This is a genomic window from Nevskia sp. (genome assembly GCF_021732705.1).
In the GTDB taxonomy this organism is placed as follows: Bacteria; Pseudomonadota; Gammaproteobacteria; order Nevskiales; family Nevskiaceae; genus Nevskia.
On sequence record NZ_JAKFUM010000004.1, the window covers coordinates 1 to 57,671 of the forward strand.

At 67.8% G+C, this 57,671-nt stretch carries 51 protein-coding genes and 1 pseudogene (1 of these 52 running past the window's edge); 13 read left to right on the plus strand and 39 right to left on the minus strand.

The features are described 5' to 3' along the window. The 25 genes and pseudogenes from QZ951_RS04655 to prpB all read right to left on the minus strand — a co-directional run. A pseudogene (locus QZ951_RS04655) lies at window positions 1–126 on the minus strand (EtfB protein); the annotation flags it as partial. Window positions 127–172: 46 nt separating this feature from the next. Further along, complete coding sequence (locus QZ951_RS04660; protein WP_292999067.1) at window positions 173–820, minus strand: carbonic anhydrase; 648 nt, start codon at window positions 818–820, stop codon at window positions 173–175. A gap of 35 nt (window positions 821–855) precedes the next feature. Next, window positions 856–2,505 (minus strand): electron transfer flavoprotein-ubiquinone oxidoreductase, encoded by a 1,650-nt coding sequence (locus QZ951_RS04665; RefSeq protein WP_292999069.1) that lies wholly within the window; start codon window positions 2,503–2,505, stop codon window positions 856–858. A gap of 120 nt (window positions 2,506–2,625) precedes the next feature. Beyond that, window positions 2,626–4,431 (minus strand): acyclic terpene utilization AtuA family protein, encoded by a 1,806-nt coding sequence (locus QZ951_RS04670; RefSeq protein WP_292999071.1) that lies wholly within the window; start codon window positions 4,429–4,431, stop codon window positions 2,626–2,628. A 94-nt stretch (window positions 4,432–4,525) separates the two neighbouring features. Continuing rightward, the gene (locus tag QZ951_RS04675; protein WP_292999073.1) at window positions 4,526–4,990 is read right to left on the minus strand and encodes a phosphatidylglycerophosphatase A; all 465 of its coding nucleotides are present in this window, start codon (window positions 4,988–4,990) and stop codon (window positions 4,526–4,528) included. A gap of 166 nt (window positions 4,991–5,156) precedes the next feature. Continuing rightward, the gene (locus QZ951_RS04680; RefSeq protein WP_292999075.1) at window positions 5,157–6,197 is read right to left on the minus strand and encodes a hypothetical protein; all 1,041 of its coding nucleotides are present in this window, start codon (window positions 6,195–6,197) and stop codon (window positions 5,157–5,159) included. Window positions 6,198–6,334: 137 nt separating this feature from the next. Beyond that, complete coding sequence (gene murI, locus QZ951_RS04685; RefSeq protein WP_292999077.1) at window positions 6,335–7,135, minus strand: glutamate racemase; 801 nt, start codon at window positions 7,133–7,135, stop codon at window positions 6,335–6,337. Then, window positions 7,128–8,126 (minus strand): thiamine-phosphate kinase, encoded by a 999-nt coding sequence (thiL, locus tag QZ951_RS04690; protein ID WP_292999079.1) that lies wholly within the window; start codon window positions 8,124–8,126, stop codon window positions 7,128–7,130. The genes murI and thiL overlap by 8 nt, the downstream gene beginning before the upstream one ends. Window positions 8,127–8,129: 3 nt before the next feature. Then, entirely contained in the window at window positions 8,130–8,627 is a 498-nt protein-coding gene (gene nusB, locus QZ951_RS04695; RefSeq protein ID WP_292999081.1) for a transcription antitermination factor NusB, read from the minus strand. Further along, window positions 8,620–9,126 (minus strand): 6,7-dimethyl-8-ribityllumazine synthase, encoded by a 507-nt coding sequence (gene ribH, locus QZ951_RS04700; protein ID WP_366943803.1) that lies wholly within the window; start codon window positions 9,124–9,126, stop codon window positions 8,620–8,622. The genes nusB and ribH overlap by 8 nt, the downstream gene beginning before the upstream one ends. 49 nt (window positions 9,127–9,175) lie before the next feature. Further along, the gene (gene ribBA, locus QZ951_RS04705; protein ID WP_292999085.1) at window positions 9,176–10,336 is read right to left on the minus strand and encodes a bifunctional 3,4-dihydroxy-2-butanone-4-phosphate synthase/GTP cyclohydrolase II; all 1,161 of its coding nucleotides are present in this window, start codon (window positions 10,334–10,336) and stop codon (window positions 9,176–9,178) included. Beyond that, a complete protein-coding gene (locus QZ951_RS04710; protein ID WP_292999087.1) occupies window positions 10,333–10,941 on the minus strand; it encodes a riboflavin synthase in 609 nt (202 codons plus the stop codon). Before QZ951_RS04710 ends, ribBA begins: the two co-directional genes overlap by 4 nt. An 11-nt stretch (window positions 10,942–10,952) precedes the next feature. Further along, complete coding sequence (gene ribD / locus QZ951_RS04715) at window positions 10,953–12,026, minus strand: bifunctional diaminohydroxyphosphoribosylaminopyrimidine deaminase/5-amino-6-(5-phosphoribosylamino)uracil reductase RibD (RefSeq protein WP_366943804.1); 1,074 nt, start codon at window positions 12,024–12,026, stop codon at window positions 10,953–10,955. A gap of 17 nt (window positions 12,027–12,043) precedes the next feature. Continuing rightward, the gene (nrdR, locus tag QZ951_RS04720; RefSeq protein WP_366943801.1) at window positions 12,044–12,634 is read right to left on the minus strand and encodes a transcriptional regulator NrdR; all 591 of its coding nucleotides are present in this window, start codon (window positions 12,632–12,634) and stop codon (window positions 12,044–12,046) included. A 164-nt stretch (window positions 12,635–12,798) separates the two neighbouring features. Next, window positions 12,799–14,070, minus strand: coding sequence for a serine hydroxymethyltransferase (gene glyA, locus QZ951_RS04725; protein ID WP_292999091.1), 1,272 nt, complete (start codon window positions 14,068–14,070; stop codon window positions 12,799–12,801). A gap of 54 nt (window positions 14,071–14,124) precedes the next feature. Beyond that, entirely contained in the window at window positions 14,125–15,222 is a 1,098-nt protein-coding gene (nadA, locus tag QZ951_RS04730) for a quinolinate synthase NadA (protein ID WP_292999093.1), read from the minus strand. Window positions 15,223–15,410: 188 nt separating this feature from the next. Then, window positions 15,411–16,754, minus strand: a complete 1,344-nt coding sequence (locus QZ951_RS04735) for a hypothetical protein (protein ID WP_292999095.1) — start codon at window positions 16,752–16,754, stop codon at window positions 15,411–15,413. Between the two features lie 5 nt (window positions 16,755–16,759). Further along, window positions 16,760–18,571, minus strand: coding sequence for an aspartate--tRNA ligase (gene aspS / locus QZ951_RS04740; protein ID WP_292999097.1), 1,812 nt, complete (start codon window positions 18,569–18,571; stop codon window positions 16,760–16,762). A gap of 67 nt (window positions 18,572–18,638) precedes the next feature. After that, on the minus strand, window positions 18,639–19,304 hold the full coding sequence (locus QZ951_RS04745) for a DUF502 domain-containing protein (RefSeq protein WP_292999099.1): 666 nt from the start codon (window positions 19,302–19,304) through the stop codon (window positions 18,639–18,641). A 4-nt stretch (window positions 19,305–19,308) separates the two neighbouring features. Next, the gene (locus QZ951_RS04750; protein WP_292999101.1) at window positions 19,309–19,617 is read right to left on the minus strand and encodes a zinc ribbon domain-containing protein; all 309 of its coding nucleotides are present in this window, start codon (window positions 19,615–19,617) and stop codon (window positions 19,309–19,311) included. 111 nt (window positions 19,618–19,728) lie between these two features. Beyond that, a complete protein-coding gene (gene prpF, locus QZ951_RS04755) occupies window positions 19,729–20,916 on the minus strand; it encodes a 2-methylaconitate cis-trans isomerase PrpF (protein WP_292999103.1) in 1,188 nt (395 codons plus the stop codon). Between the two features lie 59 nt (window positions 20,917–20,975). Continuing rightward, window positions 20,976–21,425 (minus strand): SRPBCC family protein, encoded by a 450-nt coding sequence (locus QZ951_RS04760; RefSeq protein ID WP_292999105.1) that lies wholly within the window; start codon window positions 21,423–21,425, stop codon window positions 20,976–20,978. A gap of 97 nt (window positions 21,426–21,522) precedes the next feature. After that, window positions 21,523–24,120 (minus strand): Fe/S-dependent 2-methylisocitrate dehydratase AcnD, encoded by a 2,598-nt coding sequence (gene acnD, locus QZ951_RS04765; protein ID WP_292999107.1) that lies wholly within the window; start codon window positions 24,118–24,120, stop codon window positions 21,523–21,525. Between the two features lie 111 nt (window positions 24,121–24,231). Further along, window positions 24,232–25,389, minus strand: coding sequence for a 2-methylcitrate synthase (gene prpC / locus QZ951_RS04770; protein WP_292999109.1), 1,158 nt, complete (start codon window positions 25,387–25,389; stop codon window positions 24,232–24,234). Between the two features lie 55 nt (window positions 25,390–25,444). After that, window positions 25,445–26,329 (minus strand): methylisocitrate lyase, encoded by an 885-nt coding sequence (gene prpB, locus QZ951_RS04775; protein ID WP_292999111.1) that lies wholly within the window; start codon window positions 26,327–26,329, stop codon window positions 25,445–25,447. A gap of 280 nt (window positions 26,330–26,609) precedes the next feature. On the opposite strand from prpB, the gene prpR reads away from it, so the two are divergent. From prpR to QZ951_RS04790, 3 genes are all read left to right on the plus strand, one after another. Then, on the plus strand, window positions 26,610–28,202 hold the full coding sequence (gene prpR, locus QZ951_RS04780) for a propionate catabolism operon regulatory protein PrpR (protein WP_292999113.1): 1,593 nt from the start codon (window positions 26,610–26,612) through the stop codon (window positions 28,200–28,202). An 89-nt stretch (window positions 28,203–28,291) separates the two neighbouring features. Next, complete coding sequence (locus tag QZ951_RS04785; RefSeq protein ID WP_292999115.1) at window positions 28,292–28,864, plus strand: thymidine kinase; 573 nt, start codon at window positions 28,292–28,294, stop codon at window positions 28,862–28,864. Window positions 28,865–29,066: 202 nt separating this feature from the next. Beyond that, window positions 29,067–29,921 carry an SDR family NAD(P)-dependent oxidoreductase gene (locus tag QZ951_RS04790; protein ID WP_292999117.1) on the plus strand — a complete coding sequence of 285 codons (855 nt, stop codon included), beginning with the start codon at window positions 29,067–29,069 and terminating at the stop codon, window positions 29,919–29,921. A 51-nt stretch (window positions 29,922–29,972) separates the two neighbouring features. Here QZ951_RS04790 and QZ951_RS04795 read toward each other — a convergent pair whose 3' ends face one another. Next, complete coding sequence (locus QZ951_RS04795; RefSeq protein ID WP_292999119.1) at window positions 29,973–30,593, minus strand: TetR/AcrR family transcriptional regulator; 621 nt, start codon at window positions 30,591–30,593, stop codon at window positions 29,973–29,975. Between the two features lie 170 nt (window positions 30,594–30,763). Between QZ951_RS04795 and QZ951_RS04800 the strand changes: the two genes are divergently transcribed. From QZ951_RS04800 to QZ951_RS04810, 3 genes are all read left to right on the plus strand, one after another. After that, complete coding sequence (locus QZ951_RS04800; RefSeq protein ID WP_292999121.1) at window positions 30,764–31,495, plus strand: SDR family oxidoreductase; 732 nt, start codon at window positions 30,764–30,766, stop codon at window positions 31,493–31,495. A gap of 202 nt (window positions 31,496–31,697) precedes the next feature. Further along, window positions 31,698–32,786 (plus strand): alkene reductase, encoded by a 1,089-nt coding sequence (locus tag QZ951_RS04805; RefSeq protein ID WP_292999123.1) that lies wholly within the window; start codon window positions 31,698–31,700, stop codon window positions 32,784–32,786. Between the two features lie 129 nt (window positions 32,787–32,915). Then, window positions 32,916–33,911, plus strand: coding sequence for an MBL fold metallo-hydrolase (locus tag QZ951_RS04810; RefSeq protein ID WP_292999125.1), 996 nt, complete (start codon window positions 32,916–32,918; stop codon window positions 33,909–33,911). Window positions 33,912–33,977: 66 nt separating this feature from the next. Here QZ951_RS04810 and QZ951_RS04815 read toward each other — a convergent pair whose 3' ends face one another. Continuing rightward, a complete protein-coding gene (locus QZ951_RS04815) occupies window positions 33,978–34,397 on the minus strand; it encodes a PaaI family thioesterase (protein WP_292999127.1) in 420 nt (139 codons plus the stop codon). Window positions 34,398–34,573: 176 nt separating this feature from the next. Here QZ951_RS04815 and QZ951_RS04820 point away from each other — a divergent pair, with 176 nt between their 5' ends. Further along, complete coding sequence (locus QZ951_RS04820) at window positions 34,574–35,164, plus strand: TetR/AcrR family transcriptional regulator (protein WP_292999129.1); 591 nt, start codon at window positions 34,574–34,576, stop codon at window positions 35,162–35,164. Window positions 35,165–35,294: 130 nt separating this feature from the next. Here the strand turns inward: QZ951_RS04820 and QZ951_RS04825 are convergent, their stop codons facing one another. Beyond that, a complete protein-coding gene (locus QZ951_RS04825; RefSeq protein WP_292999131.1) occupies window positions 35,295–39,602 on the minus strand; it encodes an Ig-like domain-containing protein in 4,308 nt (1,435 codons plus the stop codon). Between the two features lie 277 nt (window positions 39,603–39,879). Between QZ951_RS04825 and QZ951_RS04830 the strand changes: the two genes are divergently transcribed. Both QZ951_RS04830 and QZ951_RS04835 read left to right on the plus strand, forming a co-directional pair. Further along, window positions 39,880–41,124, plus strand: coding sequence for a hydrolase (locus tag QZ951_RS04830; RefSeq protein ID WP_292999133.1), 1,245 nt, complete (start codon window positions 39,880–39,882; stop codon window positions 41,122–41,124). A 4-nt stretch (window positions 41,125–41,128) separates the two neighbouring features. Beyond that, window positions 41,129–41,482, plus strand: coding sequence for a tRNA-binding protein (locus QZ951_RS04835; protein ID WP_292999135.1), 354 nt, complete (start codon window positions 41,129–41,131; stop codon window positions 41,480–41,482). A 112-nt stretch (window positions 41,483–41,594) separates the two neighbouring features. Here the strand turns inward: QZ951_RS04835 and QZ951_RS04840 are convergent, their stop codons facing one another. Together QZ951_RS04840 and QZ951_RS04845 are read right to left on the minus strand one after the other, a co-directional pair. Beyond that, window positions 41,595–42,884, minus strand: a complete 1,290-nt coding sequence (locus tag QZ951_RS04840; protein WP_292999137.1) for a hypothetical protein — start codon at window positions 42,882–42,884, stop codon at window positions 41,595–41,597. 290 nt (window positions 42,885–43,174) lie between these two features. Then, complete coding sequence (locus QZ951_RS04845; RefSeq protein WP_292999139.1) at window positions 43,175–44,593, minus strand: hypothetical protein; 1,419 nt, start codon at window positions 44,591–44,593, stop codon at window positions 43,175–43,177. 246 nt (window positions 44,594–44,839) lie between these two features. Between QZ951_RS04845 and astA the strand changes: the two genes are divergently transcribed. Further along, complete coding sequence (gene astA, locus QZ951_RS04850) at window positions 44,840–45,871, plus strand: arginine N-succinyltransferase (protein WP_292999141.1); 1,032 nt, start codon at window positions 44,840–44,842, stop codon at window positions 45,869–45,871. Window positions 45,872–45,895: 24 nt separating this feature from the next. On the opposite strand, the gene QZ951_RS04855 is transcribed toward astA, so the two are convergent. Further along, window positions 45,896–47,248: a hypothetical protein gene (locus QZ951_RS04855; RefSeq protein ID WP_292999143.1), complete on the minus strand. Its 1,353-nt coding sequence runs from the start codon at window positions 47,246–47,248 to the stop codon at window positions 45,896–45,898. A gap of 262 nt (window positions 47,249–47,510) precedes the next feature. On the opposite strand from QZ951_RS04855, the gene astD reads away from it, so the two are divergent. Genes astD through astB form a run of 3 tightly spaced genes read left to right on the plus strand, consistent with a single transcriptional unit; the run spans window position 47,511 to window position 51,531 of the window. Continuing rightward, entirely contained in the window at window positions 47,511–48,998 is a 1,488-nt protein-coding gene (gene astD, locus QZ951_RS04860) for a succinylglutamate-semialdehyde dehydrogenase (RefSeq protein ID WP_292999145.1), read from the plus strand. Continuing rightward, window positions 48,995–50,158, plus strand: coding sequence for a low-specificity L-threonine aldolase (gene ltaE, locus QZ951_RS04865; protein WP_292999147.1), 1,164 nt, complete (start codon window positions 48,995–48,997; stop codon window positions 50,156–50,158). Before astD ends, ltaE begins: the two co-directional genes overlap by 4 nt. Before the next feature lie 5 nt (window positions 50,159–50,163). Beyond that, on the plus strand, window positions 50,164–51,531 hold the full coding sequence (gene astB / locus QZ951_RS04870) for an N-succinylarginine dihydrolase (protein ID WP_366943805.1): 1,368 nt from the start codon (window positions 50,164–50,166) through the stop codon (window positions 51,529–51,531). Window positions 51,532–51,574: 43 nt separating this feature from the next. On the opposite strand, the gene QZ951_RS04875 is transcribed toward astB, so the two are convergent. From QZ951_RS04875 to cysM, 8 genes are all read right to left on the minus strand, one after another. Next, complete coding sequence (locus tag QZ951_RS04875; protein ID WP_292999151.1) at window positions 51,575–52,726, minus strand: SPOR domain-containing protein; 1,152 nt, start codon at window positions 52,724–52,726, stop codon at window positions 51,575–51,577. Window positions 52,727–52,839: 113 nt separating this feature from the next. Next, window positions 52,840–53,628 carry an S-methyl-5'-thioinosine phosphorylase gene (locus tag QZ951_RS04880; RefSeq protein ID WP_292999153.1) on the minus strand — a complete coding sequence of 263 codons (789 nt, stop codon included), beginning with the start codon at window positions 53,626–53,628 and terminating at the stop codon, window positions 52,840–52,842. Next, the gene (locus tag QZ951_RS04885) at window positions 53,615–53,794 is read right to left on the minus strand and encodes a hypothetical protein (protein ID WP_292999155.1); all 180 of its coding nucleotides are present in this window, start codon (window positions 53,792–53,794) and stop codon (window positions 53,615–53,617) included. The genes QZ951_RS04880 and QZ951_RS04885 overlap by 14 nt, the downstream gene beginning before the upstream one ends. Continuing rightward, window positions 53,791–54,345 (minus strand): hypoxanthine-guanine phosphoribosyltransferase, encoded by a 555-nt coding sequence (locus tag QZ951_RS04890; protein ID WP_292999157.1) that lies wholly within the window; start codon window positions 54,343–54,345, stop codon window positions 53,791–53,793. Before QZ951_RS04890 ends, QZ951_RS04885 begins: the two co-directional genes overlap by 4 nt. Window positions 54,346–54,435: 90 nt before the next feature. Further along, on the minus strand, window positions 54,436–55,386 hold the full coding sequence (nagZ, locus tag QZ951_RS04895) for a beta-N-acetylhexosaminidase (protein ID WP_292999159.1): 951 nt from the start codon (window positions 55,384–55,386) through the stop codon (window positions 54,436–54,438). A gap of 46 nt (window positions 55,387–55,432) precedes the next feature. Beyond that, a complete protein-coding gene (locus QZ951_RS04900) occupies window positions 55,433–55,945 on the minus strand; it encodes a CYTH domain-containing protein (RefSeq protein WP_292999161.1) in 513 nt (170 codons plus the stop codon). A gap of 100 nt (window positions 55,946–56,045) precedes the next feature. Continuing rightward, window positions 56,046–57,362: a 23S rRNA (uracil(1939)-C(5))-methyltransferase RlmD gene (rlmD, locus tag QZ951_RS04905; RefSeq protein WP_292999163.1), complete on the minus strand. Its 1,317-nt coding sequence runs from the start codon at window positions 57,360–57,362 to the stop codon at window positions 56,046–56,048. Further along, window positions 57,359–57,671, minus strand: partial view of a cysteine synthase CysM gene (gene cysM / locus QZ951_RS04910; RefSeq protein ID WP_292999165.1) — the final stretch only. It continues 578 nt past the right edge of the window; 313 of the gene's 891 nt are visible here — the last part of the coding sequence; its start codon lies beyond the right edge, outside the window — the gene reads right to left on this strand; the stop codon is at window positions 57,359–57,361. The genes rlmD and cysM overlap by 4 nt, the downstream gene beginning before the upstream one ends.

Consider the following 57,671-nt stretch of genomic DNA (forward strand, 5'->3'; position numbering starts at 1 on the left):
CGCAATCTCGTCGAACGGGTTCACGCTGTGCTTCACACCGTCCACCACCACACCCGATCCGTCAGGCTTCACCTGAATCCGGACGTTGTAGTCGATCACTCTCTTGACGCTGACCAGTGCTTTCATCTCTTCTCTCTAGCAGACCACAGTGATTGAAATTCGGACGGATGCTTCAGGCGGCGGAGCCGAACAGTCCATTCCGTCGCAGCATGTTCAGTTCGGCGAGGCCCCCGATGCTGACGCCGGTTTCCTTGATCAGGCCGTCCTTCAGGCCATAGACCCAGGCGTGCACCGTCAACGGCTGGCCGCGATCCCAGGCATCGCGGACGATGGTCGTTTCGCAGACATGGCCGGCCTGCGAGATCGCGTTGAACTCGCACAGCAGGTCGCCACGCTTGACCGGATCGGGCTCGGCGTCGAGCTTCTCGTGAAAGCGCTCGATGACATCGCGAACGTGCTGCAGCCAGTTGTCGACCAGCCCGACGCGCGCGCCGTTCATCGCCGCCAGCACGCCACCGCAGCCGTAGTGGCCGACGACCAGCACGTGCTTCACCTTGAGCACGTCGATCGCGTACTGCATCACCGACAGGCAGTTCAGATCGGTATGCACCACGACGTTGGCGATGTTGCGATGAACGAACACGCCGCCCGGCGGCAGGCCGACGATCTCGTTGGCCGGCACCCGGCTGTCGGAACAGCCGATCCACAGATACTCCGGGGCCTGCTGCTTCGACAGTTCGGCAAAGAATCCGGGGTGCCGCTGCTCGACGCCGGCAGCCCAGGCCTTGTTGCTGTCCAGCAGCGGTTTGAGTTCGGACATGACGGCGTCTCGCAGTGGCTTCGGGGGCCGTCAGATTACATCGTGGCGTAGTTCGGGCCGCCCGAGCCTTCCGGTGCGATCCAGTTGATGTTCTGCGAAGGGTCCTTGATGTCGCAGGTCTTGCAGTGCACGCAGTTCTGGGCGTTGATCTGGAAACGCTTGGAATCGCCGCTGGCGATCACTTCGTAGACACCGGCCGGGCAGTAGCGCTGCGCCGGTTCGTCGTACAGCGGCAGGTTCTTGGAAATCGGGATCGTCGCGTCGAGCAGGGTCAGGTGAACCGGCTGCTCTTCCTCGTGATTGGTCGACGACAGGAACACCGACGACAGCTTGTCGAAGCTCAACTTGCCGTCCGGCTTCGGGTAGTCGATCTTCGTGCTCTGCGCCGCCGGCTTCAGCGTCAGATAGTCCGGCGTGGTGTCGTGCAGCGTGACCGGAATCTTGCCGCCGAACAGGTTCTGGTCGACCCAGTTGAACGCGCCGCCGAAGAAGGTGCCGAACTTGTGGATCGCCGGGCCGAAGTTGCGGCTGCGATACAGCTCGTCGTGCAGCCAGCTGGCCTGGAAATCGGCCGGGAAGCCGACCAGTTCGTCGCCACCGACCGCGCCGGCCAGCAGCACCTTGGCTGCGGCGTCGGCCGCAAGCATGCCGCACTTCATCGCCGTGTGGCTGCCCTTGATCTTCGAGAAGTTCATCGTGCCGAGGTCGCAGCCGACCAGCGCGCCGCCCGGGAACACCATCTTCGGCAGCGAGTTGAAACCGCCCTTGGCGATGGCGCGCGCGCCGTACGAGATGCGGGTGCCGCCTTCCAGATACTGCGAAATCACCGGGTGGTGCTTGAAGCGCTGGAACTCGTCGAACGGAGACAGGTAAGGATTCGAGTACGACAGGTCGACGATCAGGCCGACGGCGACGAGATTGTCTTCGAGGTGATACAGGAACGAGCCGCCGGTGGCATCGGTCAGCGGCCAGCCGGCGCCGTGAACGACGAGGCCCGGCTGATGCTTTGCGGCATCGACCTTCCACAGTTCCTTGATGCCGATGCCGTAGTGCTGCGGGTCCACGCCCTTGTCGAGCGCGAAATCCTTCAGCAGACGCTTGCCGATGTGACCGCGGCAGCCTTCGGCGAAGAACGTGTACTTGGCGCGGATTTCCGGGCCCGGCGCGAAGTTGTCGGTGGGATTGCCGTGGCGATCGACACCCTTGTCGCCGATGGTGATGCCCTTGACCACGCCGGCTTCGATGATGACGTCCTGCGCGGCGAATTCCGGAATGATGTCGACGCCCAGACCTTCCGCCTGCGCACCCAGCCAGCGCACCAGTTTCCCGAGGGAAATGATGTAGTTGCCTTCGTTGTGCATGGTCTTCGGCACGAACAGGCCGGGCAGCTTGACGGCGCTGGTGGCGCTGCGGAACAGATAGATGTCGTCGCGCTTGACCTCGGTTTCGAGCGGGGCGCCGAGTTCCTTCCAGTTCGGGAACAGCTCGTTCAGCGCGCGCGGCTCGAACACGGCACCGGACAGGATGTGCGCGCCGACTTCCGAGCCTTTCTCGACCACGCAGACGCTGATGTCGCCGCCGGCTTCGGCTGCTTTCTGTTTCAGACGGCAGGCAGCGGACAGCCCGGCAGGGCCGGCACCGACGATGACAACGTCATACTCCATCACATCGCGTTCAACGGACATGGCGCACTCGATTGGCTAAGGGAAACTGTTGAATAAAGTTGCACATTGTACCGTGCCTGCCGCACTGCACCATCCCTGAAACCGCCAAAACCACCATTTTCAATACGGAACAGTATGGTTTCACGACGCGAGCAGCGCGCGCGGAACCGGGATCGGGCAGTCGAGCAGCATCTGGGCAAAGGCCTTGCCTTGCGGATCGGTGCGCAGACTGGCGGCACCGCCACCGCCAAGTGCATGACGCAGAAGGAAATTCAGGCTCATCGATGCCGGCAGGTCCCAGCGCTCGACGGTCGAATCCGGCCGCAGCAGATGCTGGAACCAGCCGCGCACGCGCTCGGCAGACAGCTCGGCACGGATGTACGGCAGGAAGCGCGCCTCTCGGGCGGCGACGCCGATGTTGGCGTGATCGCCCTTGTCGCCGGACCGTGCGACGGCCAGCCGGATCAGCGGAACGGTGACGATCTCGCCGTCAAACGCCGGCAACGCGCCGTCATCTGAAGCCTTCGGCGCGGGAATGTGGCCGCCGGCCGTCGGCACCGGCACCGGGAACCGCCGGTCTCCGACGACGACCTCGATCGCGACCCGATCCTTCGCGATCAGGGTCGAGAACAGCTTCGGAATCATGTTCGCTTCCGGTCGCCCGGCCCCGAAATAACCGGTGTAGCCCGGTGCCATCGCGGTGGCCGCCTGCGCGATCTCGCGCGAGAACAGCTTCATGGCCCGGGCACTCGGATGCTGGACGGCGATCTTGACCACGACTTCGCGCGTCGCCGCCGCACCCGGCCGGGCGTGCGGGCCGTAGCTTTCCTCGGCACCGATGCAGTGGATGTCGACGCCGGTGAAATCGCCGAGGCCCTGCTCGCGCAGCTGGCGCTGCACCTTGTCGATGATCGCCGTGGCCGAGGCCCTGCCCTTCTTCGCCGCGTCGATCCCGCCGATCATGAACAGCGCCGCACAGCGCATGCCGGCCGGGAACGTCGCGCTGGCCTTGTACTGCGCCGTCGGCGCCGTGCCGCGAGCGCCGGTGACCCGCACGCGATGGTCGCCGATGGCTTCGAGCCGCACGCCGGTGAAGTCGCAGGTGACGTCGGGCAGCAGGTAGGCGCGCGGATCGCCGATCTCGTACAGCATCTGCTCGAGCACCGTCAGCACCGACACGACGCCGCCGGTGCCGTCCGGCTTGGTCACGACGAAGCTGCCATCGGCCGAGCATTCCACGATCGGAAATCCCATGTCGGCAAAGCCGGGCTGCACCGATTCCCAATCGGTGAAATTGCCGCCGTTGCACTGCGTGCCGCACTCGACGATATGGCCGGCGACGCTGCCGGCGGCAAGCCGGTCGTAGTCGTCCGCGGCCCAGCCGAACGCGTGCATCAGCGGTCCGAGCACCACGGCCGAATCGACGCAGCGGCCGGTGATGACGATGTCGGCGCCCGCGGCCAGCGCCTGCGCGATCGGAATCGCACCGAGGTAGACGTTCAGCGACAGCAGATTGGCCGGTGCCGGCGCGCCGGTTTCCCAGTCGACCAGATCGGAAAACTCGGCCCGGCGCGGAATCAGGTCGTCACCGAGCACGACCGCCACCGTCAGCTCGACACCCGCCTTCGCGGCAGCGGCCTCGAGTGCGGCCTTGCAGGCCAGCGGATTGACGCCGCCGGCGTTGGCCACGACCTTCACGCCCTGCCGACGAATCTCCGGCAGCAGTGGCTCCATCACGTGTTCGACAAAATCGTTGGCATAGCCCTCGTTCGGATCCTTCAGACGCTTGGCCGCGAGGATCGACATCGTGATCTCGGCCAGATAGTCGAAGACCAGATAATCGAGCTTACCGAGCTGCAGCAGCTGGGCCGCTGCCGTGTTGGTGTCGCCCCAGAACGCGGAGGCGCAGCCGATGCGGACTTTGCGGGCATTCGGATCGGTTTTCATCGGCAATGACGGCGGCGGCGGGGGCCGTCAATCTGCCGGATGGCGGCGGCGATTGCCAGAACAACGGGGCTTACCAGGTCGGCGCGGCGCGCGGCTAGCCCAGCAGCACGAGGCCACCCCACAGCACGGCGGCCGCGAAGACGCCAGCCACCAGATCGTCGACCATGATTCCGACGCCGCCGTCGAGGCGAGCATCGAGCCAGCCGATCGGCCATGGCTTCCAGATATCGAAGGTCCGGAACAGCACGAAGGCCGCGGCCAGCCCGGCGACCAGTCCATGGCGATTCAGGGCGAACATCGGCAACAGCGGCATTGCCGCGATGACATAGCCGACGATCTCGTCGAAGACGATGCCGCCGTAGTCGTGCACGCCGAGTCGTCGCGCGCTTTCGCCGCACAGCCAGCAGCCGAAGATCGAAAGTGCCGCAGTCACTGCGATGAACGCCGGCAGCGACAGCGCCATCATCGCCAGGAACAGCGGAATGCCGACCACGGTGCCGGCCGTGCCGGGTCCCTTCGGCACGAGCCCGGTACCGAGTCCGAAAGCCAGCAGATGCACTGGCGAGCCGAGAATCTGCCCGGGCGAAGGACGCCAGGCCGTGCGGGCGGATCGAGCGGAAGACTTGATGGCGAGGCTCCGGGGTCGGCTGGCGCGGATCAGGCGTCGCGCATGAAAAAGGCCGGGTGAGCCTGCACTCACCCGGCCCGTCGCGCAATCCGCTCGCTTAGCGCCGGTAGCCGCGGGCGAACAGCCAGAGCAGACCGGTGGCCGCGATGTCCTGCGTGGCCTGACCGACGAACGAGGGATCGCCACCCGGCCAGGCGTGGCCGCCGTTGTAGATGGTGTACAGCTGCAGCGCGGTGCCGTTGCCGCAGCCGGTGTATTCGTCGCGCTGCACGGTGGTGCCGTCGTTCGCGCGGTTCGGCAGGGTGGTCGACACGATGCCGCCGCAGCCCTGCTGCTGACGCCAGAACTGCAGGGTGTCCGCCGCGGAATACAGGCCGTTCGGGGTGCCACTGAACACGCCGTTGTACGCGACGATGGCATCGGACGTGCCGAGGAAATAAACCTTCGGACGCCGCACGGCCGGCACGCAGACCGAGGCCTGCGAGCCGCGCAGCGTGGCCGATGCAATCGCGAATGCGGCAATCCGCGGCGACAGTTCGCAGGCCATGCGTTCGGTCATGAAGCCGCCGCTGGAAAAGCCGGTGGCGTAGATGCGGGTGTCGTCGATTGCAGGATCGGCGTACAGGCGATCGAGCAGCGCATTCATGAACGGAATGTCGAGGTTCGCGAAGCTGGACGGATCATCGTCCCAGGTGCCCCCGATCGCCTGCGGCAGCACCGCCCAGAAGCCCTGCGTCAGCACGTAATCCGACACGTTGGCCAGGTTCGCCATCGTTTCCGGCGTCGTCGCCGTCGGGTGCAGCATCAGCAGCACCGGCACGTTCGGAGCCGAATTCACCGGCCGGATCACCACGTAACGGCGTTCGCGCGTGTCGACGGTGATCGTGAACGAGGTCGCCGTCGTGCCATCGGCAATCAGCACGAAACCGGCACCGTCATTGACCGTGCTGCGCGTGATCGGCGGATTGGTGGTCTGGAAGCCATTGACCGGGTCGATGCCGGTAGCGCCTGACGGCGGCGTGCCCGGGGAAGGCCCGGCCGGTGCCGGCGATGGCGGCGTGTCCGTAGAACCCTGCTCGCAGGCCGCGAGCGAGATGGCCAAGGCGAGCGTCAGCAACGTGTTTCTGATCGTGTTCACTGCAAGTCCCGTGGTGACCCGTCGGCCCGCATCATCTCCGGACTGTACGCGTCAAGATTCTGGCGGATGCGCAAGCGGTGGCGAAGTCGCGATGATGGGCGATCCGCGGACGATGATCCCCATTCTCCTGACCGGCTTCAAGGCGCTTCCGGCATCGCGTCGACCTTGATCGCCTGCCCCCACAGCCGACCGCCGACTGCGGCCGTGGCCGCCGGATCGCCGGTCGAGTACCAGCGCAGCGGGCCGCGCACATCGGCTGTCGGCACCGCTGGCAGCAGGCTGGCCACGCGCCGCGCGACCGCTTCGCCGGTATCGAGCAGGGTGATGCCCGGCCCCGCGATCTCGGCCAGTGCCGCCCGCAGGAACGGGTAGTGGGTGCAGCCGAGCACGAGCGTGTCGGCGCCGGCGGCGATCAGCGGCTCGGCGTAGCGCGTCAGCAGCGCGCGGGTTTCCGGGCCATCGAGATCGCCCCGCTCCACCTGCTCGACCAGCCCCGGGCACGGCTGCGTGATCACCCGCACTTCGCCGCGATGACGATCGATCAGCCGGTGCAGCTTGTCGCCGGCCAGCGCCGCGCCGGTGGCCAGCACGCCGATGACGCCGGTTCTCGTCGCCGCCACCGCCGGCTTCACCGCCGGCTCCATGCCGACGAAGGGCACCGAGTAGTTCGCGCGCAGGTATTCGACAGCCGCGATCGTCGCCGTGTTGCAGGCCACCACGATCAGCTGCGCGCCCTGCCCGAGCAGGAAATCGGTGATCGCAGTCGCGCGTTCGATGATCTGGTCGGCCGACTTCGCACCGTAGGGGCAGTGGCCGGAATCGGCGACATAGATCGCCGGCAGATCGGGCCGTTTCGCGACGATCTCGCGCAGCACCGACAGGCCGCCGAGGCCGGAGTCGAACACGCCGATCGGTGCCATCGAAGGAGAATCAGTCATGAAAATGCTGGTAGCCGCTCAGGTTCATCGTGATCGCTTCACCCGATGCGGCGCGCCAGCGCAGCCCCGGCTCGGCCGTGATGCGACCGATGACGGTCAAGGTCACGCCGGCATCCCGGCAGGCGGCTGTCGCCGCGGCGAGCGCCGACTCCGGCAGGCAGACACACAATTCGTAGTCGTCGCCCCCGGCGGCCTGCAGCGCCAGCCGATCCGCGTCCGGTGCCTGCCGCGCGAATGCCGCCGACATCGGCAGGCTCGCCGCGTCGATCTCCGCGCCCACGCCGCTCGCGGCGAGCACATGCTGCAGATCGCCGGCAAGGCCGTCGGACAGGTCCAGTGCCGCATGCGCGAGTCCGCGCAGCGCCAGGCCTGCGGCGAGACGCGGGATCGGTCGATCGAGCCGGGCCCGCAGCTCGGCATCGTCGATCAAGCGCTGTGCGCACGGCGAGCGCGCATCAGCCGCACCACCGGCGATGAACCCGCCGCGCATCAGGGCCAGCGCGGCATCGCCGAGCGTGCCGGTGACGCAAACGTGATCGCCGGGGCGGGCCCCCGAGCGCCGCAGCGCGGCGCCGACCGGTGCCGCGCCGACAGCCGTGATCGTGATCGACAGCGGCCCGCGCGTGGTGTCGCCGCCGACCAGGGCAACCCGATGCTGCGCGGCCAGTTGCGACAGCCCGGCCGTGAAGCCGGACAGCCACGCCTCATCGGCCGTCGGCAGGGTCAGCGCCAGCAGGCACCACAGCGGCTCGGCCCCCATCGCCGCGAGGTCGGACAGGTTCACCGCGAGCGACTTCCAGCCGATGTCGAACGCCGCGGTCTGCAGCGGAAAGTGCCGGCCGGCGACGAGCGTGTCGGTCGTCATCAGCAGCTCATGGCCCGGCGGCGGCTTGAGGATCGCGGCATCGTCGCCGATGCCGAGCGTGACGCCGCGGGTGCTGGCCGGCGTCAGCGACGCGAAATGACGGCGGATGAGCGCGAACTCATCCAAGCGTCAGTGCCCGGCCTGGATCTCGACGGCCCGCGCCGTGCGCGCCATCTTGTCGAGCACGCCGTTGACGAACTTGTAGCCGTCCTCGGCACCAAACACCTTGGCCAGATTCACGGCTTCGTTGACCACAACTTTGTACGGCACTTCCGGCCGATGGTTCAGCTCGAATGCCGCCATCAGCAGCACCGAGTATTCGACCGGATCGAGCTGGTTCAGCGGCCGATCGAGGTGCGGCACGATCTGCGTGGTCAGCACGGCCGCCTCGTTGACCGTGCCGTGCAGCAGTTCGCTGAAGTAGATCGGATCGGCGCGGCCGAGGCCATCCGGCATCTCGCGGAATTCCTTGATCAAGGTGTCCGGTGCGGTCTGGTTCAGGATCCACTGGTAGACCGCCTGCACCGTCAGCCGCCGGGCCAGACCGCGCCGGCTGGTCGGATTGACGCCCAGTGCGGCCGACTGGGCGGCAGACGACGCGCCGTCCTGCTTGCCCGACTCAGACATCGAGCGAACCCACCAGACGGATCATTTCGAGCATGGCGGCCGCCGCCTCGTAACCCTTGTTTTCCTTGCCCGGCTTGCAGCGCTCGAAGGCCTGCTCGGCGGTGTTGACCGTCAGCACCCCGAAACCCAGCGGCGTGCCGAAAATCTGCGAAGCCTCGCGCAGGCCGCGGGAGCATTCGCCGGCGACGAAATCGAAATGCGGCGTGTCGCCGCGGATCACCGCACCGAGCGCGACCACACCGTCGAAGCGGCCGGTCTTCATCAGCGCCGACACCGCCAGCGGCAGCTCGAACGCACCCGGGGCGAGGAAGGATTCGACATTCCGCGCCGGCACGCCCCAGTCCTTCAGGCACTTGTGAACGCCAGCCGTCAGCGCTTCCACCACCTCGACATTCCAGCGCGTCGCGATCACCGCGATGCGGCGATCCTTGAACTCACCCTTCTCGGGCTTCGGCGGCGCGGCGTAGCCGCTCTTGTGGGCAGCGGCTGCAGCGGCGATTTTCGACGACTTCGGGGCGGCTTTCGGCACGTAAGGGCTCTTGTGGGTGTTACTGGGTCTGAACGTATTCGACGACTTCGAGACCGAAGCCGGACAGCGCCTGCATGCGGTACGACGATCCCGACAGCACGCGCATCCGGCGCACGCCGAGATCGATCAGGATCTGGGCGCCGATGCCGTAGGTGCGCAAGGATTGGGCGTCGTCACCGCTCGGTGCCGGCGCCTGTGCCTGTGCCGCGTGCGGTGTCGACAGCGCGATGATCTGCTTGACCAGGTCGCGCGGCGATGCGGTCTTGCGCAGCAACACGACAACGCCGCTGCCTTCCTCGGCGACGCGCTGCAGGGCCTTGCGCAGCGGCCACGAGAATTCCGGGTGCTCGACGCACAGCACGTCGGACAGCAGGTTGCCGACATGGACGCGGACCAGTGTCGGCTGGGCGGCGTCGATGTTGCCGCGCACCAGCGCCAGATGCAGCGTGTTCTCGACGGCGTCCTGATACGTCACCAGCCGGAAATCGCCGAACTCGGTGCGCACCGTGGTTTCGGCGACGCGCTCGATGGTGTGCTCGTGATGCAGGCGGTAGCGGATCAGGTCGGCAATCGTGCCGATCTTGAGCCCATGCGTCCGCGCGAACACCTCGAGATCCGGACGGCGCGCCATCGTGCCGTCGTCATTGAGGATTTCGACGATCACCGACGCCGGCTCGACGCCGGCCAGACGGGCCAGATCGCAGCCCGCCTCGGTATGGCCGGCACGGGTCAGCACGCCGCCCGGCTGGGCCATCAGCGGGAAGATATGGCCCGGCTGCACCAGGTCTTCCGGACGGGCATCGGACTTGACCGCAGCCTGCACGGTGGCGGCGCGATCATGCGCCGAGATGCCGGTGGTGACGCCCTGCGAGGCTTCGATCGACACCGTGAACGCGGTCTGATGCAGGTCGTCGCCGTAGGCCACCATTGGCGGCAGGCGCAGCTGGCGGCAGCGTTCGGCGGTCAGGGTCAGGCAGATCAGGCCGCGGCCGAAGCGGGCCATGAAGTTGATGTCCTCCGGCCGGCAGTGCACCGCCGCCATGATCAGATCGCCTTCGTTCTCGCGATCCTCGTCATCCATGACGACGACCATCTTGCCGGCCTTGATGTCGGCAATGATGTCTTCGATCGAGTCGAGGCTGCGGCCCTTGGCCTCGGAAATCGGATGCACGTTACTCATGATGCGGACTCACTGCGGGCCTCCAGCAGGCGTTCGAGGTAGCGGGCGATCAGGTCGACTTCGAGATTGACCGCGCCGCCCGGCTCGAGACCGCCCAGAGTCGTGTTTTCCCAGGTGTGCGGCACGATGTTGACCTCGAACCGGCATTTGTCGACCGCGTTGACCGTCAAGCTTACTCCGTCGATCGCCACCGAGCCCTTGCGGGCGATGTAGCGGGCGATGGCCGGCGGTGCTTCGAAGGTCAGGCGCCACGAGCGGGCATCGACGTGTTTCTCGACCAGATGGCCGACGCCATCGACATGGCCGGACATCATGTGGCCGCCGAGCGGCTTGTGCGGCGTCAGCGCCCGTTCCAGGTTCAGCCGGGTGCCGACCTGCCAGTGCCGCGCGGTGGTGGCATCGAGCGTTTCGACCGAGACATCGGCGACGAAGCCTTGCGGCGGCAGCGCGACGGCCGTCAGGCAGACGCCATTGCTGGCGATCGAGTCGCCGAGATTGACGCCGTCCAGATAATGGCCGTCGGTCGCGATGGTCAGGCGGACATCGCCGCCCACCTGTTCGATCTGCTCGACGCGTCCGAGCGCCTCGACGATTCCCGTGAACATTGCTGCGGCTCCTAAGCCCTTGGTCGGGCTGTGATTTTGAGATCGGTACCGAGGAATTCAACCCCGGTGAATTCGAGCGCGACATGGTCGGCCAGGCGCTCGAGCCCCGGCAGGCGAACCAGTCCGCGGGCGTCGTCGCCGAGCAGCTTCGGCGCGGCGTAGACCAGCAGTTCGTCGACCAGCCGCTCGCGCAGCAGCGCACCGGCGAGGCGCGGGCCGCACTCGGCGAACACTTCATTGATGTCGCGTGCGGCGAGGTAGCGCAGTGCCGCCGGCAGCGACAGATGCCCGCTCAGATCGCGCAGCAGCACGGTCGATTCGACCTCGGCCGGTGCCGTCGCCGCCACCGCCGTCAGCCAGAAGCGCCGCGCGCCGGGGTTCCAGACCTTCGCGGTCGCCGGCACCCGGGCCGAGGTGTCGAGCACGATGCGGTCCGGCTGTCGCCAGCCTTCGTCGGCCGCGCGCGGCAGGCGCACGGTCAGTTCCGGATCATCGGCCAGCACCGTGTCGCTGCTGGTCAGCACGGCACCGGCCTCGGCGCGCAGGCGGTGCACATCTTCGCGCGCGGCATCGCCGGTGATCCAGCGGCTTTCCCCGGTCGCCATCGCGGTGCGGCCGTCGAGGCTCATCGCGAGCTTCAGGGTCAGCCACGGCCGGCGCCGCTCGATGCGCGACAGGAAACCGCGGCACAGCGCCCGCGCCTCGGCTTCCAGCAGACCCGCCGTGCATTCGATGCCGGCCGCGCGCAACTTCGCGAAGCCCTGCCCGGCCACTTGCGGAAACGGATCGCCGATCGCCGCGAACACCCGGCGCACGCCGGCGGCGATCAGCGCATCGGCGCACGGCGGCGTGCGACCGTGATGGGCGCAGGGTTCGAGCGTGACGTAGACATCGGCGCCGCGCGCCCGCGCGCCGGCCGCGCGCAGGGCAAAGACTTCGGCATGCGGTTCGCCGGCCCGCTGATGCCAGCCTTCGCCGACGATGCGCGGACCCTCGCCATCATCGCGAACGATGACGCAGCCGACTCGGGGGTTCGGATGGGTGGTCGCGCGGCCGTTCGCGGCCAGCGCGAGCGCGCGACGCATCCAGATGGCGGGATCGCTCACTTGACCCGCTTGCTGGTCTTGGCGGGCTTGGCGTGCTCGGCGGCCTGACGCTTGGCGGTGGCCAGCGCAATGGCCGCATTGGCGGCCGGTTCGGAGTCGATCAGCAGCATCTGGCTGCGCCGCGCCTCGGCGGTGGGCAGCTGTTCGAGTCGCGCGATTTCCTCGCGGAACGCGTTGACGTCCTCGAAGCTCCGGTAGATCGACGCGAAGCGGACATAGGCGACGTGATCGAGATCGCGCAGCTCATCCATCACCCACTCGCCGATGCGCATCGACGGCACTTCGCGCTCGTTGACCGCCCGCAGCTTGCGGATGACGTTCTCGATCGCGTGATCGACCTTGTCGGGTGGCACCGGCCGCTTGAAGATCGCGTGCTCGATGCCGCGGCGGAGCTTGTCCTCGTCAAACGGTTCCGGCGTGCCGCTGCGCTTGAGCACGTACGGCATCTGCAGTTGCGAGCGCTCGAACGTGGTGAAGCGGGCATCGCAGGCGGGGCACTCGCGCCGTCGACGCACCTGCGTGCCGTCCTCGAACAGGCGCGAGTCGATCACGCGCGTGTCCGGTGCTTTGCAGAACGGGCATTGCACGGGCTAAGCCCTCGCGAGGCGAGAGGCGGGAAGCGGGCGGCGGGACGACGACAGCAGGCGCGCAGCCACTGAAGCGCGCGCTGCACACCGCTTTTCCGCCTCACCGTTCACGCCTGACGCCTCACGGTAGTCGCCTCACCCCTCACGTCTAACAGTCGCACGCCTCACGACCGATAGACCGGGAAGCGCGCCGTCAGCTTTGCCACCTCGCCGCTGACGCGGGCGACGACGGCATCGACATCGCCACCGGCCGACATGGCATCGACGATATCGGCAATCCAGGTGGCCACCTGCGCCATCTCCGCTTCCTTGAAGCCGCGGGTGGTCGAGGCCGGCGAGCCGAGGCGCAGGCCCGAGGTCACGAACGCCGACTTCGGATCGTTCGGCACCGAGTTCTTGTTGGCGGTGATGTGGGCGCGGCCGAGCGCGGCTTCCGCGTCCTTGCCGGTGACGTTCTTGGCGACCAGATCGAGCAGAAACAGATGGTTGTCGGTGCCGCCCGAGACCACCTTGTAGCCGCGATCGAGGAAGACCTTGGCCATCGCGCGAGCGTTGGCGATGACCTGCTGCTGGTAGATCTTGAACGACGGATCGAGCGCTTCCTTGAACGCCACGGCCTTGGCCGCGATCACGTGCATCAGCGGGCCGCCCTGGATGCCCGGGAACACCGCCGAGTTCAGCTTCTTGTAGAAATCCTCGCCCTGGCCGTTGGCGATGATGATGCCGCCGCGTGGGCCTCTGAGAGTCTTGTGCGTGGTCGAGGTCACGACATGCGCGTGCGGCACCGGGCTCGGGTATTCACCGGCCGCGATCAGGCCGGAGACGTGCGCCATGTCGACCCAGAAATAGGCGCCGACCTTGTCCGCGATGGCCCGCATCCGCGCCCAGTCCTTGACCCGCGAATACGCCGAGAAGCCACCGATCAGCAGCTTCGGCTTGTGCTCCAGCGCCAGCCGCTCCATCTCGTCGTAGTTGATCAGGCCGGTTTCCGGGTCCAGACCGTACGGCACGATCTTGTACTGCTTGCCGGAAAAATTCGCCGGATGGCCGTGCGTCAGGTGACCGCCCTGCGCGAGGTTCATGCCCATCACCACATCGCCCGGATTGACCAGGGTCAGGAAGATCGCGGCATTCGCCTGCGCGCCCGAGTGCGGCTGCACGTTGGCGTAATCGCAGTTGTAGAGCTGCTTCAGGCGATCGATCGCCAACTGTTCGGCGATGTCGACGAACTCGCAGCCGCCGTAGTAGCGCTTGCCTGGATAACCCTCGGCGTACTTGTTCGTCAGCTGGCCACCCTGCGCTTCCATCACTGCCGGGCTGGCGTAGTTTTCCGACGCAATCAGCTCGATGTGCGCTTCCTGGCGGCCGGATTCGGCGACCAGCGCGGCGTTGAGTTCGGGATCGGCGACAGCGAGCGACGGAGCGTTGGTGAACATGGTCGTCTTCGGGGGCGTGATGGAAGGGAATTCGGGAGCAGTGCGCGGTGCGGCTCAATCAACCACTTCAAGCATCAGGTCCAGCGCCCGGCGCGCCGGCACGGCGACGTCCTTCGGCACCTGAATGCGGTTGACGACGGTGCCGGCGACCAGATTGTCGAGCACCCAGGCCAGGTGCTGCGGATCGGTGCGGAACATCGTCGAGCACATGCACACCATCGGCGACATGAACTGGACGGTCACATTCTTCGGCTTCATCTCGTCGCGCAGCCGGTTGACCAGATTCAGCTCGGTGCCGACCAGCCAGTGCGAACCGGGCTCAGCCGCGCGCACCACGCGCAGAATGTATTCGGTGGAGCCGACGAAATCCGAAGCCTGGCAGACCTCGTAGCTGTTTTCCGGATGGCTGATGACGTGGCCGTTCGGCACTTCGCGGCGGAATTTCTCGATCTGCGCCGGGTGGAACATCTGGTGCACCGAGCAGAAACCCTTCCACAGGATGATCTTGGCCTGCCGTATCTCGTCGACGGTCAGGCCACCCTGCGGCTTCGTGAAGTCCCAGGTAACCATCTGCTCCAGCGGAATCCCCATCGTCAGGCCGGTGTTGCGGCCGAGATGCTGGTCCGGGAAGAACAGCACCTTCTCGCGCCGGCCGAATGACCATTCGAGCACCGCGCGGGCATTGCTCGACGTGCAGACGATGCCGCCGTGGTTGCCGCAGAACGCCTTCAGGTCGGCGGCAGAATTGATGTACGTGACCGGGGTGACTTTCTCGTCCGGATCCAGGATCTGCGACAGCTCTTCCCAGCACTTGCGGACCTTGACCAGATTGGCCATGTCGGCCATCGAGCAGCCGGCGGCGAGGTCCGGCAGGATCACCTGACGTTCACCGTTGGTGACGATATCCGCCACTTCAGCCATGAAGTGGACGCCGCAGAACACGATGTATTCGGCGGAAGTCTTCGCCGCCAGCTGCGACAGCTTCAGCGAGTCGCCCGAGAAATGGGCGTGCTTGAATACCTCGTCGCGCTGATAGTGGTGGCCGAGGATCGCGAGGCGATCTCCGAGAATCTGCTTGGCCGCGATGATGCGGGCATCGCAGGAGTCGTCGTCCAGCAGGTTGAACTGATCGATTTTCAGAGCGGCAGCCATGACGGCCTCCTTCAAGTGCCGCAGAGCATGTCCGCGACATCGCATCATTTTAGCCGAACGGGTCGGCTACTGCGTTCAACGTCGCGAATCCGGCCGGCAGTGGCCATGGCGGCCCTGCTCGCACCGGACACCCGCCGCGGTCATCGAACGCATTCGACCGCGCTCGCCGTGGCGAGCGGTGCCGACCGTCAGGGCGTCGGCGCCACCGTGGTGTAGGTCGCAGTCGCCGTCGGCGCCGGCGTCACGCCGGACGAGGTCGCCGTGCCCGTGATCGTCGTGGTTCCCGGCGTCAGGCTGCCCGGCGTCACCTGTCCGGCCGTCTGCAGCGCGCCACTGACGATGCCGGCGACCGGATTGCTGGACGTGAACGAGACCTGACGGGTCACTTCCTGCGTGATGCCGCCGGTATAGGTGCCGATCGCGCGGAACTCGGTGATCAGGCTGCTGCCGGCAATGCTGGTCGCGGTGGCTGGCGTCAGCGCAATGCTCTGCAGGGTCCCGGCGACGGTGCTGACCTGGATCGGCGGGGCGGCAATCGCGGTGCCGGCGCTGGTGAACGTGGCCGAAATGGTGACCGGTCCGCCGGCGGTCAGCGCCGACAGCACATTGGTCAGGCCCGGAATGACATTGATGCCGGCGACGGTCGGGGCGCTGGAGGTGAACACGGTCTGCGTGCTGATGTCCTGCTCCGGACCATTGCCGAAGTCCGCCATCGCGGTGATGCGTTCGTTGTTGCCGACGACCAGCGGCACCGGCGTGAAATCCGGCGCGCCGCTGTTGAACTCCGGCCGCAGCGAGATCGCGGTGATCGGCGCCACGGTGACGGTGGCCGCCGCCGACATCGTGCACGGCGCGAACCGGGCGCGTGCCGTCAAGGTGCCCGGCGCCACCGCCGCGATCAGTCCGCTGGTCGGGTCGATCGTGGCCACGGCCGTGTTCGGCACGTCAAATGCCCAGGTCGCGGCGACATCGACCGTGCTCGGAATGCCGTCGACGACCGCCAGTACCGACAGATCCGCAACCGTCGTCGGGCCGATGCGCAGCGTGTTGTTGACCAGCGACTGCGGAATCAGCGTCTGCGGATTGGTCTGCTGGATCGTCAGGCTGGTCGGCGTGGCGACGGTCAGGTTGATCGTGTCCGAGAACGAACTGAAGCTTGCGGTGACCGTCGCGTTGCCCGGTGCCACCGGCGTGACCGTGCCCGGCGCGAAGTTGCCGACGGTCGGCGCCGGCAGCGGCTCGTCGCCATTGCTGACGCGCAGCGCCGCCGTGTTGCTGCTGGACCAGCGCACGCGGTTGGTGAAATCGGCTGCCGAACCGTCGCTGAAGAACAGCGTTGCGGTGATCGGCGTGCGCAGGCACTCGTAAACCCGGCCGGTGGCCGCATCAAGCACGGCGCCCGGGCCATTGACCACGAGACGTGTCGGACCGATGCCCTCGCCTACCGGGTTGCAGGCCGTCAGGCCGAACAGGGTGGCGCCGATCGCGACCGACGGAATGGCGCGAACGAGCATCGGGCGAATCTTCATCATGAGCATCAGGCCTCGGCGGCGGTCGAGCGCGGCGCGGGAGCGGCAGCCGGCGGTGCAACGGTGGAACGGATCGACAGCTCGCGCAGTTGCTTGCCGTCGACCGTGCCGGGGGCGTTGGTCAGCGGGCAGTGGGCGGTCTGGGTCTTCGGGAACGCGATCACTTCGCGGATCGACTGCGCGCCGGTCATCAGCATCACCAGACGATCGAGGCCGAGCGCGATGCCGCCGTGCGGCGGTGCGCCGAACTTCAGCGCGTCGAGCAGGAAGCCGAACTTCTCGCGGGCTTCCTCGTCGCTGATGCCGAGCAGGCGAAACACCGCGCTCTGGACGTCGGCACGATGGATGCGCACCGAGCCGCCGCCGACTTCGACACCGTTCAGCACGAGGTCATAGCCCTGCGACAGCACGGTGCCCGGGTTGGCTTCGATGTCGGCGACATCGAACACCTTCGGCGCAGTGAACGGATGGTGCAGCGCGACCCAGCGGCCTTCGTCCTCCTCGAACATCGGCCAGTCGATGACCCACAGCGCGCGCCAAGTGCCGGTCGCGGTGAAGCCGTGATCGAGGCCGACCTTGATGCGCAGCGCGCCCATGGCATCGCAGACCACCTTGAACTTGTCGGCGCCGAAGAACAGCAGGTCGCCGTCGGTGGCACCCGTGCGCTCGATGATGCCGGCGAGCGCGGCATCGGACAGGTTCTTGACGATCGGCGACTGCAGGCCGTCACGGCCCTTCGTCGACCACTCGTTGACCTTGATCCAGGCCAGACCGCGGGCGCCGTACTGGCCGACCATCTTGGTGTAGTCGTCGATCTGCGAACGCGGAATCTTGCCGCCGCCGGGCACGCGCATCACCACCACGCGGCTCTTGGGGTCAGCGGCGGGTGCTGCGAACACCTTGAACTCGCTGTCGGCGACGAGATCCTTGATCTCGACCAGCTCCAGCGGGTTGCGCAGGTCCGGCTTGTCCGAGCCGTAACGGCCCATCGCCTCGGCGTAGCTCATGTGCGGCAGCTGGCCGAGATCGACATTCATGACCGTGTTGAACAGGTCGACGAACATGGTCTCGATCAGCGCCATGATCTCTTCCATCGACAGGAACGAGGTCTCGACGTCGAGCTGGGTGAATTCCGGCTGGCGATCGGCGCGCAGGTCTTCGTCGCGGAAGCAGCGGGCGATCTGGTAGTAGCGATCCAGCCCGCCCATCATCAGCAGCTGCTTGAACAGCTGCGGGGACTGCGGCAGCGCGAAGAACTTGCCTTCGTGGGTGCGGCTCGGCACCAGGTAGTCGCGCGCGCCTTCCGGCGTGGCGCGGGTCAGGATCGGGGTCTCGACGTCGATGAAGCCGAGCTCATCCATCTTGTTGCGGATGCGCCGGATCACGTCGTGGCGCAGGCGCAGGTTCTTCTGCATCAGCGGCCGGCGCAGGTCGACATAGCGGTACTTCAGGCGGGTTTCCTCGCCGACCGTGTCGTCATCGAGCTGGAACGGCGGTGTTTCCGCCTTGTTCAGCACTTCGACCGAGCGGCCGAGCACTTCGATGCGGCCGGTCGGCAGGTTGGCGTTCACCGTGCCTTCCGGGCGAGCGCGGACCACACCGGTGATCTGCACGACGTATTCGCTGCGCAGGCGTTCGGCGGCGGCGAAGGTTTCGGCATTGTCGGGATCGAACACGATCTGCAGCAGGCCTTCGCGGTCGCGCAGGTCGATGAAGATGACGCCGCCATGGTCACGACGGCGCTGAACCCAGCCGCACACCTGGACGGTCTGGCCGGTCAGCGCTTCGGTGACCTGGCCGCAGTAATGGGAACGCATCATCGGAAATCACGCAGCGAGAAGGGCAAGACAGCGATTGTAACGTCCGACACCCGAAGCGTGTGGAGGTTCAGCGCGGCGCGGACGGGATGATCGGTGCCGAGGCGCCCGGCGCCACCACCCCCAGCGAGATGATGTAGCGCATGCCGTCCTCGACCGACACATCGAGGAATTTCAGCTGATCGGCCGGCACCTGCATGATGAAACCACCGGTCGGATTCGGCGTGGTCGGCACGAATACCGGAATCAGTTCCTGCCCGGTGACCTCGGTCACCACCCGCAGCGGATCACCGGCCTGAAACCCGACCGTCCACAGGCCGGGCCGCGGCCATTCGATCAGCACCACGCGCTTGAACGCGGTGGATTCCTGAGAAAACAGCGTCTCGGCGAGCTTCTTGACGCCGCCGTACAGCGTGCGGACCAGCGGAATTCGGAACAGCAGTTCCTCCGCCCAGTTCAACATCCGGCTGCCGAGGAAATTCGCCGCCAGCGCGCCGGTGCCGAGCACCAGCGCCACGCTGAGCACCACGCCCAAGCCCGGAAAATCCGGCCGGATCGATGGCGGAATCAGCAGCAGGCTGGTGTCCAGCAGGCCGACGAGAAAACGGATGACCAGCAGCGTTGCCGCCAGCGGCACCCAGATCAGCAGGCCGGCGAAGAACCACTGCCGCAGCAGGCGTGGCGCTGCGGCGGGCGGCGGCGACTCCGGCGCCCCGGTCGAGTCCGGATCGGTCACCCGCTCAGGCAGCCGGCGTCGTGCTGGCTGCAGCCGGGGCCGGCGCAGCAGCGGCGGCCGTGCTCGTCGACTCGGACTTGGTCGTGCTGCCGGTCGAGCCCTCGCCCGCCAGATTGCGCTTGGTGTCGGAACCGGACTTGAAGTCGGTTTCGTACCAGCCGCCACCCTTCAGCCGGAAGCCGGCCGCCGAAATCTGCTTGGTCAGGTTCGGCGTATGGCAGGACGGGCAATCAGTCGCCGGCGCATCCGACATCTTCTGCAGGATCGTGGTCGACTTGCCGCAGTGGGTGCAGGCGTATTCGTAAAACGGCATGGCTTCACCTCGAAAACGTGATTCTAGTCCGAGTACCGACGAATGGGCCCGCCAACTTGGTTTTCAAGCAGGCCCCGTACCCCGACGACTGTGCCTGCCGGGTCGGTCCGCTCAGAACGAATCCCCCGGCACCCGCACCCAGCCTTCCATCAGGATGCGTGCGGAGCGCGACATGATCGCCTTCTTGACCACCCACTGACCGTTCTCCTGCGCCGCCGCCGCGCCGACGCGCAGGCTGCCGCTCGGATGGCCGAAGCGCACGGCCTCGCGCGCGCCGCCGCCCGCCGCCAGATTGACCAGCGTGCCGGGAATCGCCGCCGCGGTGCCGATCGCCACGGCCGCCGTGCCCATCATCGCGTGGTGCAGCTTGCCCATCGACAGCGCACGGACATTCAGATCGATCTCGTCGGCCTTGATCAGTTTGCCGCTCGACGCGGTGTAGTCCTGCGGCGGCGACACGAACGCGATCTTCGGCGTGTGCTGGCGCTTGGCCGCTTCCTCCGGCGTCTTGATCAGGCCCATGCGCAGCGCACCGGCGACGCGAATCGCCTCGAACTTCGCGAGCGCCTCGGGCTTGGTATTGATCGCTTCGCGCAGCTCGGTACCGGTGTAGCCGATCTCGGCGGCGTTGACGAACACGGTCGGAATGCCGGCGGTGATCATCGTGGCCTTGAGCGTGCCGATGCCCGGCACGTCGAGATCGTCGACCAGATTGCCGGTCGGAAACATCGACCCGCCCTCATCGCCGTCGTCCGACGGGTCCATGAACTCGAGGACGATCTCGGCGGCCGGGAAGGTCACGCCGTCCAGCTCGAAGTCACCGGTCTCCTGCACCTGACCGTTGCTGACCGGCACATGGGCGATGATGGTTTTCCGGATGTTGGCCTGCCAGATGCGCACGACACAGGTGCCGTTTTCCGGCACGCGCGCCGGATCGATCAGGCCGGCGTGGATCGCGAACGCGCCGGCTGCGGTCGACAGGTTGCCGCAGTTGCCGCTCCAGTCGACGAAGGCCTTGTCGATCGAGATCTGGCCGTAGAGATAGTCCACATCGTGACCGGGCTGCGTGCTTTTCGACAGCATCACGCACTTGGACGTGCTGGACGTAGCACCTCCCATGCCGTCGATGTGCGCCGCATACGGGTCCGGGCTGCCGATCACGCGCAGCAGCAGCTTGTCACGCGCCTCGCCCGGCACCTGGCAGCGCTCGGGCAGATCGGCGAGCTTGAAGAACACGCCCTTGGACGTGCCGCCGCGGATGTAGGTGGCGGGAATCTTGATTTGGGGAACGTGGGACATGGCGTTCAGATGCGTCGATGAAAAGGATGGGATGGCCGAGCCGCGAATCGTCGCGTCCGTCAGCCTTCGTCGGGAATGGAGGGCTCGACCAGTTGCGCGAGCATCGTCAGCGACTCCTGCCAGCCGAGATAGCACATCTCCGGCGGAATCGCGTCGGGGATGCCGCCCTGTTCGATGCTGAGCTCGGTACCGCAGAGCACGGCCTTGAGCGACACCGTCACGCTCATCTCGCCCGGCAGGTTCGCATCGTCGAACTGATCGACGTAGCGCAGCCGCTCGCCCGGCACCAGCTCCAGATACCGGCACGCGAAAGCGTGGCGCTTGCCGGTGCCGAAATTGGTGAAGGACATGCGATAGCCGCCGCCAACCCGAATGTCGGTGGCATGGACCGTCGCGGTAAAGCCATGCGGAGGGAGCCACTTCACTAGGGCCGCGGGGTCGATGAATGCCCGGTACACGCGCTCCGGCGGCGCCTTGAGGATGCGGTGGAAGCGGACGGTACCGGGCATGGTCATTGCTCCAGGAGTGAGGCGGGACAGGGCGATGCCATCGGCACCGCCCTGTCCGGACGACGCATGAGCGGCTTCGAAATCGACAGCCCGATTTTCAGGCGGCCTGGGTCTGCGCCAGGAAATCCACCGCAAACCGCTGCAGCACGCCGCCCGCTTCGTAGACCAGCACTTCCTCGTCGGAATCGAGACGGCAGGTCATCGGCACTTCGACGCGCTCCCCGTTCTTCCGCGTGATCACCAGCGTCAAGGTCGTGCGCGGTGCCAGCTTGCCCTCGACGTCGTAAGTCTCGGTGCCGTCGATGCCCAAGGTCAGTCGCGTCGTGCCCGGCTTGAACTCCAGCGGCAGCACGCCCATACCGATCAGATTCGTCCGGTGGATGCGCTCGAAGCCTTCGGCGGCGATCACTTCGACACCGGCCAGACGCACGCCCTTGGCGGCCCAGTCACGCGAGCTGCCCTGACCGTAGTCGGCACCGGCGACGATGATCAGCGGCTGCTTGCGTTCCATGTAGGTCTCGATCGCTTCCCACATGCGCACGACCTTGCCGTCCGGCTCGATGCGCGCCAGCGAACCCTTCTTGACCTTGCCATCGACGATCGCCATTTCGTTGACCAGCTGCGGGTTGGCGAAGGTCGCGCGCTGCGCGGTCAGATGGTCGCCGCGATGCGTGGCGTACGAATTGAAGTCCTCTTCCGGCACGCCCATCTTGTGCAGGTATTCGCCTGCGGCGCTGTCCATCATGATCGCGTTCGAGGGCGAGAGATGGTCGGTGGTGATGTTGTCCGGCAGCACCGCCAGCGGGCGCAGGCCCTTCAAGGTGCGGGCACCGGCCAGCGCACCTTCCCAGTACGGCGGACGGCGGATGTAGGTGCTCATCTCGCGCCAGGCATACAGCGGGCTGATCGACTTGCCGTCATCGGCTTCCTTCCTGAACATCGGCTCGTAGACGGCCCGGAACTGCGTGGGGTTCACGCTCTTCGCGACCACCGCGTCGATCTCGGCATCGGTCGGCCAGATGTCCTTGAGCGTGACTGGCTTGCCGTCCTTGTCCAGACCGAGCACGTCCTTCTCGATGTCGAAACGCACCGTGCCGGCGATCGCATAGGCGACGACCAGCGGCGGGCTGGCGAGGAAGGCCTGCTTCGCATACGGATGGATGCGGCCATCGAAGTTGCGGTTGCCGGACAGCACGGCGGTCGCGTACAGGTCACGGTCGATGATTTCCTGCTGGATCTTCGGATCGAGCGCGCCGCTCATGCCGTTGCAGGTGGTGCAGGCGAACGCGACGATGCCGAAGCCAAGCGCTTCGAGTTCGCTGAGCAGCTGCGCGTCCTTCAGATAGCTTTCGACGACCTTCGAGCCGGGCGCCAGCGATGACTTCACCCACGGCTTGCGGGTCAGGCCGGCCTTGTTCGCGTTGCGGGCCAGCAGGCCGGCGGCGATCACGTTGCGCGGGTTCGAGGTGTTGGTGCAACTGGTGATCGCGGCGATGATCACCGCGCCATCCGGCATCTTGCCGTCCGCCGGCAACTCCCACGGGGCCGCGATGCCACGCTCGGCGAGGGCCGACGTCGGCAGGCGCTTGTGCGGGTTGCTCGGGCCGGCCATGTTGCGGACCACGGTACCGAGATCGAAGGTCAGCACGCGCTCGTACTGGGCGGTCTTCAGATCATCGGCCCACAGGCCGCAGTGCTTGGCATAGGTCTCGACCAGCTTGACCTGCTCGTCCGAGCGGCCGGTGAGCTTGAGGTAGTCGATGGTGTTCTGGTCGATGAAGAACATCGCCGCCGTGGCGCCGTATTCGGGTGCCATGTTGGAAATGGTCGCGCGATCGCCCAAGGTCAGCGCGGCAGCGCCCGGACCGCGGAATTCCAGATAGTGGCCAACGACCTTTTCCTTGCGCAGGAATTCGGTCAGCGCCAGCACCACGTCGGTGGCGGTGATGCCCGGACCCGGCTTGCCGGTCAGTTCGACACCGGTGATGTCCGGCAGGCGCATCCACGAGGCGCGGCCCAGCATCACGTTCTCGGCTTCCAGGCCGCCGACGCCGATGGCGATGACGCCGAGCGCATCGACGTGCGGCGTGTGGCTGTCGGTGCCGACGCAGGTGTCCGGGAACGCGACGCCATCCTGCGTGTAGATCACCGGGCTCATTCGCTCCAGGTTGATCTGATGCATGATCCCGTTGCCCGGCGGGATCACTTCCATGTTCTTGAACGCCTTCTTGGTCCAGTCGATGAAGTGGAAGCGATCATCGTTGCGGCGATCTTCCACCGCACGGTTCTTCGCGAACGCATCGCGGTCATAGCCGCCGTACTCCACCGCCAGCGAGTGGTCGACGATCAGCTGCACCGGCACCACCGGATTCACTTTTGCTGGGTCGCCGCCCATGTCAGCGATCGCGTCACGCAGACCGGCGAGATCGACCAGTGCGGTCTGACCGAGGATGTCGTGGCAGACCACGCGCACCGGGAACCACGGGAAATCGAGATCGCGCTTGCGCTCGATCAGCTGACCCAGATAGGCCGCGACCTTTTCCGGCTCGCCCTTGCGCACCAGATTCTCGGCGTGCACGCGTGCGGTGTACGGCAAGGTCGCGTAGGCACCGGGCTTGATGGCATCGACTGCGGCGCGGGCGTCGAAATAGTCGAGCGAGGTGCCGGGAAGGTTCTTACGGTAGGCGGTGTTCATGGGGGCGTCAGGCGGGAAGCGTGAGGGGTGAGGCGGAACGCCGGTGAGGCATGAGGGGCGACAGGGGCTTTCACGCCTCCCGCCTCACCCCTCACGCCTCGCGGAAGCGCGTTACTTGCGCTCGGCCAGCGGCACGAACGTCAGGTCTTCCGGGCCGACGTAGTTCGCGCTCGGACGGATGATCTTGCCGTCGATGCGCTGCTCGATGACGTGCGCGCTCCAGCCGCTGGTGCGGGCGATCACGAACAGCGGCGTGAACATCGCGGTCGGCACGCCCATCACGTGATAGCTGACGGCCGAGAACCAGTCGAGGTTCGGGAACATCTTCTTGATGTCCCACATCACCGTTTCCAGACGCTCGGCGATGTCGAACATCTTGGTGCTGCCGGCTTCGATCGACAGGTCCTTGGCCACCTGCTTGATCACCTTGTTGCGCGGATCGCTGACCGTGTACACCGGGTGGCCGAAACCGATGACGACTTCCTTCTTCTCGACGCGGGCCTTGATGTCGGCTTCCGCCTCATCCGGGTTGTCGTAGCGCTTCTGGATCTCGAACGCCACTTCGTTGGCACCGCCGTGCTTCGGGCCACGCAGGGCGCCGATGCCGCCGGCAATGCACGAATACAGGTCCGAACCGGTGCCGGCGACCACGCGGCTGGTGAACGTCGAGGCGTTGAACTCGTGCTCTGCGTACAGCACCAGCGAGGTGTGCATCGCCTTGACCCAGCTGTCGCGCGGCTTTTCGCCGTGCAGCAGGTGCAGGAAGTGACCGCCGATGGAGTCGTCGTCGGTCTCGACGTCGATGATGTTGCCGTTGTGGCTGTAGTGGTACCAGTACAGCAGCATCGAGCCCAAGCTCGCCATCAGCTTGTCGGCGATGTCGCGGGCGCCCGGATGGTTGTGGTCGTCCTTCTCCGGCAGCACGCAGCCGAGGGCCGAGACGCCCGTGCGCATGACATCCATCGGATGCGAGGCCGCCGGCAGCTGTTCCAGCACGCTCTTGACCGCCGCCGGCAGGCCGCGCAACGACTTCAGCTTGGCCTTGTACGCCTTCAGTTCGGACACGTTCGGCAGCTTGCCGTGGACCAGCAGGTGTGCGATCTCCTCAAACTCGCAGGCGGCGGCGACATCGAGGATGTCGTAGCCGCGGTAGTGCAGGTCGTTGCCGGTGCGGCCGACGGTGCACAGCGCGGTGTTGCCGGCGGCGGTGCCGCTCAGGGCGACGGACTTCTTCGGCTTGAAGCCGGGGGCGGCGGTGGTTTCGCTCATGGTGTCTCCTGGTTGTTCGTGGGGTGCAGTCGACGCGGGCTGGAGCCCGCTGGGCTTACTTCTTCTTCGCGGCGAACAGCGCGTCGAGACGGTTCTCGAACGCGTGATAGCCGATGCGGTCGTACAGCTCGGCGCGGGTCTGCATCAGCTCGACCACGTCCTTCTGGTGGCCGTTGGCGCGCACCGAGGTATAGACCGCTTCCGCCGCCTTGTTGGCCGCGCGGAACGCGCTCAGCGGGAACAGCTGGATGGCGACGCCGACGGAGGCCAGTTCGTCACGCGTGAACAGCGGCGTGGCGCCGAACTCGGTGATGTTGGCCAGCACCGGCACCTTCACGGCGTCGACGAAACGCTGGTAGGTCGCGAGGTCGTAGGCGGCCTCGGCGAAGATGCCGTCGGCGCCGGCTTCAACACAGGCGATCGAGCGCTCGATTGCCGCATCGACGCCTTCGGCCTGGATCGCGTCGGTGCGGGCGATGATGAAGAAGTCGGCATCGGTCTTGGCATCGGCGGCCGCCTTGACGCGGTCGACCATCTCGTCCTTCGGCACGATTTCCTTGCCCGGGCGATGGCCGCAGCGCTTCGCCCCCACCTGATCCTCGATGTGGCAGGCCGCGGCGCCGGCCTTGATCAGCGACTTCACGGTGCGCTCGATGTTGAAGGCGCTGGCGCCGAAGCCGGTGTCGATGTCGACCAAGAGCGGCAGGTCGCAGACGTCGGTGATGCGGCGGGTGTCGGTCAGCACGTCGTCCATCGTGTTGATGCCGAGGTCCGGCATGCCGAGGGAACCGGCGGCGACACCGCCACCCGACAGGTAGATCGCCTTGAAGCCGGCGCGCTTGGCCAGCAGCGCGTGGTTGGCGTTGATGGCGCCGATCACCTGCAGCGGCTTTTCGGCAGCGAGAGCGGCGCGGAAACGGGCACCGGCGGAAGACGTCATGAGCAACTCCTTGATGATCGGGCGGGCGACGGAGGCAGGACTTCGGCGCTCCAGCGGCCCGACGGCGGTGACGGGCGTGTCCCATACTCAAGACGCGTGCCATCTGGAAACACGGTCGGAATGGTGCTTGACCTTGATTGCAAGCTGTTGAATGGTCGACGTTTATCGGAATTCACAGCGTGCCGCGACCGTCCGGCATCTCGACCCGGACCCGCCAGGGCACGTTCCATGCAACATCTGAAACGTTGCATGGAACGGGCGCTGAGACATAATCCGCAGCATGCAGAACACCGAAACCAGCCTGCCCGCGATCTGGACCGTCAGCGTCACCCGCCTGTCGCGGCTGATGCAGGAAGTGACGCCGGAATTCGACGGCCGTGCCGTGATCGACACGATCGATCTCGGCTTCGAGGAAGCCGTCACCCACCTACGCGAGCGGCTGCGCGAGGAAGACTGCGACGTCGTGCTGTCGGCCGGCTCGAACGGCGAATACCTGCGCAACCGCATCGACAAGCCGATCGTCCTCGTCCGCCCGGACGGCTTCGATCTGATGCTGGCGCTGACCCGCGCCCGCCGGCATTCCAGCCGCATCGGCATCATCAGCTACGGCGACGAGTTGCCGGCCTTCAGCGGCTTCAAGCAGGAGTTCGGCCTGAGCATCGAGCAGCGCGCATATACCCACACCGAGGACGCGCGCGATCACGTGGCTGAACTGGTGTCGCTCGGCTGCGGCGCCATCGTCGGCACCGGCTATGTCACCGAACTGGCGGACCGCGCCGGCGTCGTCGGCATCCTGATGTATTCGCCGGAATCGATCCGCCGCGCGTTCGAGCAGGCGATCGACCTCGCCCGGATGCTGACCAACGCCCGCAGCGGCCTGCGCCGCGCGCCGAGCACGCCGGACTCCCGCTACAGCCTGCGGCGGCTGATCGGCAACAGCGAGACGATGGTGGCGCTGCGCGATCAGGTGCGGCTGTACGGCGCCAGCGACCGCACCGTGCTGATCACCGGCGAGACCGGCACCGGCAAGGAACTGGTCGCGCAGGCGTTGCACGGCGCCAGCCCACGCCGCAGTGCCGCGTTCGTGGCGATCAACTGCGGGGCGATTGCCGAATCGCTGCTGGAGTCGGAGCTGTTCGGCTACGCCGACGGCGCGTTCACCGGCTCGCGTCGCGGCGGCCGCGCCGGGCTGATCGAGGCCGCGAACGGCGGCACGTTGTTTCTCGACGAAATCGGCGAAATGCCGCTGGCGCTGCAGACGCGGCTGCTGCGGGTGCTGGAGGAACGCGAGGTGCTTCGGGTCGGCAGCGTGCGGGCCACGCCGGTCGACGTGCGCGTGATCGCGGCGACGCACTGCGAACTGGATCAGTTGGTGCGCGAAGGCCGCTTCCGGCGCGATCTGTACTACCGGCTGAACGTGCTGCGCATGGTGCTGCCGCCGCTGCGCGAGCATGCCGACGACGTGCCGCTGCTGCTGATGAGCTTCCTGCGCGCGGTCGGCGGCGGCGCGATGGTCATCGACGGCCCGGCACAGGCCGCGCTGCTGGCGCACGACTGGCCCGGCAACATCCGCGAGTTGCGCAATCTGGCCGAACGCATCGCCGTCCTCGGCCCCGCCGAGTCGCCGCTCGCGGCGCTGACCCGGCCGTTGCTGGCACGCTGCGCGCCGGAGATGTTTGCCGAGGCAAGGCCGAGTCCCCTGCCTGCGCCGGCCGCGGTTCGCGCGGATGACGCGGCGATGCCGTCGCGCCAGCGCCCGGACCCGGCCGAGCTGCAGGCGCTGCTGCTGCAGCATCGCGGTCAGCGTGCGGCGGTGGCGGCCACGCTCGGCGTGTCGCGCAGCACGCTGTGGCGCTGGCTGCAGGACGCCTAGTCCCCACGTCGCCGCCGCCGACCGCACCGACAAGCAACCCGCGGCACGCCGCGTGCGAACATCCGTCATCCAACGAACCGTCCGTTCCCATGGCGAAGCTGTACTTCCGATACGCGGCGATGAATGCCGGCAAGTCCACGGCCTTGCTGCAGGTGGCGCACAACTACGAGGAGCGCGATCAGCGCGTCGATCTGTACACCTCCGCGCTCGACGTGCGCTCCGGCTACGGCCGCATCGCGTCGCGACTGGGCGTGACGCGCGAGGCCGAGGCCTATGCCGGCAGCACCGATTTCGAGACGATCTACACCTTCCGCCCCGCACCGGCTTGCATCCTGATCGACGAGGCGCAGTTCCTGAGCGAGGCGCAGGTGATCCAGCTGCACCGCATCGCCCATCTGCGCGGCATTCCGGTGATCTGCTACGGCATCCGCAGCGATTTCCGAGGCGATGCCTTTCCCGGCTCGCGCGCGCTGCTGACGCTGGCCGACGATCTCGAGGAGATGAAGACGGTCTGCCGCTGCGGACGGAAGGCGACGATGAACCTGCGCTTCGATGCCAGCGGCCAGCAGACCCTGTTCGGCGAACAGGTCGAAATCGGCGGCGAGGATCGCTACGAGGCGGTCTGCGCGCGGCGCTTCTACACCGGCACCTGCAGCGGTTGACGCTGGTCGATCGATCGAACGGTCGGAACCGCGCCATCTGCCGCCAGAAAGCGTCGACTGCGGGTGATCATCGACGGAAGCCGATGCGAAGCCCAGCCGCTGATGACCGTGCGGAGCGCGCGCCAGCGCTGACATCGACGGCCTCTGGCGTCATTGCATTCGCCCCCCTAGTCTGCGCTTTCGCCCCTACAGGACTTGCCCGATGCGCTCGATCGTCGTCACCGGAGTTTCCACCGGCATCGGCCACAGCACCGCCACGCAACTCGCCGCCAGCGGCTTCCACGTGTTCGGCAGCGTGCGCAAGGCGGCCGATGGCGAGCGCCTGAAGCGTGCGCTGGGCGATCGTTTCACGGCGCTTCATTTCGACGTGATCGACGAGCAGGCGGTCGCCGCCGCTGCCGCACAGGTGCGCGAGGCGCTGGCCGGCGAAACGCTGGCCGGGCTCGTCAACAACGCCGGCATCGCCGTCGCCGGCCCGCTGTCGCACATTCCGCTGGCCGACTATCGGCGCCAGCTCGAGGTCAACCTGGTCGGCCCGCTGATCGTCACGCAGGCGTTTCTGCCGCAGCTCGGCATGGACCCGGCGCTGCGCGGCGACAAGGGCCGGATCGTCAACATCAGCTCGGTCGGCGGCAAGCTCGCGTTCCCGTTCCTTGGGCCGTACTGCGCGTCGAAGTTCGGCCTTGAAGGTCTGTCCGAAAGCTGGCGCCGCGAGCTGATGCTGCACGGCATCAAGGTCGTCGTCATCGGGCCGGGCAGCGTGGTGACACCGATCTGGGACAAGGCCGAGCAGCTGGATGAGGCGCCGTACGCCCAGCTCGCGATCGCGCCGGCGCTGCGCAAGTTCCAGCAGATGTTCATCAGCGAAGGCCGGCAGGGCCACCCGCCGGAAGCTGTTGCGGCGACCATCCACCATGCGTTGACCACGGCGTCGCCGAAGGTGCGCTACGCCGTGGTCCGCGGCCGGTTCAAGAACTGGACCCTGCCGTCATCGCTGCCGCCGGCGGTGCTCGATGGGCTGGTCGCTGGCCAGCTGGGTCTGAAGCCGAAGGCCTGACGCCATCGCGATGGCGGCCGGCGGCGCAGCCGCTCGCCGCCGCGTCGCGCCTCAGCGCTGGTGTGCGTCCATCAGCGTGCGGGCGGCCTTCAGCGCGCTGGTGACGGGGCCGCCGTGCGCGCAGCTCTGGCCGAAGGTCAGCCGCGCCAGATAACCACCTTCCATCAGCAGCATCAGGGCATCGCCGAGCTGGTCCGGATCGCGCGCAGACATCGCCGCCGCCAAGGTCCGGAAACGGCGGCGGATCTCGCTCTTGTGGGCCACGATGACGCTGCGCGCCGGGTGCTCGTCCTCGACGATCTCGACCGCGGCGTTGGCCAGCCCGCAGCCACGCGATTCCTTCGAGCAGGTCTTGTTGACGTGCGCCTCGAAGATCGCCTCGACCTGCGCCCGCGGGTTGCCCGCATGCGGCGCGACGACCGCATCCCACCACTGCCAGAAGCAGCGATCGCGGCTCCGCAGGTACTCCGCCACCAGCTCATCCTTGCTGGCGAAGCTGCGGTAGAAGCTCATCTTGTTGGTGCCGGCTTCGCCGACGATGGCATCGACGCCGACGGCGCGGATGCCCTGCCGGTAGAACAGGTCGCAGGCGGTCTCGAAGATGCGGTCGCGCACACGCGGCTTGCCGGGCAGTTCCGGCGCAACGCTGGCCTCGGACTTCGCGGGATTCATGGAACCATCCTGAACGGCGGCAGCCGAAGATCGGGTGCCGGAAGACGCTTGACAGTCATGTTACCGGTCGGTAACGTATCGCCACTGTTACTGATCGGTAACACCCGCCTAGCGTTGCGAGATTGCGGCTTGATGTCAAGCCAGCGCGCAACCCCACAGAGGATTTCACCATGACGACCAGGAAAGTCGCGCTGATCACCGGCGCCAACAAGGGAATCGGTTTCGAGACCGCGCGGCAGCTCGGTCAGGCCGGGGTTCACGTGCTGCTCGCCGCGCGCGATGCCGACAAGGCCGCAAAGGCCGCCGCGACGCTGGCGGCCGAAGGCCTGCCGGTCGAAGCGCTGGTGCTCGATGTCACCGACTCCGCCAGCATCGCGGCCGCCGCGGCGGCCGTGACCACGCGCTTCGGCCATCTCGACATCCTGGTCAACAACGCCGGCGTCATGCTCGACGATGGCAGCCGCAAGGTCAGCGAGCAGTCGCTGGACATCTGGCGCAACACCTTCGACACCAATCTCTTCGGCGTGATCGCCGTGACCCAGGCCTTTCTGCCGCTGCTCGCGAAGTCGCCGGCCGGCCGCATCGTCAACCTGTCGAGCGTGCTCGGCTCGAACACCCTGCATTCCACACCGGGCTCGCCGATCTACGACTACAAGGTGCCGGCCTACAACGTCTCGAAAACCGCATTGAACGGCTGGACCGTGCAGCTGGCCTACGAACTGCGCGACAGCTCGATCAAGGTCAATGCCGCGCACCCCGGCCACGTCCAGACCGACATGGGCGGCGCCAGCGCGCCGATGGCCATCCCGGATGGCGCGAAGACCAGCGTGCAGCTGGCGCTGCTGCCGGCCGACGGTCCCAATGGCGGTTATTTCCACATGGGCGCGACGCTGCCTTGGTAACGGGATGCTCGGCACACCGATAACCGCAACCGTTAAACGCAAAGGCGCGAAGGTAAAAGAAAGAACGCAAAGAACAACTCAGTAAAAAGTTGAGCAGTGTTCGGCTTTTCCTTTGCGTCCTTTCTTGGCTGTTCCTTTGCGTCTTTGCGATTAACTTATGATTTTCTTCAAGATTTCGAACTCGAACACCGGAGATGAACGCATGACCCAGAACAAGACCCAGACATTGCTTACCCCGATCAAGGTCGGCTCGCTCACCCTGCCGAACCGCCTCGTGATGGCGCCGCTGACCCGCGCCCGCGCCGGCATCACGCACGTGCCGAACGCGATGATGGCCGAGTACTACAGCCAGCGCGCCAGCGCCGGTCTGATCATGACCGAGTGCTCGATGGTGGCCGCCGATGCCAGCGCCTTCATCGGCGAAGGCGGCATCTTCAATGACGACACCGTCGCTGGCTGGAAGCAGGTCACCGACGCGGTTCACGCCAAGGGCGGCCGGATCATCATGCAGATCTGGCATCCGGGCCGCGCCGCGCATTCCGGCATCAACAACGTGCAGCCGATCTCGTCGGCCGCCGTCGCCATCCCGGACGAGACCCACACGCTGAAGGGCAAGCTGCCGTACGAAGTGCCGCGCGTGCTCGCCGAGTCCGAGATGCCCGGCATCGTCGAGCTGTTCCGCAAGGCCGCCGAGCGCGCCAAGGCTGCCGGTTTCGACGGCGTGCAGATCCACGGCGCCCACGGCTATCTGGTCGACCAGTTCCTGCGCGACAGCCACAACAACCGCACCGACGGCTACGGCGGCACCCTGGAAAAGCGCGCCCGCCTGCTGCTGGAAGTGACCGATGCCGCGATCAGCGTGTTCGGGGCCGGCGGCGTGTCGATCCGCATCTCGCCGATCGTGCCGTTCAACCACATGAGCGACTCCAATCCGAAGGCGTTGGTCGAGTACGTGGCGAAGGAAATGTCGAAGCGCAACATCGCGTTCTTCGAACTCCGTCATGACCAGTGGGATCGCCCGGAAGAGCTGGAACTGGCGAAGATCGCCCGCGAGCACTTCAAGGGCGTGCTGATGCTCAACGGCGGCTTCGATCAGGCTTCGGGCGAAGCCGCAGTGGCCGAAGGCCGTGCCGACGCCATCGTGTACGGCAAGCTGTTCATCGCCAATCCGGATCTGGTCGAGCGCTTCGCATCCGGCGCCGCGCTGAACCCGCTCGACATGAAGACCCTGTACGGCGGCAACGCGCACGGCTACACCGACTATCCGGTGCTGGAGGCTGCCGCCGCCTGAGGTTTCAGGCACCGCGGCAACACGCCAAGGCCTTGATCGCGTCCCGATCAGGGCCTTTCGCGTTGTCGGCGCGCACTGCCGCGCCAAGTGCCCAATGTCCTGTCTTCCGTTCCGATCGAGTACCGACCGATGATCGACCACGACCCGGCATTGCCACCGCACCGCAACGCCCGCGGCTTTCACAATCCGGCCGGCAGTCCGCAAGCGCGCGGTACCACGGCCGACTGGCTGCGCTTCCTGCGCGATGTCAGCTTCGGCCCGAAGTCGCTGCGCCAGCCGGCCGTGCCTGCCGGACACGTGCTCGATGAAGCGACGGCGCTTGCCCAGCTCGCGTCGTTCGGCGAACAGGACACGCTGACCTGGCTCGGCCATGCCTGCTTCCTGATCCGCATCGACGGCCGCACCGTGCTGACCGATCCCTACCTCAGCCCGTATGCGGCACCGATACCCGGCATCGGTCCGAAGCGCTTTGCCGGCACCGGCATCAACATCGACCGGCTGCCGAAACTCGATGCCATCCTGCTGTCGCACAACCATTACGACCATCTCGATGCCGTCGCACTTCGGCAGCTGTCGGCGCGCAATCGCGACTGCGCGTTCGTGGTGCCGCTGGGCCTCGCACCGATCATCCGCCGGCTCGGCTTCCGCCGCATTCACGAGCTCGATTGGGGCGAAACCCACGCCGACAGCGGCCTGACCGTCACGGCGCTGCCTGCGGTGCATTTCTCGTCACGCACGCCGTTCGATCGAAACCGCACGCTGTGGTGCGGCTTCGCGCTGACATCGACGCGACAACGCGTTTTCTTTGCCGGCGATACCGGCTGGGGCCCGGTGTTCGAGGCCGTCGGCGAGCGCTTCGGCCCGTTCGATCTCGGCCTGGTGCCGATCGGCGCCTACGAACCGCGTGCCTTGATGCGCGCCGTCCACGCCGATCCGGAGGAAGCGGTGCGCATCGGCCGCGCGATGCGCGCGCGGCGTGTCGTTGCCATGCACTGGGGCACGATCGCGCTGACCACCGAGCCAGCGTTCGAGCCGCCAGCACGCTTCACGGCGGCGGCAGCGAAGGCCGGCTACACCGCGGACCATGCCTGGGTGATGAAGATCGGCGAAACCCGCGCCCTCTGAGCGTTACCGTGCCGCAGGCCACCGCAGGTCGGCGGCGAACTGCTGCCCCGCGCCCGCGTGGCGACGCTAGGCCAGCACCATCTGCGTGCAGCGGAATGACGCGATCAGCTTGCCGGCGTCGTTGGTCACTTCCGAATCCCAGACCTGCGTCGTGCGGCCGCGATGCTTCGACGTCGTCGTGCAGTGAATGTAACCCTCTAGCGCGGTGCCGAAGAAATTGGTCTTCAGCTCGATGGTGGTGAAGCCTTTGGCAGCCTTCGGCAGATGCGCCACCGTGGCGTAGCCGGCGCAGGTATCGGCCACCATCACGACACTGGCCGCGTGCAGGAAACCGTTCGGGGCGTAGTGCTTGCGCTCGACCTTCATCCGGCCCTTCAGCAGCCCTTCCCCGACCTCGACAATTTCGAGCCCGAGCAGGTCCGGCAGGGTGCCGGGCTGCAGCTTCATGAAGAAATCGATGCCGAATTCCGGACGCAGGTCGCTCATGGGACTTTCCAGTGGATGGGTCGTGGTCGACGTCGGCCTCGACGTCATAATATGATGATCATCATATTTTTGATCATGCGCAAGTGCCTTGCCGTGGGTACGGCCGTCGACGCCCCCGCGCCTCGGCATCGCCTTGCCCTCTCGCTGCGCCAACGCCGATCCGCCCGGAGCCGCCGATGACCCGAACCCCTGGCAGCAAGAAAGCCGAGACCCACGCCGGCATCGTCAAGACTGCCGCGCGCGCCCTGCGCCGCAGCGGCGCAGCCGGTGTGGCAGTGGCCGATGTCATGCAGCAGGCCGGTCTGACGCATGGCGGCTTCTACGCCCACTTCGCCTCGCGTGACGCGATGCTGGCCGAGGCCGCGGAGCAGGCGGCCGGCGAGTCGCTGGCATCGCTGACCCGTGCCGTCGAGCGCCGCCCGCACCCGCAGACGCCGCTGCAGGCGCTGGTGCAGGCCTATCTGTCCGAGCGTCATCTCCAGACACCGGATCGCGGCTGCCTGCTGGCCGCGATGGGTACCGACCTGCAGCGCGCCAGCCCGGCGCTGCGACAGGTTGCCACTGCGCAGATCCGGCAGATGCTCGAGACCGTCCGCGCGCAGCTGCCGCCGGGCGATCGCGCCGAACGGGACGCGGCTGCCGTGATGACGCTGTCGGCCATGGTCGGCGCGATGGTCATCGCGCGCGCCGTCGATGACGACGCCTTCGCTGCGCAGGTGCTCGCCGACACGCGCGAGCGACTCGCCGCGAACGCGGCGCCGCCCTGACTGCCGCCCGCAAGCTCGACTAGCGCCCACGAAAAAGCCGGAGCCCGTTTCCGGACTCCGGCTCGATGACGACCGTTGGGTCGTCGAACCCGACCCGGCCCTGTCAACCGGGCCGGGGTGATTCAGAGGCTCAGCGCTGCAGCACCGGATAACGGTCGAGCAGGCCCGGGGCCAGCTCGATGTCCGCCTCGCCGCCCTGCCCGCCGAAGCCGGCGAACAGGCGACGGGTGGTCACGTTGAACGAGCCGCTGACGCCGCCGATGGTCAGGGTCGTCGTCGTCGTCGTGTTGAAGCGACGCGACGAGGTCTGGCGCACGACCACCGAAGCGCCGTTGCTGACGGTGCCCGGCGTGGTCACGAACGGACCGCCGTTGATGCTGTAGCTGCCGCCGGTGACGCTGATCGCGGCCGGCGAATTGATGCCGGCGACCGTGATCGCATCCGACGTCTGCACCGTGTTCCGCAGCACGCCGGTCCGCGGCGCGAAGCTGAACGCGTTCGGCACGGTGTCCTCGGCTTCGGTGGCGACGCTGAAGTTGGCCGAGAAGGCGTCGATGGTCAGCACCGCGTTGACGGCCGACGTGAACTGCGCCGGCGACAGCACGCGCACGCGCACCGAGTCACCGTTGTTGACGACACCGCCGACGAAGCTGGTGAAGGTGCCGCCGTTCACCGAGAACTCGCCGCCGGCAATGCTGATGCTGGCCGGCGCTTCGATGCCGGTCACCACGATGCTCTGCGACACGATCAGCGTGTTGCGCGGGGCATTCGTCACCGGCGGGAAGCTGAACGGCGTCGGGAACGTGTTGGCGTTGCGGGTGGTGACGTTGAACGCCGCCGAGACGCCGCCGATGCTCAGCGTCGCCGTCGTGGTGTTGGCGAAGTTGCTCGCCGACAGCACCTTCACCGCCACCGTGTCGCCGTTGCTGACCGTGCCGGCCGCACTGACGAACGCGCCGCCGTTGACGCTGTAGCTGCCGTTGGCGATCGAGATCGAGGTCGGTGCAGTGATGCCGCCCACGGTGATCGTGTTGCTGGTGGTCAGCGTGTTGCGCTCGGCATTGACGACGGCCGTGAACGCGAAGGCGTTCGGCACCGTGTCGTTCACCGTCACCGCGACCGACGCCGTGGCGCTGCCGCCGCGACCGTCGACGATCGAGTAGGTGAACGAATCGTTGCCGCTGAAGCCGGCATTCGGCGTGTAGCGAATCAGCGAGCCATCGATCACGGCCGTGCCGAAGCCCGGTGCGCCGACTTCGCTGATGGTCAGCGTGTCGCCATCGCCGTCGGTGTCGTTGGCCAGCACGTCGACGGTGGCCGCGGTGTCCTGATCCAGCGTCAGCACGTCATCGACCGCAACCGGCGGCCGGTTGGCCGGGTTGATCCGGACCGACACGGTGGCCACACCGGTGGCCTGCTCGTTGTCGGTGACGGTCAGCGTGAAGGTCACGGTGATCGTTTCGCGCACCGCCGGTGCCACGAAGCTGGCGGTGGCGGTGTCGGCGTTCAGCAGCGAAATGGTCGGACCGCCGCTCTGCACCCACGCATAGCTCGCGATCGTGCCGTCGCTGTCGGTGCTGCCGGTGCCGTCAAGCGTCACCGTCTGGCCACCGATGGCCACGGCCGGCACGGCCACCGCAACCGCCGTTGGCGCGACATTGGCTGGCAGCAGGTACGACGACAGCAGAGGCTCGTGATCGCTGAGCTGCACCGCGTACTCGGCGTTCAGGCGAATGGCTTCGTACTGCGCATTGGCCGCCAGCAGCGACGGCGTCGCGAGGATGTGATCGAGTTCCTGCGCGTTGCCTTCGAAGGTGTAGCTGTAGCGTTCGGCCGGATCGGCGATCAGCTCGGTGCCGAGGTTGCGCAGCGTGTCCAGCGTGCCATTCACGCCGGTCCGCAGGATGCGCAGCGGCGGGCTGAAGTCGAAATCGTTCAGGTCGCCGAGAACGATGACGCGCGCCGCGGGATCGAGCGACTGAACGCTGCTGACGAAGTTGTTCACCAGCGTGGCCTGATTGATGCGCTGCGCCTCGCTGCTCAGGATCGGCGGCTGGTTGACGCCCAGCAGCGGCTCGTCGCCACCCTTCGAGTTGAAGTGGTTGTTGACGATGACCACGCGACGACCGTTGAAGTCGTAGGTCGCCGCGAGCGGCTTGCGGCTGGAGTTGAACGCGGTGTTGGTCGGCGAGATGCGGCCCGGCGACAGGGTCAGGGCCACGCGGCCGTTGACCAGCGTCGGCGCCGTGGCGTCCAGCGAACCACCGGCACCGGCGGTGCCCGGCACGAAGCTGACGCGCAACGGGTTGTAGAACTGCACGAGACGGATGTTGCCGCCAGGCTCGCCGCCGTCCTGGTTGTTGACCGGGTCGACCGTGACGAAGCTGTAGCGCGGGCCACCGGCCGCGACGATGGCGTCGATCAGCAGCTGGATCGTCTGGCTCGCCGAGACGATGCCGTTGTTGGTCGCACCGTTGTTGTCCTGGACTTCGCTCAGCGCGAGGATGTCCGGCGCGCCGAGCGCATTGGCGATCTGCTGGCCGAAGGCGGTGAACGTGGTGTCGCCCGGATCGAGGTTTTCGACGTTGTAGGCACCGACGCTCAGACGATCGCCGCCGAACGCGATGGTGCGCACGCCGGTCGGCAGCGGATTGGAGGTCAGCGTCGGTGTTGCCGTCAGCAGCACTTCGTAGTTGCCGAACGAATAGGTCGCAACGCCGGTGACATCACCGAGGAAGTCGCCGGTGTTGACGCCCTGCGGCATCACGACACCGTTCAGGCCGTCATCGAGCTGGATGCGCTCCGGGTTGTAGTCGACACCGGTCGAACGCTCGACCAGCGTGATGCCGCCGCGGGCGTTGGCGCCCGTGGCGTTGGCACCGAGATCGCCGACGACCCAGACTTCGCCGAAATTGTTGCGCGGGCCGGTGGCGCGGGTGCCGTTGATGCGCACCAGCATGCCTTCGAGCGACTCGTGGAAATCCAGGCCGTCCTGCGCCGGATCGAACTGCGTGGTCAGGCTGGTCTCGACATTGCCGAGCGAGTCGTTGTCGATGATGTCGGCGGGCGGAATGCGGCCGCCGTTGCCGAGCACCGTCGGGGTGATGACGGTGTTCAGGAACAGCGCGTTGCCGACATACGGGGTGACCGTCGGAACGCCGATCTGGGTGACCGTCAGGTTGTCGGCGTCGTTGCCCGGACGATTTTCCTGCACGGTGCCGGAGACCAGCACCTGCGAGCCGACCGACGCTGCCGCCGGCGGCGCCGTCGAGGTGAACACGAAGATGCCGTCGGAGGTGGCGTCGATGCCGTCGCCATCACCGTCCTGCATGTAGAAACCGTTGCCGGCACGGGCGGTGACGATGCCCGGGACGTTGGTCACGGTCTGGCCGACCATCGGCGAGCGGTGCTGCGCGCCCTGGATCTGATAGATGCGCGTGCCGACCTGCGGTGGCGGCGACGGATCGTTGTCGAGAATCGTGGCGGTGACGGTGTTCGGCGTGCCGGCGGTGGCCCCGCTGAGCGTGCCGAGTGATGCGATGACGGTTTCATCGCCCTCGAACACCGCATCTTCGATCGCGCTGACCGTCAGGCTGGCGCTGGTGGCGCCGGTCGGGATCGTCAGCGTCGTGGTCGACGCGGTGTAGTCCGTGTTGATCGTCGCGGAGCCGCCGAACACGACATTCACCGTGACCGGCGAGGTGTACGCGGCCGACAGGGTCGCCGTGACCGAGGCACTGCCGCCGCCTTCGCTGAACGAGGCCGGCGTGACGCTGAGGCTGACCGATGGCAAGCCGCCACCGCCGCCGCCATTGGCCGGGCTCAGGCTGTTGCGCGGCGCGCCGGGACCGGCGGCCGGGAAATCGGTGGCGTTGTTGTTGGCGTCCTGAACCACGCCGCCGACGGTGCTGCGCAGGAACGCGGTGTTGATGCCGTTGGCCGTCGGGGTGACGATGCCGGTGCCTTCACGGCAGGGGCTCGCGCCGCTGCCGACGCCATCGACGGCGACGCCGGTCAGCGCCGTGCTGTTGCTCGGCACGATGCGGATGCCGGAGAAGCCGGCCGTGCTGAAATCGGTGACGCCGACTGTATAGGTCGAATCCGGTGCGACGCCCAGCGAGTAGCTGGTGGTCGTCGGGGCGACGGTGTTCGCGAACAGGTAGTAGCGGCCGGGCAGCAGCGTGGTGCCGGCCGGCACCGTTGCGCGCACCGACGGCGTGCCCGGCGTGCCGTTCTGGCAGCCCTGCAGCGTCCAGCCGCCGATCGACACCGGGGCGGAACTGGCGTTGTAGATCTCGACGAACTCGTCGTTACCGCCAACGGGACCGCGGACCGCGAACTGCGAGATGACGACACCGCTTGCCTGCTGGGCAAACGCCGGTGCCGCGAGCATCGATAACGGCAACAACGCTGCCGCCACCTGCCTGATTAATTTCATGCCGAGAATCTCCCGTTGACCACTCTGATTTTGTTGAACTGTGGGCATCGACCGAACGGCCGGACGCCAGACCCCGATGACACGTACCCCGATGCCACGCGCACACGTTCCCCGATCATGCCAAGGACATGTGTCAAAGCTGCGATGCCGTATCAAGATCGGCATGGCAAAAACGAACTAGACCATCGAACAGAATTCCCCGTCGGCACGTTGGCCCCGATGGCGGCACAACTGCTGCGTCTGCCGGCCGAGAAATCCTGCCGCTACACTCGTCGGCATGAGCCTTCCGACCGCTGCCGCCACCGACCGCGCCACCATCGCCGCACTGCTTGCCGGCATCGACCCTGACGCGCTGCCGCTGCGCGACACGCTGATTGAGCTGTCGAACCTGAACTCCGGAACCTTCAATGCCGCTGGCGTCGATGCCACCGGCAGCCGACTGATCGAGCTGTTCGCCGGTCTCGACGCGACGGTCGAGCACATTGCGGTCGCGCCGTATCGCAGCACCGGTGACCGCGGCGAGCAGTTGCTGCGTCCCCTTGGTCAGGCGATACGGCTGCGCAAGCGTCCGGATGCAGCGCTGCGAATATTCCTGTGCGGCCACCTCGACACCGTATTCGCAAGCGGTCATCCGTTTCAAAAAGCGCGCCAGATTTCGGATGACGTGCTGAACGGCCCCGGCGTCGCCGATCTCAAGGGTGGCCTGCTGGTCATGCTGCTGGCGCTGACCGCGCTGGAGCGCAGCCCGTGGGCCGATCGCATCGGCTGGGAAGTGCTGTTCAATCCGGACGAGGAAATCGGCAGTCAGGGCTCCGCTCCGCTGTTGCTGGAAGCCGCGTCGCGCAACGATTTCGGCCTGATCTTCGAACCCGCGTACAGCGATGGCGGTCTGGCGTCCGAGCGCAAGGGCAGCGGCAATTTCGATCTGGTGATCGAAGGCCGCGCCGCCCATGCCGGGCGCAACCCCGAAGACGGTCGCAACGCCATCGCACTGGCCGCCGAACTGGCGCTGTCGCTGCACCGCCTCAATGGCCAGCGCCCCGGTTTGACGCTGAACCTCGGCTACACGCACGGCGGTGGTGCACTGAACATCGTCCCGGATCGCGCCGTGCTCAAGTTCAATGTGCGTACCTCGCAGCCGTCGGACGAATGCTGGCTTGAGGAGCAGCTCGATCTGATGCTGACCCGCGCCAACGACCGCGACGGCTTCAAGGTCGAACGCTTCGGCGGCTTCACCCGGCCCCCGAAGATCATCTCGGCCGGCACTGCCCGCCTGCAAAGCCTGCTCGGCGACTGCGGCCGCGACCTCGGCCTCGACCTGCAATTCCGCCCGACCGGTGGCTGCTGCGATGGCAACAACCTTGCCGCGGCAGGGCTGGCCAATGTCGACAACCTCGGCGTGGTCGGCGGCGACATCCATTCCGATCGCGAATGGATGCGCCTGTCCAGCCTCGCCGAACGCGCCAAACTCAACGCCGGGCTGATGCTGAAGCTGGCGAGTGGCGCGGTCAGCTGGGCCTGACGGCGTGAACGACCACTCGAACGTCGCTGCAACCATCCCGCCGGAGACCTTCTTCGCCTGCGACCTGCGCGTGGCAACGGTGATCGCTTGCGTACCGAACGCGAAGGCGCGCAAGCCGGCGTACAAGCTGACCCTGGATTTCGGCGCGCTCGGCATCAAGACCAGCAGCGCGCAGATCACCGAGCGCTACGCGCCGGAAGACCTGATCGGCAAGCAGGTGATCGCGGTCGTGAACTTCGCGCCGCGGCAGGTGGCCAGCGTGCTCAGCGAGTGCCTGGTGCTAGCGGTCGACTCCCCGACCGGACTGGTGACCTTGAGCGTCGATCAGCCGGTTGAAAACGGGATGCGCGTGTACTGACCGTCTCCGGCGGCATCCCGGGATCAGCCACGACGCCGATTGCCCAAGAAGCCATGCCGCCCTGCCGCGAGACGCCTGCGCTTTGAACCGACTGCGACGATGACGGCGACGGCTACGGGGCCCGATACTGGCGCAACCGCGCGGTCCGGGGCTCGGACGTGGTCCAGACCAGTGACAGCGCGCCGTCAGGCACCAGCGCCACGGCTGGCTCCAGCAGCCGCTGCCCGGGCACGGTTGCCACGTCGACCACAGGACCGAGGGGCTCGCCGTTGCCGGCATAGACCCGGCTGCGGACGGCGCCGGCATCCGGCTGCGGCGCATTGGCGATCGAATCGGTCCAGGCCAAGGCATAACGGCCATCGCCAAGGCCCGTGATCGCGACGCGCGGGGTCGAACAGTCGAACGCCACGGGGATGCTGGCGCGATCCACCGCCAGACCCGTCTGCGGCGGGACCTGCCGAACCCGAATCCGCGTTCCGAGCCCTTGCGATTCGCACCAGGACACCGTGGCCAAGCCATCGTTGGCCAGCGCGACCACCGGCAACGACAACTGACCACCGGCGACACTGCCGCCCGGGGCGCGGATCAGGACCGGCGCGGAATCCAGCGGCTGGCCGGTACTCGTAAACCGGCGCAACTGAAGCGTCACCGCCTGCGGCGCGCTGAAAACCCGGGTGCCCGTCGACAGCGGCACCGGAACGCCCGCGTACAACTGAGGCGTCAGCGATTCGCGCCAGGTCATGACGAAGTCGCCGTCGTCATCCGTCGCGACATCGACGCCATCGATCTCCTGCGTCACCCGGACCACGGCGGTTGCGGCGATGGACGCCACGACGCCGGTGGCATCCCGCTCGGCGCGACGCGCCACGTCGACCCGCTCACCGATCGGCCGGCCGTTGCGGTCAAACCGCCGGGCGACGATGCGCCGCTCGTCGAGGCTGCCGCGAACGGCCCCGCCAGCGAAGATGATGAAGGCGTAGCGATTTTCCCCGAAGCGCACCCGCGACGACGACCAGCCGACGATCGTGTCGCCATCGCGATCGATCGCCACCGATGGGATCGAGGCGATGCTGTCCGCGTCGTTCGCGACCTCGATCATCTCGCCGATCGGCACGCCGTCGGCGGCGTAGCGCCGCATCAGCACCGACGTCGCGATCGTGAATGGCTGCGGGAAGTCGACTCGCGACACCGACCAGACCACGGCGAACGAGCCATCGGCTGCTACTGCGAGGTCGCTGACGACGCGCAAATCCTGGAAAGGCGCGCCGACGACGGCGATGACGAAGCCATCGTCCAGCGGGCTGCCGTCAGCCGCAAAGCGTCGGCCGCGAATCGACTGCAGTCCCCGCCCTGCCGACTGTTCCCAGACGACGACGGTGGTGCCATCGGTGGCACGGCCCACGCGCGGGGACGTTTGTGCGACACCAGCGGTCGCGTCGATGTCGACCGCGGGCCCCGCCGGCGCACCCGGTGCCGCAGCGCTGCTGCCGGATGCGAACGCGAGCAAGGCAACGGTGATGGCGGACGCAGGACGTCGTCGCGGGGGCGGAACCCGCGGGGGCGCGGCATGGTGATTCATGAAGGAGCGGCCTATGGTGATGAGCGGAATGGTCGAAGTGGCAACAAGAATTCAGCGGCGTCCAGAACGGCCGGCCCGAGCGACGGCCGCGGCCGGGATTGACGGTCCTGCGCTCAAGGCCCGGCCAGCAGCCGGGCGCGAACGGTCTGGCCGGCGTTGGCGAAGCCGGTGCCACGGGTCCAGGTGACGGCGATCGTGCCGCTGCGGCCGATGGCCACGTCGGGGCTGGACAGCACGTCGGACGACGCCCGCGGCGACACCAGCACCCGGTCGGACAGCGGCTCGCCGCCGGCGGCGACTACCCGGGCGGCGATGCCGGCCCCTTCGTTCCAGGTCAGCACGAACGTGCCATCGGCGGCCATCGCCACCGCCGCGCGATCCGCCAGCAGCGCATCGTCGAAGCTCGCATACGCGCGTTCCGCCGAGCGCGCGCTGCCATCGGCCGCGTACAGCCGCGCGTTGATCGTCGTGGCGAACGAACTGCGGGACGACTCGCTCCAGGCCACGACATGGTCGCCGTTGGCGGCCATCGCGATGCTGGGTGCGCGGAAGATCGAACTGCCGGACGAGGGCCCGCTGGCCGGCCCGAAATAGCGCGCCGTGGTCACGCGCTGCACCGGCCCGCGCGCGGCACCGGCGGCCGTGTATCGGCGAACCTTGATGACATCGCTCGCCTGGGTCTGAACCCGCGTGAACAGCGGGTACTGGCGCAAGCTGCTCTCGCTCGCGGCCTGCTCGACCCAGGCCAGCGCCAGATCGCCGTCATCATCCATCGCGACGTCGACTTCGGACCCGGTGAAGGTCTGCAGGTCGATGCCGCCATTGAAGAAGAAGCCGCCGACGGTGCCATCGAACGCCGTGGCCACGCGGCTGTCGGCCGTGATCAGCGCGCCCTGAGCCGTACCGTCGCGGCCGTAGCGCTGTGCGACGGAATCCTCCCGGGTCACGGTCAGACGATTCGACGCGATGCGCGCGAAACCGCGCTTGAACGACACCGCGAAGTCACCGTCGGCATCGATCGCCACCGCGGGCACCGAATGGGTGGCGGTCGGATCGGCAGCATCGGGCGTCAGCAGCGCGCCAGCCGGCACGCCATCGGCGGTGTAGCGGCGCCCCTGCACACGGGACGGGCGGCGATTCGGCACGTCGGCGTCGCGGGCATCGCTCAGCAGCCAGAACACGACGACGTTGCCGGCAGCATCGATCGCGACATCCGGCGCGGCAACCACGGTGACCGTCGGCACGGCGCTGGCGATGACGAAACCGTTGTCGAGCGGTGCGCCGTTGACGGCCAAGCGTCGGCCGACGATCGCGTTGCTCGCGGCATCGCGCCAGACGATCACCGTGCCGGCCACCGAACGCGCCACGGCCGGCCCGACCTGCGACGACGCCGACTCCGGCCGGACATCGAACGCCGGACCGACCGGTGTGCCCGGTGCCGATTGCGCGAGTGCTGCGAGCGGCAGACCCGCGAATGCCAAGGCAACGGCGACGGCAACGGTGATTCGCGAGCGATGCAAAGCAGTGACCATGGGATCTCACAGGTCGAACGGCGGCGCCGGCGTCGTACGCTGCCGAGATTGATGCAAGGCTAGCGCCCGTGGTGAACCGGTCGTCATTGATTTCGATCATTGATCACGAAGACACGCGGGCGGCCGCCCCGCGTCGGGAAGTCTTAAGCTTGCGGCATTCATCGCTGGCGTCGTCCGGACCCGGCTCCAACCTCACGGATCGCGAGGCCGCCGGTTGCGCGCCCGATCCGCCTTGTCGACGTCATCATGAAAATCATCCGACCGATCCGCGCCGATGACCTGCCGGCCCTCGTCCACATGGCCGAGACCGCCGGCGCCGGCTTCACCTCGCTGCCGCCGGTGCCGGAATTCCTCGCGCAGAAGATCGCGTTGAGCGAAGCCTCGTTCGCCGCCGCCATCGCCACGCCGGGTCACGAGCGCTACCTGTTCGTGATGGAGGAATCCGACACCGGCGAGATTGGCGCCTGCTGCGCGATCGAGGCCGCCTGCGGGCTGGACGAGGCGTTCTACAACTACCGCGTGGGCCTTGCCGTGCATGCCTCGCGCGAGCTCGGCATCTACAACAGCGTGCCGACCCTGTATCTGTCGAACGATCTGACCGGCACCAGCGTGCTGTGCTCGCTGTACATGAAGCCGGGCTTTCGCGGTGCCGGGGCCGGCAAGCTGCTGTCGAAATGCCGCTTCCTGTTCATGGCCTGCCATCCGCAGCGCTTCGCGAAGAAGGTGATCGCGGAGATGCGCGGCGTGTCCGACGAGCACGGCCACTCGCCGTTCTGGGAAGGGCTGGGCCGGCATTTCTTCACGGTGGACTACGACCGCGCCGAGCACATCGTCGGCACCGGCAACAAGGCCTTCATCGCCGAGCTGATGCCGCCGCATCCGATCTACACCGTGCTGCTGCCGCAGTCGGCGCGCGAGGTGATGGGCCAGGTCCATCCGCAGACGGTGCCGGCGCTGCATCTGCTGGAGCAGGAAGGCTTCCGCTATCAGGGCTACATCGACATCTTCGACGGCGGGCCGAGCGTCGAGGCGCCGCTCGACGAAATCCGCAGCATCCGTCGCGCGCAGTCGCTGACGGCGGTGGTCGGCGCGGTCGCGGCAGGTGATGACGACCCGCTGTGCCTGGTCTCGAACACCGGCATCGGCGGCTTCCGCTGCCTCGCCACGCGGCTCGATCCGGCAGCGTGGGCCGACGGCCGGGCGCCGCTGTCGCCGGCGGTTGCCGCCGCGCTGGGCGTCGCCGACGGCGAGCCGGTGAAGCTCAGCCCGCTCGACTGAGGTCCCGCGACGCGCGGCGGGCGCTCACGGCCTTCCGAAGCGCCGCATCATCAGGCTGCCGCCCTCGGCGGTCCAGACGATCAGATGCGCGCCGTCGGGCTGCGCCGCGACCGCCGGCAGACCGCTGATCCTCGGCAACGGCGAGACCTGCAGCGGCGCGCCGGCGCTGCGGCCGTTGGCGCCGATGGTCTGCGCCACCAGTTCCAGCGTGCCGCCCTGGGTCAGCACGGCGACACTGCGGCCGGCGTCGAGCGGTGCCAGCACCGGCGGCAGCGGAATGAAGCCCGGCGTCGAGCCAATCGCGCTGCGCAGCGACAGGCCGTTCGCGGCAATGCGCTTGACGTAGGCCGTGCCCTGCGGAAACGCGATCGTCCGGGCATCGGTCCAGCCGATCGTCATCGTGCCGGCATCGTCGAGCGCGATGCGCGGCGCGGTACGTTCGTCGGCGATGCGGCTGGCCGAGGCCAGCGTGGCCACGGTTTCAGCCTCGCCGGCCGCGCTGCCGTCGGCGCGATAGCGGCGCGCGTGGAAATCGACGACGCGCGCACCGAGGGGCGTCGGCACGGGCCTTACGTACAGGCCGACCGTGAAGTAGTCCTCGTCGGACCAGGTCACGGCGGCGTCGCCGGAGGCGTTCATCGCCACGTCATAGCCGCGGAAGCCGCGGGTGCTGTCGAAATCGGCCTGCACGCCGTCGACGGCGAATGCGGCATCGCGATCGACCGTGCCGCGCGTGCCCACGGTCTGGCGCTCGCCGCGGCGGCCGCCGTCGGCCGCGAACTGGTCGATGACGATTTCGCTGATGCCGCGAACGATGTCGTTGCGGTAGTAGCGCGGCAGGATCACCGCGCCGTTGCGCAGCGTGATCGTGAATCGCGACCAGACCACGGACTGCCGGCCCTGGCCGTCACCGGCGATGACGGGCGCGCCCAGCGCCTGGAAGCGCTGCGCCTCGACCAGCACGTCGGCCTCGCCGAGCGGCTCGCCATCGGCGCCGAAGCGGCGGATCACGTTCTGCGTGGCCGACGACAGGCCCGGCACCGATACCGCGACTTCGCGCTGCCACGTGACGGTGAACGCGCCGCTGTCGCTGATCGCGACATTCGGTGCCGCATCGCTGCCGTTGCCCGGCCGCGCGCTGACCGCGATCACCGGGCCGAGCGCGTGGCCATCGGCGGCGAAGCGGCGCGCCTCGATGACGCCGGCCGCCTGATCGCGCCAGACGACGACACTGACGCCGGCGGCATTGACCGCCACCGCGGGATCGACCCGCGTGGCCGCCACTTCCGGAACGACCGGCGTTTCCGGCCCGAGCGGCGCGGCATCGATCGCCAGCGCGGTCATCGTCACCAGCAGGGCGGCCAGCAGGCGGGCCACGCGATGTGCCTCTCGAAACATTCCGATGGTTCCCGGATTCAGACGCCCGGACGGCGCAACGAAACCCTGCCAGCATCGCCGGGCGCGGACAAGCCCGTGCAAACGCCCATGCGAAACGGCGCGACGCCCGGGCGGCAGCGGCGTGCGCGCCGCGTCCGCCACGTGCGTTCGATCAATGCCGGACGCGCCGGGCCCGGCGGCCGGCACCGGCCTGCGAGCCGCTCCGACATAATCCGGCCATTCCGAATTCACGAGGTCCGACATGGACATTCACACCGGCGCGCTGCTGATCGCGGGCCACTGGCAGGCCGGCGGCGGACCCGCCTTCGACAGCGTCAATCCTTCGACCGGCCGCGCGATCTGGCGCGGTGCCTCTGCCGATCAGTCCGATGTCGATGCCGCGATCGGCGCCGCCCGTGGCGCGTTCCCGGCCTGGGCCGAGCTGGCATTCGCCGAGCGCGAAGCGATCGTCCGCCGCTTCGCCGCGCTGCTGGAGGCGAACAAGGAACGGCTGACCCAGGTCATCGGTGCCGAAACCGGCAAGCCGATGTGGGAAACGCGAACTGAAGTGGCGACGATGATCGGCAAGGTCGATCTCAGCGTGAAGGCCTACCACGCCCGCACCGGCGTCAGCGAAAATCCGATGGGCGCGGCCAAGCAGGTGCTGCGCCACCGGCCGCATGGCGTGGTCGCGGTGTTCGGGCCGTACAACTTCCCGGGGCATCTGCCGAACGGCCACATCGTGCCGGCGCTGCTGGCCGGCAACACGGTGATCTTCAAGCCCAGCGAGCTGACGCCGTGGGTGGCCGAGGAAACGGTGAAGCTGTGGTGTGAGGCCGGCTTGCCGGCCGGCGTCATCGGCCTGCTGCAGGGCGAGCGCGCCACCGGCGAGCGGCTCGCGAAGCATGACGGGCTCGATGGTCTGTACTTCACCGGCAGCGCCCGCACCGGCCAGATCCTGGCGCGGCAGTTTGCCGAAACGCCGCAGAAGATCCTGGCGCTGGAACTCGGCGGCAACAATCCGCTGATCGTCGGCCAGATCGGCACATCAGATGCCGAAACGCGCGCGGCGCTGCACGACATCATCCAGTCCGCGTATCTGTCGTCCGGCCAGCGCTGCACCTGCGCGCGGCGGCTGTATGTGCCGCGCGGGGCTGCTGGCGATGCACTGGTCGCCTCGCTGGCCGAGGCCGTGCGCCAGATCAAGGTCGGCGCGTTCGATGCCGATCCGCAGCCGTTCATGGGCCCGCTGGTGTCGGCCCGGGCGGCGCAAGGCTTGCTCGATGCGCAGGCGCATCTGCTGTCGCTCGGTGCCGTGCCGATCGTCGCGATGCAGCGACTGCCGCTCGGCGAGGCCTACCTGAGCCCGGCGCTGCTCGACGTGAGCGCCATCACCGAGCTGCCGGATGAGGAATATTTCGGCCCGCTGCTGCAGCTGGATCGCTACGACGCGCTGGACGATGCGATCGCCAAGGCCAATCGCACGCGCTATGGCCTGTCGGCCTCGCTGCTGTCGACCGACCGCGCCGAGTACGCGCGCTTCTACCGCGCCAGCCGCGCCGGCATCGTCAACTGGAACCGCCAGACCACGGGCGCTTCCGGCGCGGCCCCGTTCGGCGGCACCGGCGCCAGCGGCAACCATCGACCGAGCGCGTTCTACGCGGCCGACTACTGCGCCTACCCGGTCGCGTCGATCGAAGCGCCGGCATCCGAACTGCCGGCCACCCTCGCTCCCGGACTCACCGTATGAACCCGTCTCCCGTGATCGACCTGCGCAGCGACACCGTCACCCGACCCACGGCCGGCATGCGCGCGGCGATGGCCGCCGCCGAACTCGGCGACGACGTCTACGGCGACGATCCGACCGTCAACCGGCTGCAGGCGGTCGCGGCCGAGCGCTTCGGCTACGAGGCGGCGCTGTGGTTCCCGACCGGCACCCAGTCGAACCTCGCCGGCCTGATGAGCCACTGCCAGCGCGGCGACGAGTATCTGGTCGGTCAGGACGCGCATACCTACAAGTGGGAACAGGGCGGCGCGGCCGTGCTCGGCAGCATCCAGCCGCAGCCGATCAGCAATCAGCCCGATGGCTCGATCGCGCTGCCTGCCCTCGCCGCCGCGCTGAAGCCGGACGATGTCCACTTCGCCCGCACGCGGCTGCTGGCGCTCGAGAACACCATCGGCGGCAAGGTGCTGCCGCCGGCGTACGTCGTCGACGCCACGCGCTGGGCCAAGGCCCACGGGCTGGCGACGCATCTCGACGGTGCCCGGCTGTACAACGCCATCGTCAAGCTCGGCGTCAGCGAGGCCGAAGCGGTGGCCGGCTTCGATTCGTGCTCGGTCTGCCTGAGCAAGGGCCTCGGCGCACCGGCCGGCACCGTGCTGCTCGGTGACAAGGCCTTCGTCGCGCAGGCCAAGCGCTGGCGCAAGGCGCTCGGCGGCGGCCTGCGTCAGGCCGGTCTGCTGGCCGCCGCCGGGCTGTATGCGCTGGACCACCACGTGCAGCGGCTGGCCGAGGATCACGCGAACGCCGCGCGCCTCGGCGAAGGGCTTGCCGCGCTCGGCTTCAAGGTCGACCCGGTGCAGACCAACCTCGTGTTCTTCGAGATTCCAGCCACCGATCTGGCACCGCTGAAGCTGCTGCTCGCGACCCGAAACATTCTCGCGACCCTGGGGCCGAAAACCCGGTTCGCGACCCACCTCGATCTGTCGACCGAGCAGGTCGACATCGTGATCGACACCTTCCGGCGCTATCTGGAGGTCAAGCAGCACGCCGCGAAGGGCCTGCCCGGGCTTGGCGTCGGCGGCGCGCCGGGCGCGATTCCGGATTCCGCGACCGCCGGCTTCCCGCCGGGCCTGCCGCCCGGACTGCCACCCGAACTCCTGGATGCGCTGAACGGAGCCGCACGATGAGCGCGATGACACCGCCGGAGTCGTCCGCGCCGGCCAAGCCGCGCGCGGTCGAAGCGAACTTCGATGGGCTGGTCGGCCCGACGCACAACTACGCCGGTCTTGCGCAAGGCAACGTCGCGTCGGCCAAGAACGCGGAGGCGCCATCGAACCCGCGCGAAGCGGCGCTGCAAGGCCTGCGCAAGATGCGGGCGCTGGCCGCGATGGGCCTCGCGCAAGGGGTATTGCCGCCGCAGGAACGCCCGCACATCCCGACCTTGAAGCGACTCGGCTTCAGCGGCCGCGATGCCGACGTGCTGAAGCAGGTGCATCGCGATGCGCCGGGACTGCTGGCGGCGATGTCGTCGGCCTCGTCGATGTGGACGGCGAACGCCGCCACGGTGTCGCCGGGTGCCGATACCGCCGACGGCCGCGTGCACTTCACGCCGGCCAACCTCGCCACGCACCTGCATCGCTCGATCGAGCCGGTGGTCACCGGCCGCGCGCTCGCCGCGATCTTCCGCGACGAGAAATGCTTCGCGCATCACGCCGCCCTGCCGGCGACGCCGCAGATGGGTGACGAGGGTGCCGCCAACCACACGCGCTTCTGCGCCGAGCACGGCGAACCGGGGCTGGAACTGTTCGTCTACGGCGCCGCGGGCGAGAAGGACCCGAAGCCGGCGCTGCATCCGGCGCGGCAGAACCGTGCGGCCGGCGAAGCCGTGGCGCGCCTGCATCGGCTCGATCCCGATTACGTCCACCACGCGCAGCAGAAGCCGGACGCGATCGACGCCGGCGTCTTCCACAACGATGTCATCGCCGTCGGCAACGGCCACGTGCTGCTGCACCACGCGCAGGCCTTCGTCGACACGAAGGCGGTGCGGGACTGGATCAAGCGCCGCCTGCGCGGCCGCGATCCGGTGTTCATCGAGATCGACGATCGCGAGCTGAGCGTCGCGGATGCCGTCGGCAGCTATCTGTTCAACAGCCAGCTGCTGACGATGCCGGACGGCACGATGACCTTGGTCTGCGCCCATGAATGCCAGGACAACGAGCGGGTCTGGAACGCGATCCGGCGCATCGTCGACGACCGCGAGAACCCGATCGCCGAAGCCAGGGTGTTCGACCTGCGCCAGAGCATGCGCAACGGCGGCGGGCCGGCCTGCCTGCGGCTGCGCGTGGTGCTCGATCCGGCGCAGCGCGCGGCGGTCAACCCGAAGGTCTGGATCGATGACGCGCTGGCGTCACGGCTCGAAGCCTGGGTCAACCAGCACTACCGGGATCGCCTGGTGCTGGCCGATCTGGCCGATCCGCAGTTGCTGGACGAATCGCGCAGCGCGCTCGACCAGCTGACCCAGATCCTCGGCCTCGGCAGCCTGTACGACTTCCAGCGCTGAGTGCGTGGCGCGCGGCCCGGTCGTTCGCGCGACCGGGCGTCGATCACTGCAGATGGACGACGCGCACCGTGCTGAAGCCGAGCCGGCCGCGCACGTCCTCAGCCTTCGCCTCGGCGACCTCGCGCGACGGAAAACCGCGCACCTGCACGCTGTGCCAGGTCCTGCCGTCGACCTGCTTGACCCGGGTGAATGGCACGTAGCCGCTGGCGCGCAGCTTGTCTTCGACCTGCGCGGCATTGACCGGGCTGGCGAACGAGCCGATCAGCAAGGTCCAGCCGGCGACCGATGCCGGATCGCCTGCGCCGACGCTGGCCGGGGTGCCGGGCGCGGGCGCCGGTGTCGGCGCAGGGGTGCCGGTCAGGACACCGGTCGAGAGCGCCGCCGGGATCGACACCGGCGCATCGCCGCCGGCCGCCGGGAGCGCCGGCAGTGCCGCGGCAAGGGCATCGGCCTCCGGCACCGCGACCGGCGGCGGCTCCAGCGTTGCCCACTGCACCGTATCCGGCGCGCCGGTCGGGTCCAGCCGGAACTCGCGGCGCATCGCCTCCCAGGTCTCGGCCTTGCGCGGCTTGGCGATCGCGGCTTCGGCCACGCGCAGGTCGTAGCAGGCGCCGGGCCGCAGCGTCTCGACGCCATCGCCCGCGATGGCCGTCATCGTCAGGCGGCCGCTGGCCACGCAGCCGCGAATCGACTCGTGGCCGCGCTCGAAGAAGTATTCGCCCGGCACCAGCCCCGACCGCTGGCCGCCGAAGTACAGGTAGAACGGCCAGACCGCGGACTTCGGCGGCGGCGACCACTGCACGCGCAGATAGCCCTTCAGCAGGCTGACGATGCTGCGACGATCGTTCGCCGTCGCCGACGGCGGCAGCTTCTCGATCGCCAGCGACGCCTCGGGGCCGAGTTCCAGCGCGCCCTCGCTGGCGAAGCGCAGCTTGAGCCGGCCGCCGCCCGCGGTCGACAGCACTTCGCGCTCATTGATGACATCGCCCGGCGCGAGCTTGCGAACGTCGCCGAGATGCTCGGCGCTGGCGCTGCCGGCCACCGCTTCCACCGTCAGCACCGGTGCCGCGACGGGCGCCACGGCCGGAGATGACGCGGTCGTCGCGACCGGACTCGCCGTCGCCCCCGCCGCCATCGTCAGGCCCAGGATCGTCAGCAGCGTGCCGGTCAGGCGCAGGGTGCAAGCGTTGATCACGTCGAAAGCGGTGTCGTCGGCAGGAGAGATTCCGAACGGCCCTGAGGCCGCGCGGGACCGATATGGAAGATCACGGTGATGCAGGAATCGGACGCGGCGGCAAACCGACGCCTTCAGCCCGGCACGTCGAGTTCCGGCAGCGCCCGTTCGAGGATCGCCCGGACCTTGGCCATGCTCAAGGCCAGCCAGTGCTCGATCTGGCCGTGGATGTCGCCGCTGCCGATGCCCGGCGCCCAGTTCACGCTGACCGCGAGGCAGGCGTAACGCAGGCCCAGTTCCGCGGCAAGGCCGGCCTCCGGCATGCTCGTCATGCCGACCATGTCGCAGCCGTCCTGCTTCAGGCGGCGGATCTCGCCCGGCGATTCCAGACGCGGCCCCTGGGTGACCGCCATCACGGCGCCATCGCGCAACTCGATCTGGGCCGCCTTCGCCGCCTTCAGCAGCGCCTCGCGCACGATCGGCGCGTACGGCACGTTGAATTCGATGTGCTTCAGCCCGCTGCCCGGGCGGCCGTCGAAATAGGTGTGCTCGCGGCCCGAGGTGTAGTCGATCAGATCGTCCGGCAGCGCCAGACCGCCCGGCGCGAACCAGCCGGCGATGGCACCAACGGCACCGATGGCGATGACGTATTCGACGCCCGCCTCCTTCAGCGCCCACAGGTTGGCGCGGTAGTTGATGGCATGCGGCGGAATCTTGTGGCCCTCGCCGTGGCGCGCGAGGAAGATCGCGTCGACACCGGCCACGCGGCCGACCACCAGCGGCGCCGACGGCGCCCCGAACGGCGTGTCGACCTTCATCGAATCGAGGATTTCGAGGCCCGGCCACTGATTCATGCCGGTGCCGCCGATGACGGCAACCTTGGGACGGTGGGGCGTGAGCTGCGCTGCGTCAGAGTTCGACATGTCCATCAATGTCCTGAATGTTGCGATTTCGATTCGGGGCCGCCGCGCCGGGCCGGGCGACGCTCGCGGATGCGTCCGCTTCCGGGCGACTCGGCGGCTCGAGCGCCGCCATCATGCCGGCACGCGCGCGCCGCGACATCGCCCCGCCTGCGGTCGCGCCGATCACGCGCCCTTCAGCGCGTAGATCGCAGGCAACTGCCGCCAGCATTCCTTGTAATCCATGCCGCAGCCGAAGACGTAGCGGTCGATCACGGCAAGCCCGATGAACTCGGCATGCGCGCCGTCGGCGCGGCGGTCGTGACGCTTCTCGCACAGCACCGCAACCTTGAGGCTGACCGGCGCGAATTCTCCGAGCGCCTTGCGGATCGCGACAAGGGTGTGGCCTTCGTCGAGAATGTCGTCGATCACCAGCACATGGCGGCCGTCGAGGATCGCCGGCGGCTGGCGCTTCCAGATCAGGCCGCCGCCCGTGGTCGCGCCGCGGTAGCGGGTGGCGTGCAGGTAGTCCATCTGGAACGGGAAGCTCAGCCGGCGCGTGATCTCGGCCGTGGTCACGAGCCCGCCGTTCATCACGCACAGGATCAGCGGCGACTTGTCCGCGTATTCGGCCGTGATCGCGGCCGCCAGCCGGTCGTACGCGGCCGCGACCTCGGCGGCGTCGTGCAGGCAGTCCGCTTCGTTCAGGGCCTTCAGGGCGTCGGCAGCGTCAATGCTCATGGTTCGTCGCGGTCCGGAGAGAGGGAATGAGGCGGGGGTGATGCTGCAAGCCCGGTACCGGGCCGCGGTTCGGGGATGCGCCGATCGGGATCACGGCACCGCGCGGTACAGCGCCTTCAGGCGCGCGCTCGACAGGCGACGCTCCTTGACCGGCAGCGCATCGAGCAGCCGGGCGACCTGCGCGCGGTCGTTGCAGACCGGCAGCATGTCGCAGCCGGCCTGCAGCGCGACGTTCGCGCGCTCGACGATGTCGCCGATGACGACCGCGCCCTGCATGCACAGGTCATCGCAGAAGATCGCGCCGTTGTACTTGTGCTGCGTGCGGATCAGGCCGCGAATCCACTTGCGCGAGAACGACGCCGGCAGGTCGTCGTAGGCGCTGTAGCGGACGTGGGCCATCATCAGGCTTTCGATGCCATCGGCCATCAAGGCCGTGAACGGCACGAGGTCCCTGGCTTCGATGTCGGCGAACGGCCGGCGGTCGATCGGCAATTCCAGATGCGAATCCGCTGCCACCGCGCCGTGCCCCGGATAGTGCTTGCCGGTGGCCTTCAAGCCCGCGGCATTCAGGCCGGCGCGGAACGCGCGCGCCAGCTTGATGATGATCTGGGTATCGGTGGAAAAGGCACGGTCGCCGATCACGGTGGAGACGCCGCAGTCGCGGTCGAGCACCGGCGCGAAGCACAGGTCGATGCCGAAGCTCGCCAGCTCGCGACCGATGGTCTCGCCGTGCTGCTTCGCTTCGTCCGCGGCGCGCAGGCCGGATTCCTCGTGCAGGCGACCGAGCGTGCCCATCGCCGGAATGCGGGTGAAGCCGACGCGGAAGCGCTGCACCCGCCCGCCTTCGTGATCGACCGCGATCAGCAGCCGCGGCGACTTGATCGCCAGCAGCTCGGTGCACAGCGCGCGCAGCTGCTCGGGATCCGAGTAGTTGCGCGCGAACAGGATCACGCCGCCGACCAGCGGATGCGCCAGCACCTCGCGGTCTTCGGCAGTCAGGCTCAGGCCGGCAACGTCGGCCATGATCGGTCCCAGAGTCATGCGGGCTCGCGGTGGTTCAGCGGTGGTGCTTCAAGGGGCCGAGGGCTCAGCGCGGGCCGCTCTGCGGATCGTTCTCGGGCCAGTCGCGCCAAGGATGCAGCGCGAGACTGTGATTGTAATAGCGCCGGTCGTCGGTCACTTCGCGACCCAGCCAGGCCGGCGTGTCGATCGCCTGATCGTCGCGCTTCAGCTCCACTTCCGCGACGACGAGGCCGGCGTTGGCGCCACCGAATTCGTCGATCTCCCAGACCAGCGGCTGACCGTCCGGGCCGACCGTGTCGATGTAGTGGCGCACCTTGTCGACGAGGCCGACGCAGAGCGTGTCGAGGATCTCGTGCGCGTCCTTCACCGGCACTTCGTAGTCGTACTCGGCGCGGGCGCGGCCGACGACGGCAGCCTTGATGTTCATCCGCGCCTCGACGCCCTGCAGCCGCACGCGGATCGAGCTCTTGCCGTTGTCCTCGGTCAGATAGCCCTGCCGCATCGGCACGCGCTTGGTGGCCTGCGCGCGCCAGTCGTCGCCGACGACGAGGAACTTGCGCTCGATTTCAATTGCCATGGTTCAGGTCTTCTTTTCATTGGGGAAACGGGGGGAGCGTCGGCTTCATCGGCTGCGGCTGCGCGCCACGCGGCGCTGCGCAGTCCGGATGACGCCGGACCTACGGGCGCTCGAACAGCGCCATCGACTCGACGTGGGTCGTGTGCGGAAACATGTCCAGCACCCCGGCTCGCGTCAGGCGGTAGCCATGGGTGTTGACCAGTTCGCCGGCATCGCGCGCCAGGGTGCCCGGGTGGCACGACACGTAGACGATACGCTTCGCCCGCGTGGCCGCGAGCATCGGCAGGATTTCCTTGGCGCCACTGCGCGGCGGATCGATCAGCGCCAGGTCGTAGCGATGTTTCAGCCACTCGGCCTTCGGATCGGGCTTGAACAGGTCGGCGCGGAAGTAGCGACCATCGAACCCGTTGCGCTGCAGGTTCTCGCGGCCGCGCGCCACCAGCCCGGCTTCGCCTTCCACCGCCGTGACCTTGGCGCCGCGCGCCGCCAGCGGCAGGGTGAAGTTGCCGAGGCCGGCGAACAGTTCCAGCACTTCGTCACCGGGCGCTGGGGCCAGCCAGTCCAGCGCCTGAACGACCATGCGCTGGCTGACATCCGAGTTGATCTGGATGAAATCGGCCGGCTGGAAGTGCAGCCGCAGCGCGCTGCCATCCGGCGAGTAGTCCAGCGTGCGCACGGCAGCCAGCGGCACCAGCGTGTCCGGCCCGCCCGGCTGCAGGTAGAAGTCGTAGTCATGCTCGGCGGCGAAGGCCAGCAGCTTCGCGCGATCCTCGTCCGTCGGCAGGGCCAGCACCCGGATCGTCACCGCCACATGCTCGGCGGCCGAGACCTCGATCTGCGGAATCTGCGCCGCGATGCTCAGGCTTTCGAACAGTGCGCCGATCAGGCGCAGCCTGGCGCCGAGCCGCGGATCGACCACTTCGCAGCGGTTCAGGATCGCCAGCGCGTTGGCATCGCGCTCGCGGAAGCCGACCAGCACCCCGCCCTTCTTGTTGACCAGCTTCACGCCCATCCGCGCACGGCGGCGATAGGCCCAGACCGGGCCGAGCACCGGCTCGACCACGGTGTCCGGCACGACCCCACCGATGCGGCGCAGCGCTTCGAGCATCGCGTTCTGCTTGAACGCGATCTGCGCTGCCGGCGCCAGATGCTGCAGCGAGCAGCCGCCGCAGGTGCCGAAATGCGCGCAGCCCGGCGTGACCCGATCCGGCGACGGCACGTCGATCGCGGTGACTTCGGCCTCGTCCAGCGCGCGCGTCACGCGCAGCAGCTTGTAGCGGACGGTTTCGCCGGGCAGCGCGCCGAAGATGAAGGTGACCTTGCCGTCGACCCGGGCCACGCCGCGGCCATCGTGATCGAGATCGGTGACGGTGGCGGTGAACTCGGTGTCCGGAACCGGCTTGCGTTTGCGCGTCACTCGGGGAATACGCCGGTCGAGATGTAGCGGTCGCCGCGGTCACAGATGATCGCGGCGATCGTCGCGCCGTCGAGTTCCCGGCACAGCTGCAGCGCGGTCCAGACCGAGCCGCCGGACGACGGGCCGCAGAACACGCCCTCGATCCGGGCCAGGTCGCGCATCGTGTCCTCGGCCTGCTTCGTCGACACCTCGACCACGCGATCGACCCGCGAACGGTCGAAGATCGTCGGCAGGTAGGCTTCCGGCCACTTGCGGATGCCGGGGATCGACGATTCGCCGTCCGGCTGCACGCCGGTGATGGTGATCGCG

What these genes read in the sequence shown, in the direction of transcription:
- QZ951_RS04660 (WP_292999067.1), bottom strand. Translation starts at nt 820, where the DNA reads ATGTCCGAACTCAAACCGCTGCTGGACAGCAACAAGGCCTGGGCTGCC.
- QZ951_RS04665 (WP_292999069.1), bottom strand. Translation starts at nt 2,505, where the DNA reads ATGTCCGTTGAACGCGATGTGATGGAGTATGACGTTGTCATCGTCGGT.
- QZ951_RS04670 (WP_292999071.1), bottom strand. Translation starts at nt 4,431, where the DNA reads ATGAAAACCGATCCGAATGCCCGCAAAGTCCGCATCGGCTGCGCCTCC.
- murI (WP_292999077.1), bottom strand. Translation starts at nt 7,135, where the DNA reads ATGACTGATTCTCCTTCGATGGCACCGATCGGCGTGTTCGACTCCGGC.
- nusB (WP_292999081.1), bottom strand. Translation starts at nt 8,627, where the DNA reads ATGTCTGAGTCGGGCAAGCAGGACGGCGCGTCGTCTGCCGCCCAGTCG.
- ribBA (WP_292999085.1), bottom strand. Translation starts at nt 10,336, where the DNA reads ATGAGTAACGTGCATCCGATTTCCGAGGCCAAGGGCCGCAGCCTCGAC.
- QZ951_RS04710 (WP_292999087.1), bottom strand. Translation starts at nt 10,941, where the DNA reads ATGTTCACGGGAATCGTCGAGGCGCTCGGACGCGTCGAGCAGATCGAA.
- ribD (WP_366943804.1), bottom strand. Translation starts at nt 12,026, where the DNA reads ATGCGTCGCGCGCTCGCGCTGGCCGCGAACGGCCGCGCGACCACCCAT.
- glyA (WP_292999091.1), bottom strand. Translation starts at nt 14,070, where the DNA reads ATGTTCACCAACGCTCCGTCGCTCGCTGTCGCCGATCCCGAACTCAAC.
- nadA (WP_292999093.1), bottom strand. Translation starts at nt 15,222, where the DNA reads ATGGCTGCCGCTCTGAAAATCGATCAGTTCAACCTGCTGGACGACGAC.
- QZ951_RS04735 (WP_292999095.1), bottom strand. Translation starts at nt 16,754, where the DNA reads ATGATGAAGATTCGCCCGATGCTCGTTCGCGCCATTCCGTCGGTCGCG.
- aspS (WP_292999097.1), bottom strand. Translation starts at nt 18,571, where the DNA reads ATGATGCGTTCCCATTACTGCGGCCAGGTCACCGAAGCGCTGACCGGC.
- QZ951_RS04750 (WP_292999101.1), bottom strand. Translation starts at nt 19,617, where the DNA reads ATGCCGTTTTACGAATACGCCTGCACCCACTGCGGCAAGTCGACCACG.
- prpF (WP_292999103.1), bottom strand. Translation starts at nt 20,916, where the DNA reads ATGTCCCACGTTCCCCAAATCAAGATTCCCGCCACCTACATCCGCGGC.
- QZ951_RS04760 (WP_292999105.1), bottom strand. Translation starts at nt 21,425, where the DNA reads ATGCCCGGTACCGTCCGCTTCCACCGCATCCTCAAGGCGCCGCCGGAG.
- acnD (WP_292999107.1), bottom strand. Translation starts at nt 24,120, where the DNA reads ATGAACACCGCCTACCGTAAGAACCTTCCCGGCACCTCGCTCGACTAT.
- prpC (WP_292999109.1), bottom strand. Translation starts at nt 25,389, where the DNA reads ATGAGCGAAACCACCGCCGCCCCCGGCTTCAAGCCGAAGAAGTCCGTC.
- prpB (WP_292999111.1), bottom strand. Translation starts at nt 26,329, where the DNA reads ATGACGTCTTCCGCCGGTGCCCGTTTCCGCGCCGCTCTCGCTGCCGAA.
- prpR (WP_292999113.1), top strand. Translation starts at nt 26,610, where the DNA reads ATGCAGAACACCGAAACCAGCCTGCCCGCGATCTGGACCGTCAGCGTC.
- QZ951_RS04785 (WP_292999115.1), top strand. Translation starts at nt 28,292, where the DNA reads ATGGCGAAGCTGTACTTCCGATACGCGGCGATGAATGCCGGCAAGTCC.
- QZ951_RS04790 (WP_292999117.1), top strand. Translation starts at nt 29,067, where the DNA reads ATGCGCTCGATCGTCGTCACCGGAGTTTCCACCGGCATCGGCCACAGC.
- QZ951_RS04795 (WP_292999119.1), bottom strand. Translation starts at nt 30,593, where the DNA reads ATGAATCCCGCGAAGTCCGAGGCCAGCGTTGCGCCGGAACTGCCCGGC.
- QZ951_RS04800 (WP_292999121.1), top strand. Translation starts at nt 30,764, where the DNA reads ATGACGACCAGGAAAGTCGCGCTGATCACCGGCGCCAACAAGGGAATC.
- QZ951_RS04805 (WP_292999123.1), top strand. Translation starts at nt 31,698, where the DNA reads ATGACCCAGAACAAGACCCAGACATTGCTTACCCCGATCAAGGTCGGC.
- QZ951_RS04810 (WP_292999125.1), top strand. Translation starts at nt 32,916, where the DNA reads ATGATCGACCACGACCCGGCATTGCCACCGCACCGCAACGCCCGCGGC.
- QZ951_RS04815 (WP_292999127.1), bottom strand. Translation starts at nt 34,397, where the DNA reads ATGAGCGACCTGCGTCCGGAATTCGGCATCGATTTCTTCATGAAGCTG.
- QZ951_RS04820 (WP_292999129.1), top strand. Translation starts at nt 34,574, where the DNA reads ATGACCCGAACCCCTGGCAGCAAGAAAGCCGAGACCCACGCCGGCATC.
- QZ951_RS04825 (WP_292999131.1), bottom strand. Translation starts at nt 39,602, where the DNA reads ATGAAATTAATCAGGCAGGTGGCGGCAGCGTTGTTGCCGTTATCGATG.
- QZ951_RS04830 (WP_292999133.1), top strand. Translation starts at nt 39,880, where the DNA reads ATGAGCCTTCCGACCGCTGCCGCCACCGACCGCGCCACCATCGCCGCA.
- QZ951_RS04845 (WP_292999139.1), bottom strand. Translation starts at nt 44,593, where the DNA reads ATGGTCACTGCTTTGCATCGCTCGCGAATCACCGTTGCCGTCGCCGTT.
- astA (WP_292999141.1), top strand. Translation starts at nt 44,840, where the DNA reads ATGAAAATCATCCGACCGATCCGCGCCGATGACCTGCCGGCCCTCGTC.
- astD (WP_292999145.1), top strand. Translation starts at nt 47,511, where the DNA reads ATGGACATTCACACCGGCGCGCTGCTGATCGCGGGCCACTGGCAGGCC.
- ltaE (WP_292999147.1), top strand. Translation starts at nt 48,995, where the DNA reads ATGAACCCGTCTCCCGTGATCGACCTGCGCAGCGACACCGTCACCCGA.
- astB (WP_366943805.1), top strand. Translation starts at nt 50,164, where the DNA reads ATGACACCGCCGGAGTCGTCCGCGCCGGCCAAGCCGCGCGCGGTCGAA.
- QZ951_RS04880 (WP_292999153.1), bottom strand. Translation starts at nt 53,628, where the DNA reads ATGTCGAACTCTGACGCAGCGCAGCTCACGCCCCACCGTCCCAAGGTT.
- QZ951_RS04890 (WP_292999157.1), bottom strand. Translation starts at nt 54,345, where the DNA reads ATGAGCATTGACGCTGCCGACGCCCTGAAGGCCCTGAACGAAGCGGAC.
- nagZ (WP_292999159.1), bottom strand. Translation starts at nt 55,386, where the DNA reads ATGACTCTGGGACCGATCATGGCCGACGTTGCCGGCCTGAGCCTGACT.
- QZ951_RS04900 (WP_292999161.1), bottom strand. Translation starts at nt 55,945, where the DNA reads ATGGCAATTGAAATCGAGCGCAAGTTCCTCGTCGTCGGCGACGACTGG.